At 34.3% G+C, this 57,671-nt stretch carries 48 protein-coding genes (1 of these 48 running past the window's edge); 23 read left to right on the top strand and 25 right to left on the bottom strand.

The features are described 5' to 3' along the window. Positions 1-249: 249 nt before the first annotated feature. The 4 genes from FCN74_RS11625 to FCN74_RS11640 all read left to right on the top strand — a co-directional run bounded on the left by FCN74_RS11625 (position 250) and on the right by FCN74_RS11640 (position 4,656). The gene (locus tag FCN74_RS11625; RefSeq protein WP_138932781.1) at positions 250-936 is read left to right on the top strand and encodes a phosphoadenylyl-sulfate reductase; all 687 of its coding nucleotides are present in this window, start codon (positions 250-252) and stop codon (positions 934-936) included. Positions 937-954: 18 nt separating this feature from the next. Next, a complete protein-coding gene (gene asnS / locus FCN74_RS11630) occupies positions 955-2,397 on the top strand; it encodes an asparagine--tRNA ligase (RefSeq protein WP_138932782.1) in 1,443 nt (480 codons plus the stop codon). A gap of 205 nt (positions 2,398-2,602) precedes the next feature. Further along, positions 2,603-4,048, top strand: coding sequence for an RNA polymerase factor sigma-54 (rpoN, locus tag FCN74_RS11635; RefSeq protein ID WP_138932783.1), 1,446 nt, complete (start codon positions 2,603-2,605; stop codon positions 4,046-4,048). Positions 4,049-4,140: 92 nt separating this feature from the next. Then, positions 4,141-4,656, top strand: coding sequence for a hypothetical protein (locus FCN74_RS11640; RefSeq protein WP_138932784.1), 516 nt, complete (start codon positions 4,141-4,143; stop codon positions 4,654-4,656). A 29-nt stretch (positions 4,657-4,685) separates the two neighbouring features. On the opposite strand, the gene FCN74_RS11645 is transcribed toward FCN74_RS11640, so the two are convergent. The 9 genes from FCN74_RS11645 to FCN74_RS11685 all read right to left on the bottom strand — a co-directional run bounded on the left by FCN74_RS11645 (position 4,686) and on the right by FCN74_RS11685 (position 13,543). Further along, complete coding sequence (locus FCN74_RS11645) at positions 4,686-5,387, bottom strand: porin family protein (RefSeq protein ID WP_138932785.1); 702 nt, start codon at positions 5,385-5,387, stop codon at positions 4,686-4,688. Between the two features lie 76 nt (positions 5,388-5,463). Further along, positions 5,464-5,946, bottom strand: a complete 483-nt coding sequence (locus FCN74_RS11650; RefSeq protein ID WP_138932786.1) for an ExbD/TolR family protein — start codon at positions 5,944-5,946, stop codon at positions 5,464-5,466. 20 nt (positions 5,947-5,966) lie between these two features. Continuing rightward, positions 5,967-6,581, bottom strand: coding sequence for an ExbD/TolR family protein (locus FCN74_RS11655; protein WP_138932787.1), 615 nt, complete (start codon positions 6,579-6,581; stop codon positions 5,967-5,969). A 2-nt stretch (positions 6,582-6,583) separates the two neighbouring features. Further along, positions 6,584-7,027 (bottom strand): hypothetical protein, encoded by a 444-nt coding sequence (locus FCN74_RS11660; RefSeq protein WP_246062627.1) that lies wholly within the window; start codon positions 7,025-7,027, stop codon positions 6,584-6,586. Positions 7,028-7,030: 3 nt separating this feature from the next. Beyond that, positions 7,031-7,921 (bottom strand): MotA/TolQ/ExbB proton channel family protein, encoded by an 891-nt coding sequence (locus FCN74_RS11665; protein ID WP_394348029.1) that lies wholly within the window; start codon positions 7,919-7,921, stop codon positions 7,031-7,033. A gap of 202 nt (positions 7,922-8,123) precedes the next feature. Further along, complete coding sequence (locus tag FCN74_RS11670) at positions 8,124-10,898, bottom strand: glycoside hydrolase family 65 protein (protein ID WP_138932788.1); 2,775 nt, start codon at positions 10,896-10,898, stop codon at positions 8,124-8,126. After that, a complete protein-coding gene (locus FCN74_RS11675; RefSeq protein ID WP_138932789.1) occupies positions 10,895-12,100 on the bottom strand; it encodes a Cof-type HAD-IIB family hydrolase in 1,206 nt (401 codons plus the stop codon). The genes FCN74_RS11670 and FCN74_RS11675 overlap by 4 nt, the downstream gene beginning before the upstream one ends. A 101-nt stretch (positions 12,101-12,201) precedes the next feature. Continuing rightward, the gene (locus FCN74_RS11680; protein WP_138932790.1) at positions 12,202-13,320 is read right to left on the bottom strand and encodes an NAD(P)/FAD-dependent oxidoreductase; all 1,119 of its coding nucleotides are present in this window, start codon (positions 13,318-13,320) and stop codon (positions 12,202-12,204) included. Positions 13,321-13,336: 16 nt separating this feature from the next. Then, entirely contained in the window at positions 13,337-13,543 is a 207-nt protein-coding gene (locus tag FCN74_RS11685) for a putative signal transducing protein (RefSeq protein ID WP_138932791.1), read from the bottom strand. Positions 13,544-13,657: 114 nt separating this feature from the next. Here FCN74_RS11685 and FCN74_RS11690 point away from each other — a divergent pair, with 114 nt between their 5' ends. The 3 genes from FCN74_RS11690 (at position 13,658) to folP (ending at position 17,743) form a co-directional block, all read left to right on the top strand. Continuing rightward, the gene (locus tag FCN74_RS11690) at positions 13,658-16,171 is read left to right on the top strand and encodes a M14 family metallopeptidase (protein WP_138932792.1); all 2,514 of its coding nucleotides are present in this window, start codon (positions 13,658-13,660) and stop codon (positions 16,169-16,171) included. A gap of 79 nt (positions 16,172-16,250) precedes the next feature. Next, on the top strand, positions 16,251-16,853 hold the full coding sequence (locus FCN74_RS11695; RefSeq protein WP_138932793.1) for an MCP four helix bundle domain-containing protein: 603 nt from the start codon (positions 16,251-16,253) through the stop codon (positions 16,851-16,853). Between the two features lie 68 nt (positions 16,854-16,921). Then, the gene (folP, locus tag FCN74_RS11700; protein WP_138932794.1) at positions 16,922-17,743 is read left to right on the top strand and encodes a dihydropteroate synthase; all 822 of its coding nucleotides are present in this window, start codon (positions 16,922-16,924) and stop codon (positions 17,741-17,743) included. A 55-nt stretch (positions 17,744-17,798) separates the two neighbouring features. Here the strand turns inward: folP and FCN74_RS11705 are convergent, their stop codons facing one another. The 5 genes from FCN74_RS11705 to FCN74_RS11725 all read right to left on the bottom strand — a co-directional run bounded on the left by FCN74_RS11705 (position 17,799) and on the right by FCN74_RS11725 (position 25,497). After that, positions 17,799-20,288: a zinc-dependent metalloprotease gene (locus tag FCN74_RS11705; RefSeq protein WP_138932795.1), complete on the bottom strand. Its 2,490-nt coding sequence runs from the start codon at positions 20,286-20,288 to the stop codon at positions 17,799-17,801. Between the two features lie 143 nt (positions 20,289-20,431). Further along, positions 20,432-21,010: a DUF3332 domain-containing protein gene (locus tag FCN74_RS11710; protein ID WP_138932796.1), complete on the bottom strand. Its 579-nt coding sequence runs from the start codon at positions 21,008-21,010 to the stop codon at positions 20,432-20,434. 34 nt (positions 21,011-21,044) lie between these two features. After that, a complete protein-coding gene (locus tag FCN74_RS11715) occupies positions 21,045-22,859 on the bottom strand; it encodes a M1 family metallopeptidase (RefSeq protein ID WP_138932797.1) in 1,815 nt (604 codons plus the stop codon). An 84-nt stretch (positions 22,860-22,943) separates the two neighbouring features. After that, a complete protein-coding gene (locus FCN74_RS11720) occupies positions 22,944-24,629 on the bottom strand; it encodes a S8 family peptidase (protein WP_138932798.1) in 1,686 nt (561 codons plus the stop codon). A 10-nt stretch (positions 24,630-24,639) separates the two neighbouring features. Beyond that, positions 24,640-25,497 (bottom strand): MBL fold metallo-hydrolase, encoded by an 858-nt coding sequence (locus FCN74_RS11725; RefSeq protein ID WP_138932799.1) that lies wholly within the window; start codon positions 25,495-25,497, stop codon positions 24,640-24,642. 94 nt (positions 25,498-25,591) lie between these two features. Here FCN74_RS11725 and FCN74_RS11730 point away from each other — a divergent pair, with 94 nt between their 5' ends. The 6 genes from FCN74_RS11730 (at position 25,592) to FCN74_RS11755 (ending at position 32,820) form a co-directional block, all read left to right on the top strand. Further along, on the top strand, positions 25,592-27,487 hold the full coding sequence (locus FCN74_RS11730) for a cation:proton antiporter (RefSeq protein WP_138932839.1): 1,896 nt from the start codon (positions 25,592-25,594) through the stop codon (positions 27,485-27,487). Positions 27,488-27,504: 17 nt separating this feature from the next. Then, positions 27,505-28,608, top strand: coding sequence for a DNA-processing protein DprA (gene dprA, locus FCN74_RS11735; protein ID WP_138932840.1), 1,104 nt, complete (start codon positions 27,505-27,507; stop codon positions 28,606-28,608). Between the two features lie 78 nt (positions 28,609-28,686). Further along, positions 28,687-29,478: a carboxypeptidase-like regulatory domain-containing protein gene (locus FCN74_RS11740; protein ID WP_138932800.1), complete on the top strand. Its 792-nt coding sequence runs from the start codon at positions 28,687-28,689 to the stop codon at positions 29,476-29,478. A gap of 39 nt (positions 29,479-29,517) precedes the next feature. After that, complete coding sequence (locus FCN74_RS11745) at positions 29,518-30,018, top strand: DUF6702 family protein (RefSeq protein WP_138932801.1); 501 nt, start codon at positions 29,518-29,520, stop codon at positions 30,016-30,018. 57 nt (positions 30,019-30,075) lie between these two features. After that, positions 30,076-32,385, top strand: a complete 2,310-nt coding sequence (locus FCN74_RS11750) for a M1 family metallopeptidase (RefSeq protein ID WP_138932802.1) — start codon at positions 30,076-30,078, stop codon at positions 32,383-32,385. A 129-nt stretch (positions 32,386-32,514) separates the two neighbouring features. Continuing rightward, on the top strand, positions 32,515-32,820 hold the full coding sequence (locus FCN74_RS11755) for a twin-arginine translocase TatA/TatE family subunit (RefSeq protein ID WP_138932803.1): 306 nt from the start codon (positions 32,515-32,517) through the stop codon (positions 32,818-32,820). Here the strand turns inward: FCN74_RS11755 and FCN74_RS11760 are convergent. Continuing rightward, complete coding sequence (locus FCN74_RS11760) at positions 32,817-33,725, bottom strand: histone deacetylase family protein (protein WP_138932804.1); 909 nt, start codon at positions 33,723-33,725, stop codon at positions 32,817-32,819. The genes FCN74_RS11755 and FCN74_RS11760 overlap by 4 nt on opposite strands. Further along, positions 33,726-34,997 (bottom strand): serine--tRNA ligase, encoded by a 1,272-nt coding sequence (serS, locus tag FCN74_RS11765; protein WP_138932805.1) that lies wholly within the window; start codon positions 34,995-34,997, stop codon positions 33,726-33,728. It abuts the gene before it with no gap. A gap of 107 nt (positions 34,998-35,104) precedes the next feature. Here serS and FCN74_RS11770 point away from each other — a divergent pair, with 107 nt between their 5' ends. The 3 genes from FCN74_RS11770 (at position 35,105) to FCN74_RS11780 (ending at position 39,844) form a co-directional block, all read left to right on the top strand. After that, positions 35,105-35,998, top strand: coding sequence for a S66 peptidase family protein (locus tag FCN74_RS11770; RefSeq protein ID WP_138932806.1), 894 nt, complete (start codon positions 35,105-35,107; stop codon positions 35,996-35,998). A gap of 3 nt (positions 35,999-36,001) precedes the next feature. Next, complete coding sequence (locus tag FCN74_RS11775; RefSeq protein ID WP_138932807.1) at positions 36,002-36,361, top strand: YraN family protein; 360 nt, start codon at positions 36,002-36,004, stop codon at positions 36,359-36,361. A 258-nt stretch (positions 36,362-36,619) separates the two neighbouring features. Then, positions 36,620-39,844, top strand: a complete 3,225-nt coding sequence (locus tag FCN74_RS11780) for a TonB-dependent receptor (protein WP_138932808.1) — start codon at positions 36,620-36,622, stop codon at positions 39,842-39,844. Between the two features lie 39 nt (positions 39,845-39,883). On the opposite strand, the gene FCN74_RS11785 is transcribed toward FCN74_RS11780, so the two are convergent. Beyond that, the gene (locus FCN74_RS11785; protein ID WP_138932809.1) at positions 39,884-40,633 is read right to left on the bottom strand and encodes a lysophospholipid acyltransferase family protein; all 750 of its coding nucleotides are present in this window, start codon (positions 40,631-40,633) and stop codon (positions 39,884-39,886) included. A gap of 71 nt (positions 40,634-40,704) precedes the next feature. Between FCN74_RS11785 and trpS the strand changes: the two genes are divergently transcribed. The 4 genes from trpS to FCN74_RS11805 all read left to right on the top strand — a co-directional run bounded on the left by trpS (position 40,705) and on the right by FCN74_RS11805 (position 44,915). Beyond that, complete coding sequence (gene trpS / locus FCN74_RS11790; protein ID WP_138932810.1) at positions 40,705-41,679, top strand: tryptophan--tRNA ligase; 975 nt, start codon at positions 40,705-40,707, stop codon at positions 41,677-41,679. Beyond that, positions 41,676-42,443 (top strand): SDR family NAD(P)-dependent oxidoreductase, encoded by a 768-nt coding sequence (locus FCN74_RS11795; protein ID WP_138932811.1) that lies wholly within the window; start codon positions 41,676-41,678, stop codon positions 42,441-42,443. Before trpS ends, FCN74_RS11795 begins: the two co-directional genes overlap by 4 nt. A 229-nt stretch (positions 42,444-42,672) precedes the next feature. Then, positions 42,673-43,047 (top strand): DUF2237 family protein, encoded by a 375-nt coding sequence (locus FCN74_RS11800; protein WP_138932812.1) that lies wholly within the window; start codon positions 42,673-42,675, stop codon positions 43,045-43,047. A 326-nt stretch (positions 43,048-43,373) separates the two neighbouring features. After that, positions 43,374-44,915, top strand: a complete 1,542-nt coding sequence (locus FCN74_RS11805; protein WP_138932813.1) for a GH3 family domain-containing protein — start codon at positions 43,374-43,376, stop codon at positions 44,913-44,915. Between the two features lie 90 nt (positions 44,916-45,005). On the opposite strand, the gene FCN74_RS11810 is transcribed toward FCN74_RS11805, so the two are convergent. After that, on the bottom strand, positions 45,006-45,548 hold the full coding sequence (locus FCN74_RS11810) for a hypothetical protein (protein ID WP_246062628.1): 543 nt from the start codon (positions 45,546-45,548) through the stop codon (positions 45,006-45,008). Positions 45,549-45,783: 235 nt separating this feature from the next. Here FCN74_RS11810 and FCN74_RS11815 point away from each other — a divergent pair, with 235 nt between their 5' ends. Further along, a complete protein-coding gene (locus tag FCN74_RS11815) occupies positions 45,784-46,014 on the top strand; it encodes a FeoA family protein (RefSeq protein WP_138932815.1) in 231 nt (76 codons plus the stop codon). A gap of 1 nt (position 46,015) precedes the next feature. Then, positions 46,016-48,124: a ferrous iron transport protein B gene (gene feoB, locus FCN74_RS11820; protein WP_138932816.1), complete on the top strand. Its 2,109-nt coding sequence runs from the start codon at positions 46,016-46,018 to the stop codon at positions 48,122-48,124. A gap of 129 nt (positions 48,125-48,253) precedes the next feature. Here the strand turns inward: feoB and FCN74_RS11830 are convergent, their stop codons facing one another. The 4 genes from FCN74_RS11830 to aspS all read right to left on the bottom strand — a co-directional run bounded on the left by FCN74_RS11830 (position 48,254) and on the right by aspS (position 53,194). Next, positions 48,254-49,033, bottom strand: a complete 780-nt coding sequence (locus FCN74_RS11830) for a 2-keto-4-pentenoate hydratase (RefSeq protein ID WP_138932817.1) — start codon at positions 49,031-49,033, stop codon at positions 48,254-48,256. Positions 49,034-49,221: 188 nt separating this feature from the next. Further along, positions 49,222-49,461 (bottom strand): hypothetical protein, encoded by a 240-nt coding sequence (locus FCN74_RS11835; protein WP_138932818.1) that lies wholly within the window; start codon positions 49,459-49,461, stop codon positions 49,222-49,224. Between the two features lie 10 nt (positions 49,462-49,471). After that, complete coding sequence (locus FCN74_RS11840) at positions 49,472-51,265, bottom strand: chloride channel protein (RefSeq protein WP_138932819.1); 1,794 nt, start codon at positions 51,263-51,265, stop codon at positions 49,472-49,474. A 171-nt stretch (positions 51,266-51,436) separates the two neighbouring features. Next, positions 51,437-53,194 carry an aspartate--tRNA ligase gene (gene aspS / locus FCN74_RS11845; protein WP_138932820.1) on the bottom strand — a complete coding sequence of 586 codons (1,758 nt, stop codon included), beginning with the start codon at positions 53,192-53,194 and terminating at the stop codon, positions 51,437-51,439. Positions 53,195-53,468: 274 nt separating this feature from the next. Between aspS and ald the strand changes: the two genes are divergently transcribed. Then, positions 53,469-54,548, top strand: a complete 1,080-nt coding sequence (gene ald, locus FCN74_RS11850; RefSeq protein ID WP_138932821.1) for an alanine dehydrogenase — start codon at positions 53,469-53,471, stop codon at positions 54,546-54,548. On the opposite strand, the gene clpX is transcribed toward ald, so the two are convergent. The 3 genes in view from clpX to tig are tightly spaced (at most 18 nt apart) and all read right to left on the bottom strand, a layout consistent with a single transcriptional unit that may run on beyond the window. Next, positions 54,545-55,780, bottom strand: a complete 1,236-nt coding sequence (clpX, locus tag FCN74_RS11855) for an ATP-dependent Clp protease ATP-binding subunit ClpX (RefSeq protein WP_138932822.1) — start codon at positions 55,778-55,780, stop codon at positions 54,545-54,547. The genes ald and clpX overlap by 4 nt on opposite strands. A gap of 4 nt (positions 55,781-55,784) precedes the next feature. Beyond that, positions 55,785-56,459, bottom strand: a complete 675-nt coding sequence (locus FCN74_RS11860; RefSeq protein ID WP_138932823.1) for a ClpP family protease — start codon at positions 56,457-56,459, stop codon at positions 55,785-55,787. Positions 56,460-56,477: 18 nt separating this feature from the next. Further along, positions 56,478-57,671 carry the 3' portion of a trigger factor gene (gene tig / locus FCN74_RS11865; protein ID WP_138932824.1) on the bottom strand. The gene runs 129 nt beyond the window's last position, so the window shows 1,194 of its 1,323 coding nt (coding positions 130-1,323); the start codon falls outside the window, past its right edge — the gene reads right to left on this strand; it ends in the stop codon at positions 56,478-56,480.

Below are 57,671 nucleotides of genomic sequence, written 5' to 3' on the forward strand. Positions count from 1 at the left end.
GACATGTCAATTCAATATGTCAATGTACGTTTTAATTAATTTTAATTTTCGCCCGAAAGCGGGTGCAAATGTAAAACCTTTTTTCCTTTCTACAAACACTTTTTTTTAAAAAAATATTGTTTTTTTTATGTTTTTAATTTAAGAATTATAATAGTTTGGTTTTAAGCCTTTTGAAAAAAATAAAACACAAAAAAAATTTACTTGATTAAATATATTTGTAGTCTGTAATAAAAATTTAATTTTGTCAATATGATTGCTACAAATATTCATACTTATAAAAAACAAATTGACAGCTTAAACGAAAAATATATCCAATTAAGTTTAAGTCAGAGAATACAAGAAATTTACAAAGATTTTTCTGTCGATGAAATGTTGATCACTTCTTCATTTGCAGCTAATTCACCATTCCTTTTACACCTTTTTAGCCAGAACGCACCAGTTAAGCCAAAAGTTTATTTTATAGATACGTTTTATCATTTTGAAGAAACGCTTAATTATAAGAAAGAGCTATCTAAAAAATACAATTTAGAGGTATACAATATCATACCAGATTATGAAGAACATCTCAAAACAAGGGATGAAAAAATGTGGCAAAAAAACCCAGATTATTGTTGCCACGTAAATAAGGTCAAACCTATAGAGCAAATAAAAAAGCATTTTAATGTTTGGGCTTCAGGATTGATGAGGTCTCAAAATAGTCATCGTAAAAATCTTAAAGTATTTGAATACAAAGGTGATATCATCAGGTTTTATCCTATTATAGATGTTGATATTGAAGAAAGAAATGAGTACATAAAAAAACATAAGCTCGATACAAACCCTCTAGTATTTAAAGGTTACAACTCTATTGGATGTAAACATTGTACAAAAAAAGGTGCAGATAGGGAAGGAAGATGGGTTGGTCTTGCTAAAACTGAATGTGGTTTACACATATAATATAAAGGATATAAAATAATGGAGAAAACAAGTATCAAACATATTTTAAGTCAAGGGAAAATTTCTGAAGACTATGAAATTAACGCCTGGGTAAAATCATTCAGAAACAATATGTTTTTAGCTATGAATGATGGATCCTGCTTAAATAATCTTCAGTGTGTTTTACCTACAGAAAAATATAATGAAGAGTTTATAAAAACTATCAATATAGGTTGTGCCTTAAATATTCAAGGAACCTTGAAGGAAAGTCAAGGCAAGGGTCAAAGAGTAGAAGTTGACATCAAAACCATTAAAATATTAGGAAAAGCAGATAGCGAAGAGGTAAGAAAAACAATTTTATCACCTAAAAAACACAGCTTAGAAAAATTAAGAGAACAAGCTCATTTAAGAGTAAGGACTAATACCTTTGGTGCTGTTATGCGTTTAAGGTCCAAATTGTCTTTTGCAGTACATCAATATTTTCAAACTGAAAGCTTTCAGTATGTAACGACACCAATTATTACAAACTCAGATGCAGAGGGTGCTGGAGAAACTTTTAGAGTGACAAATTTTGATTTGAAGGCGATTCCAAAAACCGATAAAAACGAGGTCAATTTTAAGCAAGATTTCTTTGGTAAACCCGCTAATCTTACTGTAAGTGGTCAGCTAGAAGCTGAAACCTATGCATTAGGCTTAGGAAAAGTTTATACATTTGGACCTACTTTTAGAGCAGAAAATTCCAATACCACACGACACCTTTCTGAATTCTGGATGATAGAACCTGAGGTCGCATTTTGTAACCTTGAAGGTAACATGGACCTTGCAGAGGATTTTATCAAGTATGTTATTGATTATGTACTTGAGCATTGTAAAGAAGATTTAGAATTTCTGGAACAACGCTTAATTAAAGAAGAGTCTACTCTACCTAAACAACAACGTAGTGAGATGTCACTAATTGAAAAACTTGAGTTTGTAACAAGCAATAACTTTAAACGTGTGAGTTATACTGAAGCTATTGAAATTTTAAAGCGATGTAAACCCAACAAGAAGAAGAAATTTAATTTTATTATAGAGGAGTGGGGTGCTGATTTACAAAGTGAACACGAGCGATTTTTAGTAGAGAAACACTTTAAATGTCCTGTGATTTTATACGATTATCCAGCTAATATAAAAGCTTTTTATATGCGATTAAATGAAGATAACAAAACGGTAAGAGCTATGGATGTTTTGTTTCCGGGAATTGGAGAAATTGTTGGCGGTTCTCAAAGAGAAGAAAGACTTGAGGTTTTAGTCGATAAAATGAAAACACTTAAAAGAGATGAAAAAGAATTATGGTGGTATATCGATACGAGACGTTTTGGTACTTGTGAACACAGTGGGTTTGGCTTAGGCTTCGAGCGTTTAGTGCAATTTGTTACAGGCATGTCAAACATCAGAGATGTCATACCTTACCCTCGAACACCGAAAAATTTAGATTTTTAAATTTCATAAAAACTTTATTACTACTCACTTTTTGGTATAATCACCCAATAAATAAAGTATATATAATTCCAGTAATTTAGAGTAATAATAATAATAATATCGATTCAGTCTCAACAAACTAATCCTAACCTTATTATTTTTGAAAAGCTTTATAAATTGAGTAATTAATAAGCTTTTTTGTATTTTTATAGTAAACAATCTTCAAATGTTAAAGCAGCAACTCAGTCAAAAGTTATCTCAAAAGTTGTCTCCTCAACAGATACAACTGATGAAATTAATTCAGTTACCTACAGTCGCATTTGAACAAAAGATCAAACAAGAACTTGAAGAGAATCCTGCACTTGAAAGTGGCAAAGAGCAAGATGATGAATATGAAGATGTAGATAATACTCAAGATGATGAGCATGATATCATAGATACAGATTTTGATGTTGATGAATATTTGAGTGATGATGAAGTTCCAAATTACAAAACTTACTCAAACAACTACAGCCCTGATGACGATGACAATAAAGTACCTTATGCTGCTGGAAAAACTTTTTTTGATCATTTAAAGTCTCAAATTCACACATTTAGGCTTGATGACGAGGAAGAGCAAATTGCAGATTTTTTGATTGGCAGTATAGATCATGCAGGATATATTAGAAGAAGTATTGAAGATATTATTGATGATTTGGCCTTTACACAGAGTCTTTATGTCACAAAAGAAAAGGTACAGAAAGTTTTAAATATTGTTCAAAGGTTAGACCCGGTTGGTGTTGGGGCTAGTGATTTAAAAGAATGCCTTATAATTCAGCTTAAAAGAAAACCAGAGAGTAAAGATGTTAGCATTGCACATAATATTTTAAAAAATGCCTTTGACATGTTTTCTAAAAAACATTACACAAAGCTTAAACAGAAATTTAAACTATCTGATGAAGAATTAAAGTCTGCTATAGAACAAATCGAACATCTTAATCCTAAACCTGGAGCTTCATATTCATCCAGGTCTAAACCCGTTGACCAGGTTACACCAGATTTTACAATTAAAATTAAAAATGATGAACTTGAGTTGACACTAAATTCTAGAAATGTTCCTCATATGCATATTTCAAAAGATTACAACAATATGCTTAAGAGCTATAAGGAGAATGCCCTTAAAACTAAAGACCAAAAAAAAGCGCTGCTATTTATCAAACAGAAATTGGATTCAGCAAAATGGTTTATCGATGCCATCAAACAACGCCAAAACACTTTACTGTCAACCATGAATTGTATTATGGATATTCAGAGGGAATATTTTTTGACTGGTGATGAAAAAAATCTTAAGCCTATGATTCTCAAAGATGTGGCTGAAAAAATTGATATGGACATTAGCACAGTTTCAAGAGTTGCTAATAGTAAATATGTTGACACACCTTATGGCATAATGCTAATTAAAGACTTTTTCTCAGAATCAATGAAAAATGATGAAGGTGATGATGTCTCTACCCGAGAGATAAAAAATATTTTACAAAACATTATTGATAATGAAGATAAAAAGAAGCCTTATACAGACTCTAAGCTGGTAGAGGCATTAAAAAAGAAAGGTTATCCTATTGCTCGGCGAACAGTAGCTAAGTACAGAGAAGTATTGGATATCCCTGTGGCAAGACTTAGAAAAGAATTATAATGAAAACCTTTCTTAATTTAGGGTCTTACCTATTTCACCCCTTGTGGTTGTCAACTTATGCCGTGTGCTTTTATTTTTATCATGTCAATTTTATGTTTACTTATGAAAGCATATTAGCTAAAATATTGGCTGTTGTGTTACTTACAGTTTTTATCCCTATTTTCTTTTTAATTCTATTAAAACCATTAAAAATTATTAATAGTTTTCATTTAAAAACAGTAAAGCAGAGACGGTTACCGCTTTTGTTTTTTACTACCATCAGTGCTGTTATTATAAACTATATTTTTAATCCTATACATTATAAAATTCCTTTTTATTTTTTCTCAGCAGTATTTTTTTGTGGTTTGGTTTGTGTGATTTTATCTTTTCTCAACTACAAAATCAGCCTCCATGCCACGGCTATATCAAGTTTTGCCTGTTTTGTTATTTGCTTTAGTCTTTATTATCAAATAAGTAACTTATGGCTAGTGAGTTTAGTCGTGTTTGCCATAGGTTGGGTAATAAGTTCAAGATTGTTAATGCAAGCGCATAAATTACACGAGCTGATGACAGGGTTATCATTAGGTGTTGTATCTCAGTTAATTTTTTTACAATTCTGGTATATTTAATTAATATGTTGGACTCTAAGTTTTTTAATTTAAAGAATATAAAACACCACTCCTGCTTTGATAATATTGAGGTTTAAATTTTCCCGTGAGTCTAATAATTTAGCCTCAAAAAGAGAATTTAAGCTATATCTAAAGAAAAAATTGATTTTACTTTTACCAAACGAAAAGTAATAATCAAAAGTAGTTCTATCAAGTTCATCTAAATCTGTTTGATTGACCTTGTTCCCCTGTTGTTCAAAAACAGATTTGAAATAATACATGTAACCCAGATTTATACCAGTATATATTCTCCAAAAAGCTTTATCATCACCTATTGAAGATGTACGCCATCTAAATTGAATTGGGATTTCTACAACATGGGTAGAAAATCTATTGGTATCAAAATCTATGCCTCCATCTATCACCTCAAAAATACTTTGACCGGAATTGCTTTCTCCGATAAATAAATTCTGAGAATAAGTATCTATAGACAATCCTATTCCTATACCTAATGCTAAATTTCTTCTTTGATTTAAAGGCATATCTCTAATATATCCAAAGTGAACACCTCCAGAAAAACCAGATTGAGACATATCATTGGGCTTATTGACTAGAAAATTTATCCCTAGACCAATATAAAATTGATCTTCACGATATAAGCTATCTGCTTCGGAAAAATGCTTATCAATTAAGTTTTGACTTATTGAAATAAAGCATACAAAAAGAGTTAAGCATGTGAAAAGTGATTTCATCAAAACAAATATACGTGTAATCAAAAAAAGCACCTAAATTTAGGTGCTTTTCTGAAAATTTATAAAATTTAATCGACTACTCTAGATTTTTTAGAGCTGCACCTTTCTTAGTAATGTAAGTTATCTTAAGTGCTTCGGCTTCTCTTAGCTCTGTTTTAATATCTGAGACTAGTCCCATATTAGTTTCTTTATCAACTTTAAGACCAGCTATTAACGCCTGTTTGAGCTCCTCACGCGTGTCTTGTCTTTCTTCAAAAACAAATTGTTTTATATCTTTTAAACTTGCATACTTGTCATTGAGTTGAACACGTGCTTCTGTTCCAGCTACAGATTGATAACGATCAGAAGGTTCTCCAGCATAAATATACATGATCAAGTCCTTTTTTTCGAGTTTTTCAACTTGGTCTGCATAAGGCAATCTGTTTTTGACTTTTATTGAAGTATCTCTCATTACAGTAACTACCATAAAGAAAAACAAAAGCATAAAGACAATATCAGGCAATGATGCTGTGGATATCGCTGGTATATCACCACTTTTCTTCTTTTTAAATTTAGACATATTCTATATCTTTAATAAAGTTATCTTGATGTACGTTTAGGCTCTGCTTCTGAAAGCTTTTGTGGATACATATCTTTAATCTGTTGAATTCTTTCTTTCAACTTATCTTTGTCTCCTGTATAGCTTTCACTTTTGAATGCCTCTTCCATTTCTTGAAAGGTCACGCCAAATAGACGTTTTGCTTCTCTATCTCTTAATTCATTGTAAGCTGCAACCAATTCGTTTTGAACTGCGATATAATCTGAATATTTAGTCAACCTGTTATTCTGAAGTGATATAACCGCCTTGACTGGATTATCTGAAGATGATGGATCTTTAGCACCTTTACAATAATTACAAGCCTCGTCACCTTTTCCTCCACCATTATCTAAAAATTGTATGGCGGCTTGTTTAAGGTTTTTGAGGTCCATAGGCTCGTCTTCTACTAACAAATTACCATTTGAGTTAATCAAAACAATGAAAATGTTACGCTCTTTAAGCGGTGGTGGATCTTGCTCATCTTGGATAGGTGGCAGCTTTCTATTAATTCCACTATCTGTTTCAATAGTTGTAGTTACTAAGAAAAAGATAAGTAGTAAGAATGCTATGTCTGCCATAGATCCTGCATTGACTTCGGGTGCGCTTCTTCTCGCCATAATTATGAGGTTATTGCTTTTTTAACTGTTGAAACAAACATTGAAACTATCGCAGCTAAAGCTAGTATATAAAAGGTATAAAGCCCTGTACCTATCCATAACGCGCCACTTTCTGAAAGTGTTTCTGTATCACTTGTTGAAAATCCAGTACCAAAATCTCCAGCAAATCCAAAATAGGAAATTAGGACAACTAGCGCAAACAATCCAACAGAAATCAGTGTCTTTTTAATATTACCTCTGAAAATGCCTACAAACGTAAATATTAAGACTAATAAAACAGTAATTCCTAAAATAATGTAAGCAAGGTAAAGATCTGGACTTATCAAACTAGTTTGTAAACTGGCTTGTTCTTTAATCGCATCATCGGATTCTATCATGATTCTTACGAAAAAAATAGCTGCAAGAATTCCGATAACTATTTTGAAAATATTTAAAATTCTTGTCATTATTTATTTTTTATTATTGTGAGCAACTAAAATATCAACTAAAGTTATTGAAGCATCTTCCATATCATTGACAATGCTATCTATTTTAGCTACAATATAGTTGTAAAATACTTGAAGTATAATTGCAACAATTAAACCAAATACCGTTGTTAAAAGTGCTACTTTAATACCACCTGCAACAAGTGAAGGTTGCATATCACCGGCAGCTTCAATTTTATCAAATGCCTTAATCATCCCTATTACAGTACCCATGAAACCAAGCATTGGGGCTAGTGCAATAAATAATGAGACCCAAGAGACGTTTTTCTCTAACTGACCCATTTGAACACCTCCATAGGCAACAATAGATTTTTCTGCAACATCAATACCTTCGTTAACTCGATCTAAACCTTGGTAATATATAGAAGCTACTGGACCTGTTGTATTTCTGCAAACTTCCTTAGCCGCATCTACTCCACCACTTTCTAAAGCATCTTCAACTTTTTGTGCTAATTTTTTTGAGTTGGTTGTTGAGGCATTGAGGAAAATAATTCTCTCAATTGCGATGGCAAGACCAAGAATTAAACATAACAATACAATTCCCATAAAAGTTGGTCCACCTTCGATAAAACGTTTTTTAAGTTCTTGGTGAAAACCAAGGTCTTCTTCTGCTGCGGCTTCAGGTTCAGCTTCCTCTTCCTCCATTTCTTGAGCCATAGACTCTTCCTCAACTGCAGGCTCTTCTTCAACTACAGCAGTAGTGTCTTGCTCTGTAGCTGCATCTTCAGCTTGAGCGTCTTCTTGAAAAAATGCAGGCAAATTGTCATAACTTAAGTTTGAAGCATTTGTTTGAGTTGCGTAAATACCAAAAACCATAAAAAAGAGTATGGTTAAAGTTGAAAATAATCTTTTCATTGTTGTTTGTCTTAGAGTTAATATTTGATTTTATAAATTTTGGATAAATATAGAAAAAATATATATCCCACAAAAAAAAATTAAAAAGCCTCACCTGTTATCAAAAAACTTACTTGTTAAATAACCTCTATTTTTTATGTCTTTATACTAGACCATAAAATCGAATGCAAGCATTATGTTTATTAACTTTATTTTTGTTTTATTATACTAATACTAATGAAAATATGATTTGATTTGAATCTAAAAAATCTGACACTTTATCTTTATAACGGACCTTCATATTATGTCTTGAATCTGCCTTTATCTTTATCTTGTTATCTGTAATTTCAAACCTGTAGTTGATATTCTGAAATTTTATTTTTAATGACAAATTCTTCCAATGTTTAGGCTTATTTGGGTTTAATTTAATTGTATTTCCCATTTTGATGCCGGCAAAGCAATTGTATATGAGATTAATGTTGCCCGCCATCACACCGCAGTGTATACCTTCTTCTGTAGTTCCACCTTGTATATCGTCAAAATCACTATTCAGGGCGTAGTGAAACCATTTACATAGATCATCATCACGGTTAGGAATTTCATCTAGTAAATAAGCATGTACAACATAGCTCAAAGTACTACCATGACTTGTCCTTTTAATGTAGTAATCAAAATTATTGATCAAAAATTGTTCTGGATTTTCCACATCATAGCCCAACTGATTTAATAGTGAAACGAGTTCTTCAGATTCTAAGAGATAAAATAACATCAACGTGTCTGCTTGTTTGGCAACTTTGTAATGGTCTGGTGAATCGTTTTCAGATTTTAAAATGCGATCCATACGTCCTACATCGTCATATTTTTCTTTATAAAGCTGCCAATCTATCTCTTTAAGATCAAAATAGCCGTCAAATTGTTCAATGATATTATCTTTTATGCTTACAAATAGCTTGTTTTTGATATCATTCCAGTTGTGAGTATCTTCTTTAGAGCTAAAGTTTATTTTTTCTTTTACATCGGTACTTATTTTTGGTAGAAACTGAACGGCTTTGCTAAATAGCCAGGACACCATAATATTTGTATAAGCATTATCATCTATACCGCCATCGGTTACAGGGTTTTCTGGATATTTTTCATGAAATTCATCTGGTCCCATAACACGGTAGATATGATATCTATTATCTGATTGGTTGTATCTGACTTTAGACGCCCAATATCTTAATATTTCTAGAAGCATTTCTCCACCTTCATGAGATAAGAAGTCATCGTCTTGAGTGTGTTTATAATAGTTTATGATATTAAAGGCTACAGAAATACTGACATGTCTTTGCTTTCTACTCAAATCTGGATCCCATTCTTTTGACATAGGATTGTAATGGATTTCTTGTGTCTCTTCTTCACCGGTGTCGGCAATTTGCCATGGAATTAAAGCACCTTCCTTGTTGTTTTTTTTGGCATGTCTTCTTGCAGCATCTAAGCGTCTATACCGATACATCATTATAGATTTGGCAACCTCAGGATAGTTTTTAAAATAAAATGGCAGTATGAACAATTCGTCCCAAAAAATATGCCCTCTATAGGCTTCGCCGTGAAGGCCTCGGGCTGTTATACCGGCATCGATTTTTGTGTTGTTTGGTGATGCTGAACATATCAGATGGTAAAGTTGCATTCGAACGAGTTCTTGTGCATAACGATCGCCCGATATTTTAATATCAATATTATTCCAGATTTTAGACCATGCAGCTTTAGATTTTTTGAGACTTGTGTCGTAACTAACAAATTTCTTTTGACCATGAAATTGATTCCTGGACGTTTCTATATAAATTGTTCGTTCCAGTTCAAACCCCTGTTTTTTTTCCAGAGTTTTTTTAAATAAGAGCTTTGCAGTATTGTCTGCCAATACCGGTTCTGAATGTTTAGCTAGTTGATTGTTGTGATAAACACATAAATTTATTTCAACATTTGAAGCTGTCGTCTCTGCTTTCAGGTTTATGTAGTTTTTATCAGCAAGGGTTTGTTTTACATCAAAATGATGGCCGTTTAGTTTTCGATAACGCGGTACCCCATAATTTATAATATCTCCATCTATAGAAGAAGACAATTTGAGCTCTCCTTCAAAATTTAAGGGTACAATTTTAATGTTATGACCTAAAATGTGCATGTTGTGCATACCCGCAAATTGCTGACATGTATAGTGAACTTGTCGGCCATCTTGGTGTTCGAGAGTCATCTTACGTGTGGCCTCTCCAGTTTTCATATTTAACCGATGTTCGCAGTTTATCAATTTTAGGTTTTTTGAATGCCAATTCTCTGAATCGTCATCAAATTTAAATTCAATCAAGAAAGCATTAGGGATGTTGACAAAGTCATTATTGAATATTTCACGATCTGCAATTTTTGTAGGAACTTTATTAAATAAACCCGCTACATAGGTGCCCGGATAATGCGTGTCGTTATCGGCTTTTATAAAACTGATGGCATTGCGATGCCCGACAAAACCATTTCCTACTGTGGTGAGTGTTTCTCTTAACTTTTCCTCTTCTTTGTCAAAGTGTTTATAAACTAAGCACCATTTTTCATATTCTAAGTGATTCTCAATCCAATTGTAAATGTCTTTTAATTTAACTTTGCTGATATGGTCTAAAACATCATCTGCATAATTATGATAAAAATCTTTTGGGTTATCGCCTATACCAAGGCAATGGGCAACACCTAACTTCCTGAAGTATTTTATGTTTTTGGGATCGTCGCTTATAAAGGCGGCTTCTTCAGGTGAAATATTATTTTGCTCAAATAATGTATGGGATGTGTCGCTTTGATTATTATACCTTAAAGCTTTTATTTTATCATTTGTTTTATATTCTTCAAAAAATATCAAGTCCATTTCACTTAAAAAGAAATAAACCTTAAAGTTTTCTTTTGAAATTGATTTGATCAATTTTTCAAAATTCGATTTATCAATTGTATTTAAAATAAATACGAAGTGTTTTATATTCATGTGTTTTTATTTTTTGAATATTGGTATAAAATTGACACTAATGCATCCGGGCTTGATACTATCAAGGCATCTTCACATTTTTCGTACACTTTTTGCTTTAAGTCATCGTCATTTGTCACAAAAATGCATGTCAATATAGCTTCCATTTCTTTTGCTGCATCAAGCATTGGCAAATCTGATGTGGTGTCACCACATATAAGCACAGGTTGGTTTTTAAAATTATATTGTAAAGTATTTGCAATAAAACTTACGCCATGGCCCTTATTAAAATCTACTTTTTGACTGTCTTTTTCTTGAACAGTAAGCATGATCTCAAGGTCCTTGCCTGTATCTTCAAGTTTAAAATTTTCTTCTTCCGGATCTAAAGATTTTAGGATTTCATTGATTTTATCCTTTAGGTCTAAAGACTCATGTTGTGGAATAGAACCATTTTTATCTTGCCTTGCAAGTGTAGTTTGGCCAAATTTATACTGTAATCCAGATCCAATATATTTAAATGAGGAATATTTGGGCTTTTTAAGAAGATCTTCTATAGCTGAGTTGAGTTCATCTAATTGCTGTTGCTGTTGTTTTTCAATTGGATAATTAAAAGTTTTATTTTTAGTATCGACCAGCTCTCGTCCTTTAGATCCAGCCAAAGCATATTCGCCTTGAGGTTGAACAGAAATATCCAATAAGCCCAGATGATGAAGTGGCGCTGAAGTTAAAATCACACTTTCATCTTTAACACACTTGGAAAAACTTGACAAATACATCGCATTGTAGATAGATTGTACAGAGCTTTGATACCGCCCACAATAATTGGAAACTGTGCCATCTCGGTCTGAGATAAAGTAGCTAAACGTTTTTTCCTTAAGAAATTTGAGTCCAGCTTTGAGGTCATTATCAAAATTCAGATTGAACTCGCTTAAATGTTTGACTAACGCCTGTTGACCTTGCTTTAAGTAGATACGGTCTTTTTTTAAATCTCCCAACTCATAATATAATTCTAGAGAAATAAGTTTTTCATCATGGGTTTTCAATTGATATAAATCCTTTTTTTGGGGTATATTTTTAAGTTGGTTTTCAATTTTATCTAGCTGGACTAGATATTCACTATCAATACCTTTTGATGGTGATTTTAATGTATTTACAATAGAAGCTCTAGTTTCTCGAAGTAGTCGCATTTGAGCGTAAAAATCAGCTAAATACTCTAATTTCATTTTATAGCATTTTTTGATTTTTACTAATGTAGCAAAAAACAATGACTTTATTAGGCCTCCAAGTTTATTCTAGTATTATCATTTATTTGACCGAAATCTGATCAACTTTTTAAAATATTTGCAAGATTTTTACCCATTTGGCTACCAATAGCAACACCCATACCACCAAGCCTAACTGCACAAAACACAAGAGGAGAAACTTTTTTTAATATTGGCTTTTTCTGATTGCCAACACCCAGAATACCACTCCATTGGTGTTCAATTTCAAAACTTTGATCTGGTAAAATTACAGTAGATAAGAGTTCTTGTAGTTTTTTTTGAATGGTTTGGGTTAGTCTAAAATTGTCTATGGTTTCTTTTATTTTGTCCAAATGGCGTCCACCACCTAGTAAAATTCTTTGATCAATGTTTCTAAAGTAATAATAACCCTCATCCAGATGAAATGTCCCTTTAATATTTAGCGCCTTAACAGGTTTAGTAATTAAAACCTGATTTCTGGCAGGTTTAACTTTAAGCTTGAGTAATGAATTGGCAAAACCATTGGTCGCTATAAAAAGCTGTTTTGCTGTAAATTCAAAATTTGAAATTCTTATTTGCACTAAATTACCGTTATCACTAAAGGAGTCTACGTTGAGCCCATTCATGATTGTAATGTCTTGTTTTAATGCTTTACTGATAAGGTTTTTCATCATAGAGCCCGTATCAATTTGACCTTCAAAAGGATTGACTATAATTTCAGAAAGGCAATTCTTAAAACCAAAAGTTTGTTTTTGAATTTTAAAAACCTTGTCTTTAAAAATAGGTTTAAGCCACTTATTGATTTTTTCCATTTGAGATTTACAAGTCTCTAACAAATCTTGATTATGGTTTAAAAATACTTCAAAACCAGCATTTTGTTGATATTTGATTGCTCGATCGCCTAAAGTGTTCCTTAATAATTTTAAGCCTTCGTATCTTTGTTGTACCAGGTCAAAAAGGTCTTCTTCAGAATGCGTTTTTAGGTCAGACAACAATTCACTTAAACTACCAAAGCAAGCAAAACCAGCATTTTTTGTGCTAGCACCTTGAGGCAAAACACCCCTTTCTAATATGAGTATTTTGGCTTTGGGGTGTTGTCTTCTAAGCTCAAGTGCACAATTTACACCTACAATCCCACTGCCTACAATGCAAAAATCAACATTATCAAACCAAATCTTTTTTTCCCAATATGATAAGTTCATTTAAAAACGGTTAATATCAACTTTCAAAATACCCTTCCAGTAATTTTTGCGCTTTATCTTCATCGCTTTCGTTAACGTAAAACTCAATATCACCAAATACAGAGGCATAAGAAGAGTCTGTTTTATCAATGACCTCATGATGTAAATTGTTATTTTTAAAATAATTTTGAAGCCCCATCGATTCTACAGAAGATTTTGTGCTAAAAATTCTAACTTTTGCCATAGTTTTATTTTTAAACTAATATAGTGTTTTTAAATGTTGAACTCAACTTTTAGCATTTTTTTATGTCTCATAATAAACACAATTTTTAATTTTTAGCATTTAAAAACATTTGATATGCCTTATAAAGTTTTTACCCCATTCATATTCTTACTTCTAGCCTTTACATCAACAGCTCAAAATCACAGTCTTGACTATTTTTTACCAAAGGATGTATCTTATAATTCTGAGATACCTAAACCTAGTAAAGTCTTAGGGTTTGTACCAGGCGATTGGCATATCTCTCACGACAAGCTCGTCCAGTACATGTATACACTAGCTGAAGCCTCAGATCGAATACAAATTGAAAATCGCGGCTTTACTTATGAAAAAAGGCCTTTGATATTGCTTACCGTTTCATCTCAAAAAAACCTCGCAAGACTGGATGAGATTAAGCGTAATCGTCAGGTTTTAACTGACAGCCAGCTGAACAAGGCCGATTTTGATAATTTACCTGTAGTCGTTAATCAGGGATTTTCTGTTCACGGCAACGAACCTAGCGGCGCCAATGCTGCTGTTGTTTTAGCCTACTATTTGGCTGCAGCCGAAGGTAAAAGTATTGAAAACCTCTTAAATCAAACCGTAATTTTATTGGATCCAAGTTTTAATCCTGATGGGATTCAACGTTTTGCACATTGGACAAATTCAAACCGTAGTACAAATGTAAACCCAGACCCTAGAGACAGAGAGTTTGATGAAACTTGGCCCGGTGGTCGGACCAATCATTATTGGTTTGACCTTAATCGCGACTGGCTACCCATACAGCTTCCTGAAAGTCAAGCCAGAATTAAGACCTTTTACGAATGGCGACCAAATATTCTCACAGACCATCATGAAATGGGTTCAAATTCAACCTTCTTTTTTCAGCCAGGTATTCCACAACGCACAAATCCTTTAACACCACAGCTCAATCAAGATTTAACTGAAAAGATTGGCAACTTTCATGCTAGCGCTTTAGATAGTATTGGGAGTTTATACTATTCTAAAGAAAGTTTTGATGATTTTTACTATGGTAAAGGTTCAACCTTTCCTGATGTTAATGGAAGCATAGGTATTTTGTTTGAACAAGCGAGTTCCCGTGGTAGTGCGCAAGAAACTGTAAATGGTATTTTGGCGTTTAAGTTTACCATCAAAAATCAGTTTACTACAGCATTATCTACTCTAGAAGCAGCGCAAAATCTAAAAAATGACATTTTAAAACTTCAAGACAAATTTTACCATGACGCCTTAAAAGAAACCTCAAAAGACTACTATGTTTTTGCTAAGGAAACTAATCCTTTTTTAGCCAAAACACTTCACAAAGTTTTATATCAACACCAAATTGAAACCTACCATTTAGCTAATGAAATAGAAATAGAGGGTCAAGAATTCAAGCCTCTACAAAGCGTTGTAGTCCCTTCAAGGCAAGCTCAAGCTAAACTGATTAAAGCCATGTTCAAATCTAGAACATCTTTTAAAGACAGTATATTTTACGATGTTTCTGCTTGGGACTTTAACCATGCTTTTGGTGTTGATTTTGCCAAGACAAAATCTTTAGAATTGGGAGAAAAATATAATACAGTTAAGCCTTTTAAGCCCAAAGGCCTTTCAAAAAGTTCATATGCTTATGCTATACGATGGAGCGACTTTAATGCCCCTCAGTTAGCTTACAAACTGCAAGACAAAGGCTTAAGACTTAAAGTTGCTCAAAAACCTTTTGAGCTCAAAGGCATAAAATTTAGCTACGGTACATTAATCTTACACGTGGCCAATCAAAAGCTTGATGCTGACCAAATTTATAACCTCATCAGCGGTTGGAGTCAAAATCTAGGCGTTGAAGTGAGAGGTCTTTCAACTGGCTTAACTTCTGGTATAAATCTAGGAAGCCCTAACATGAAAGCACTCACACAGCCCAAAATCGCACTGATGGTGGGCGATGGCATTAGGTCGTACGATGCGGGAGAGGTATGGCATTTACTCGACGCTAGGCTTGAAATTCCAGTGACAAAACTCGATACTAAAAATTTTAGATCCCGTAATTTAAGTAAATATTCCCATTTAATTATTCCAAGTTCTTATGGGCGTCTTTTATCTGAATCAGAAATTAAAGAGCTTAAGTCATGGGTAAAACAAGGTGGAACCATAATTGGCTACAGAAATACTTTAAAATGGTTAAACAATTCTGGGTTTATCAATTTAGAATTTAAATCTGATAGCCTAAGCGCCAAAAATATCAATTTTGAAGACCGCTCAAAATTATATGGTTCTAGACAAATTGGTGGTGCTATTTTTGAAGCTAAAATTGATCGGACGCATCCTATTAATTTTGGGTATGATAGAGATAAAATCGCCTTGTTTAGAAATACCGAATTGTTTGTGAAACCGCATCGCTTAAGCTATAAAAACCCTATAAAATACACCGAAAATCCATTGTTAAGTGGTTACATCAATGATAGTAATTTAAAATTGCTTCAAGACAGTGTCCCTTTTCAAACCTCTGGGTTAGGACGCGGTCAAGTCATTGTTTTTACTGACAATACTAATTTTAGAGGGTTTTGGCTCGGAAGTATGAGATTACTTATGAATAGTATTTATTTTTCTAATCTAATGTAGCTCTAATAACTCATAAAGTTACTCACTTAATATCAAGATTTTATTATATTTATTAATTGTATCTTCTAAAATTAAGCATATGAAATTTTATAATAAGATTAAATGGGTACTTGGTATTACAATGATATTTGTATTGGTTATCACAACAAACCTAATCGACCGAAATAACTTTGTAAGGGTAAAAGATTCTGTTGTCAATATTTACGAAGATCGATTAGTCGCAAAAAATTTGATTTACAAAATTTCAAAAGCAATTCATAAAAAAGAATTAGCCATTTTAAAAAATGACACAACTTTTTATCAGGTTGATAATAGAGGGATAAATCAAAACATAAAATCAAATATTGAAAGCTTTGAGCAAACAAAACTCACGCTTGAAGAAGCAGACATTTTTAAAGATTTAAAAAGTGATTTAGAACAACTAAAAGGTGTAGAAAAAAAGTACATCAACCAAAAGTTTAAAAATAATTCAAAAATACTCAACCTCTTAAGCAACATCAATAGCAAACTTGACGATTTAGCAAATATTCAACTCAATGAAGGAAGCCGACAGATGAGTATTTCTAAAAAAGCGATTGAAAACGTTGAGTTATTTACGCAATTAGAAATTTACTTTTTGATTGGCCTTGCTATACTAATCCAGATAATTATTATTTACAGACCCGGTAACTCAAAAAAATAAATTTGACTTTTGAATTCAAGAGTCCAAGAACATGAATCTGCAATTTAAAATTAAATTCTATTAAAACTATGACTATTAATTGTAAAGGGCAGCTCATCGATTTACAAACACCCAAAGTCATGGGTATTCTTAACATTACTCCGGATTCTTTTTACGACGGAGGTTCATACCAAGCTGATAAAGCCATTTTAAATCAAGTAGATAAAATGCTCAGCGAAGGCGCTACGTTTATCGATGTTGGTGCCTATAGTTCAAGGCCTGGAGCAGATGATATCTCTACTGATGAAGAACTCAAACGCTTAATTCCTGTCCTTAAACTATTAAATACAAATTTTAAAGAAAACATTTTAATTTCTGTCGACACGTTTAGAAGCAAAGTTGCAGAAGAAGCCTTGGCACATGGTGTAGCGATGATCAACGATATTTCTGCCGGACAACTAGACGACAACATAATAGATGTTGTTGCTAAAAATCAAGTACCCTACGTCATGATGCATATGAAAGGAAATCCACAAACTATGAAGTCATTGGCAAATTATAAAGATGTTGTCCTTGAAGTAAAATCATATTTCTCAAAAAAAATAAAGCTCCTTCGTGAAAAAGGGATTAATGATATTATCTTAGATCCCGGATTTGGCTTTGCAAAAACTATTGAACACAATTTTGAAATGCTCAATAAATTTGAATTGTTCAAAGCGTTTGATCTACCTCTACTATGTGGTATTTCTAGAAAGTCCATGATTTATAAGACCTTAAACACTAGTGCAGACAAAGCATTAAATGGAACTACGGCTTTAAATAGTCTGGCGCTTTACAAAGGGGCTAACATCTTGAGAGTTCATGATGTCAAAGAAGCCGTAGAATGCGTTAATCTGATAAGTAAAATTTAAAAACAGCCTTGAAAAAATTCAAGGCTGCTCTTTAGGATTAAATTTATAAAAAACTTTATTGATTTGGATTTAAAATATTATCTATGCGTTCTATAGCATCTTCAATGTGGTAACGTGTCATCGTATCGCGAGTTCTTCGCAACCCTCTTTGTAAATCGCCTTTTAAAATTTTAAGTTCACCTCTTACTAAAGGTCTAATATCAGAGTTTTCAACTTCAATACTACTCCTGTTGATATAGCTTCTGTAACGAGATGGTATAGGTGATTGTTCTTCTGTCATTAACTCATGCATACGTGTAATGTAAGAACGCTGTAGATTTCTTCTTGGTCTAGAAATTTCAGAACCATTTTTAAGTTCTTTAAATAAACCTTCTCTTAAATCTTGCATCATTTCTAGAGCAGTATAGGCATCATCATTAAGCTCTTCGTTTTCCATCATTCTGGCAAAACGACCAAAATCAAGCAAATCATCAAGTGTTCTTTCTTGAAGATTACGCAATTGCTCTAAATAGCCGTCAAATTGAATTTTATTAAAAATAACTTCATCCAACATCCATTGAGGCGTTTCAAACAATTGCTCGTGCAAAAACGCCATCGCGCGGACTTGCTTATCTCTTGGGACGTGCTGATAAACCGCTCCAGCTTGGTCATAAGTTTTGTAGTATTCGTATACGCCACCAATATTGGCTGTAACGTGACCCATATAGCGTCTATATTGACCAACCACTTGACCGTATAGATCTTCTAAATCTTCGTAGTTTTTACCTTTTTCTGATGTCCAAATTATAAGATTAGGAACAATACGCTTAAGATTTTCTATACCATATTCGCTGGCTTTCATACTGTCATCGCCAAGGTCTTCAGTTTGTGAACTTGGGTCGATTACGCCGCCAATTTGTTGACTTCCAAATCGGTATTTAGGATCATCTGCTTTTTCTAAGATCCATTGGTCTAAAACAGGTTTTTCATCTTTGCCAGATTTACCAATGATAGGTTTATAACCCCATTTGATGGCATGCTTATCGTATGGACCGACATCAGGCATTAAAGAAACGTCACCATCACCTGGCTGGGCGATATAATTAAATCTCGCATAATCCATAATAGATGGTGCAGTACCATATTTTTTGGTAAATTCTGGATCGCGTAAATCTTCAACTTTATAGGCTACACTACTTCCCATGTTATGAGGCAAACCTAAAGTATGACCAACCTCATGAGCGGACACAAAGCGAATCAACCTGCCCATTATTTCATCTTTAAATTCTACACCACGTGCTTCGGGATTGATGGCTGCAGTTTGCACGAAAAACCAATTGCGCAATAGCGTCATCACATTGTGATACCAATTGATATCCGATTCTAAAATTTCACCAGAACGCGGGTCACTAACATGCGGTCCATTAGCGTTTGGTATTGGAGAAGCTAAATAACGTACCACAGAATACCGTACATCTTCCGGACTCCAATCTGGGTCTTCTTCTTTGGTTGGCGGTTCTTTAGCTATGATAGCATTTTTAAAACCAGCTTCTTCAAAAGCGACTTGCCAGTCTTCAATCCCTTGTTTGATATATTTACGCCATTTTTTGGGTGTAGCTCTGTCTATGTAGTAAACTATAGGCTCTTTAGGTTCTACTAATTCACCGCGCTTAAATTTTTCAACATCTTCATCTTTAACTTCTAGGCGCCAGCGATCTAGATATCTAACTGTTTTTGACTCCTGCACATCCAAACCATAATCCGTTTGGCTAGAAGTAAACCAACCCACACGCTGATCAAAATAACGGCGTTGCATAGGTTCCTCTGGAAGCAGTACCATAGAATTACTAAACATCAATGACATGCTACTTGTACTACTATTTGAAGGCGGATTAGAAGCGTTATAGGTTTTGACGTGTCTTATTTCTATATTTTCTGGATAACTTCTTATGGTATCAATATAAGAACGAGACTTATCTAGTCTTGACACTTTATAATTTCGTCTTCTACTCTGCTGAAGACCTATAGCCTTGACATCTTCTTCAAATAATTTTGTAGCATTAATAACAGTATTATTATGAATAGAGTCTTTTTTATAAGCTTCGACATCAAATCCATATAAGATAGGTTCAAAATTTGAATTTTTTACGGCTTCGTGAACAGGAAGAGAATCGTTAGCATAAACTTCATAAGACACAACTTTCAGGTAAACTTTATCTCCTTTTTTGCTCCATCTCAGCACTTGTTCATTTTGCTTTCCACCGCCAAACCCTAGTCCAGAAGCTGTTTTGGCAATTCTTGTCACCATCAACATTTCTCGATCAAATAAGGTGTCCGGAATTTCAAAATAATAGTCATCTTTAAGTTTATGCACAGCAAATAAACCTTCGTCAGTTTTGGCGTCCTTGGTAATTACTTTATCGTAAGGTTTTATGTCGTCTTTACTTGATTTTTGGTTTTGACTACTTGCAGTTTTGGCATTTTTTAAATTTTTAAATATTCCACAACTCACACTTGACAATGTCATTACACCAATCAAGAGTAATATGATAATTCTACTTTGCATATGATAAATTTTATGAAGTTTACTTATTTATTATAAAGTTTGACTATGAAATTGGTGATAAGTTTAACGATTTGGTAAAACTAATAAAAAAACGGCTTGACTATTCAATCAAACCGTTTAAGCCTTAATATTTCAAAAAATGATTATTGTTGAGCCCAAAGGCTTTTTTGATAAGAATCTATTTTTTGATTTAAAATGGCATTATTATGCGACGGCGTAGCATTGGCGTCTAGCTTGATTTGTTCACCGCTTGGTGTATAAACCACATAGAATCCATCTTTAAAGCTAGCTAATTTGATGAGTTTATCTCCCTTTTTAGCGTTCCAGGTTTGGTTGTCTGGCGTGTAAACCATTTCAACAATTTTACCCTGATCTTCACCTTCTAAAACTTCAAACTTAAATTGGTTTTTTTGAGCGGTCATTTTTACTCTTTGCCCATCTACATTAGCAATTTGAGTTTCTGTTTCGCCCTCAGCCATAGCAATTGGGTTATTGCCAGTCCAAAATTCTAAAGTGTTAAAAATAACAGCATCACCTAAAAAGAAAAGCCCATAGACAGGAATAATATTAAGCCCCCAAAATATAGCATTATTGACAAATTTTGAGTTAGAGACTTGCATATTCCAATCCTTTAAGTTATTAAAAGCAGAGAAAGACCCTAAACAACTTGAAGATAGTAAGGATAATGACAAAGCACTCGCGATAATAAAATTACGTTTCATAATTAAATTTTTTTAGATTATACTTCAAATATAATTATTTTTTTAGAATATTGTTTCCTCTATTAACATCAGCCATTTTTTGGCTTGGATCAATTTCAATGGATTTAATGGAAAATTGTGTAGTTGGAATTTCCAAGTCGTAGGTTGGATAAGCCCAAGCCCAATCATCTAGTGTATTTTCAAAACCTGATTTTTCCAAACGCATGAGACGTAAAGGAATATAAAACATTTCAGTTTCACCTGTATTATAAGTCACTTTGACTTCAATTGGCATTGGTGTCAAACCGATGCGTTCTAAAGTAACAACAGAAGCGTTATCTGCTACTTTTATATCTTTTACTGCATAATCTACTGTGTTTGTGGTCATGGTCCAATCGTTCAAATACCAACTGAGTTCAGCACCAGATACTTTTTCGGCAACTCTAATAAAGTCATTAGGCGTCGGATGTTTAAATTTCCACTCCTCATAATATCGTTTGAGGGTTTGTTTTAGGTTGTTTTCACCAATAATATAAGCGAGTTGATTTAAAAATACTGCACCTTTAGAATATGCTGATATTCCGTAAGCTGCATTGCGTTCATATCGATCGGCATGTGTGGTTTGCGGTTGCTCTATACCAGATTTTGCCAATTGAAAATAACCTTGATAAGCTCCTGCGAGAGGAAAGTCTTTATCTTGATTCATAATTTCATTTTCAGCTAGTGTAGAAATGTAAGTTGTAAAGCCTTCATCCATCCATTCGTGTTGAGCTTCATTGGTCGCTAATACATGTTGAAACCAAGCGTGTGCCATTTCGTGTGCTGTGACACCAAATAAACTTCCAAAAGAGCGTTCACCAGTAATTAAAGTACACATTGCATATTCCATACCACCGTCACCGCCTTGAATGATAGAATATTGATCGTAAGGATAAGGGCCGATGTTTTTATTAAAATAAGTTAGAAGTTCTTCAGTTTTAGGTTGAAGTTTTGCCCAATTCTCTTTAATTTTTTTATCGTTTTGATATAAAAAGTGAAGCGTAGTCCCGTCTGCAGCCACTCGTTTATCATGAATATAGTCTGTGTCTGCAGCCCAAGTAAAATCGTGAACTTGTGGTGCTACAAAATGCCAGGTCAGTGTTTTACCTTTAGGGTTTACTTTTACACCTTCATCTTCGTATCCATAACCAATTTCATTTGGATTTTGAAGATATCCAGATCCACCTAAAATATAATCTTTATCAATAGTGATTTTGACATCAAAATCGCCCCAAACACCGTGAAATTCCCTTGCTATATATGGGTCAGCGTGCCAGCCTTCAAAATCGTACTCGGCCATTTTGGGATACCATTGTGTCATAGAATAAGCGATACCTTCTCTGTTATCTCGACCTGAGCGTCTAATCTGTAAAGGCACTTGCGCATCAAATTTCATATTGAATGTTGTCCTTTGCCCAGGCAAAATTGGTTGATCTAGTTGCACTTCTAAAACTGTACCTTCAACCTTATAATCTAATGCAGTGTCATTTTGTTTTAAGCTCTTAACATTAATGTAGCCTATTTCATCTTCTTTCAATTTTGAAATTCTGTCACCTACGCGACTATCAGGATCTTTTATGGTTCTTGAGCGCACGTCCATTTCACTCCCAGGTTGAAAAGCATTAAAGTACAAGTGGTAGAATACCTTTTGTAGTGTATCTGGTGAATTATTGGTATAAACTAACTCTTGCTGACCTTGGTATTGGTGTGTCTTAACATCCATGTCAATGTCCATGGTATAATCGACATGTTGTTGCCAATACGAATTGGTATTTTGAGCAAAAGTCATGTTTAAAATAAGTAAAAACGTTATTGAAACTAATTTTTTCATATATATAATTTTTTTAAATTTTAAAAAACCCCAATACTTTCATATCAGGGTTTAGAAAATTTTATAAACTGAGGTTAAAAATTATCATTTAGACATTTGACTTGCTAGGATAATGGCATTATATAGATTAACCATATTACCCGTCTCAGAAATTTCTGCAAAGGGTTTAACTTTATCGGAGTCACCACTTAAAATGACTTCAGCATTCGGAGATAAACCGCTATTTAAAATCACATTTTTTACTTGTGCAGCTGAAAGCTTAGGGAACAATGAACGAATCACAGCCGCTACACCAGCGACATTTGGAGATGCCATTGATGTACCTGATAAAAACTCGTATTCGTCATTAGGCACAGTGGCGTAAATCCCTGCACCCGGAGCAAAAACATCTACGCTGCCTTGACCATAATTAGAAAAACTTGCAATCATATTTGAACCATATTCTGAGGTTAAAGCACCGACATTGATAAAATTATCAGCAATTTCATCAATTTGTCCTGGCCATTCATCGTTAGGATAGACTCGATTTTCATCTAGATCTAGACCTTCATTTCCAGCTGCGTTAACTATCAATACATCATTATCTGCAGCATATTTGATAGCGTCGTTTACCCAATCTGGATGTGTAGAGTAGTATTTACCAAAACTCGTATTAATAATTTTTGCGCCATTATCAACGGCATAACGAATGCCAAGAGCTATATCTTTGTCATATTCATCTCCGTCGGGAACTGCTCTAATTGGCATGATAGTCACATTTTCTGCAACACCTTTCATGCCTAATCCATTATTTCTAACAGCTCCAATAATGCCTGCAACGTGCGTGCCGTGTCTAGCATCTTCTTTCTTAGGATCTGGCCCACTCACATCGCCATTACCATAATATTTAGTTGACATATCATCGGGGTCATCTCCCAAGTTTTCTGCCCTAAAGTTTTTATCTAAATTAAAATGTGTATCCATTCTCCCTTTAAAATAATCTATACCACTAGAAATTTGTGTTTTGGCTTCCTCTATATCATCGCCAACATTATTCATTACAAAAAGCATAAATTGTTTACTTTGTTGTAAACTATCAGACTCTGCTTTTAAAGCAGAAACCTCTTCTTTTGTAAAAGTCTCTTTTCCTAAGGCCTTACTTACAGCTGCATAAGACGAATTGAGTTGTTGTAAAATCCCTTGGTAACGAGCAACATTAGCTTGAGCTTGCTGCACTTCTTTATCGTATTCGGCTTTTGCTTTTTGATAAAGCTCAAAATCCTCTTTTTGATCTGCAGGAATTTGGTCGGCAGTTTTACCTTCAAATTTATCTTGGTGGGCTTTTATGATTCTTGTCATTTCGAGATTTTCTCCTACAATATCACCTAAAAAGTTCCAACCATGTACATCATCTACATAACCATTTTTATCATCATCAACACCATTGTCTGCAACTTCGTCTTTATTGATCCAAATCACCGGGCTTAAATCTTCATGCTGGATATCTATCCCGCTATCGAGAACAGCTACAATGACATTTTTGCCTTCATAATCTTTTATTATTTCGTTATAAGCTTTTTCCACACTCATCCCTGGAATAGTATCATTTACGAGGTCTAAATGAGCCCAAGTTTGTTTTTGATCATCTGTAAGTTCAGTGGTCTTTCTAGGTTGTGTGTCTATGTTTGCAATTGGAGTTGAAACAATTTTGGGTCCTGTAGACCCGCAGCTTAACAAAAGCATAGCGCTAATTGTTAAAACTGATACTGAGGTAATGTGTCTAAGCGTCATGGTTTAATGTTTAATTGAATAATTGGTTAAAAGTAAAAGTTTGATTATGTCGCACACCTTTCTCGGTGTGTTTTAGGTTTATAATTTCATTGTGTGCATCATGTTCTAAAAACAAATAATAATCTTCATCGGCAGCTTGTTGAAGAAAAGCTTTTTTTTCTTTTAAAGTTAACAATGGTCTGGTATCATATCCCATCACAAATGGGAGTGGCACATGACCTGCAGTTGGCAATAAGTCTGCAGCAAAAACTAGTGTTTTACCTTTGTATGAGATGATTGGAATCATTTGTTTGTCGGTATGTCCATCAACAAATAAAACTTCAAAATTAAGTTGTTTATAAAATTCTCTTCGCTTTTCTCGTTCTAAAAAACACAGCTGACCTGATTCCTGCATGGGAAGTAAATTTTCCTTGAGAAAAGAGGCTTTTTCTCTGTCGTTTGGGTTAATGGCCCAATCCCAATGTTCTTTATTGGTCCAAAATTTAGCGTTTTTAAAGGCAGGTTCATACCCTGTACGGTCTTTGTTCCATTGCACGCTTCCGCCACAATGGTCAAAATGTAGATGGGTCATAAAAACATCTGTAATATCATCCCGATGAAAACCATACTGCTTTAACGATTTATCTAAGCTGTGATTACCCCATCTGTAATAATAACTGAAAAATTTATCGCTTTGTTTATTACCAAGCCCAGTATCGATGAGAATCAATTTATCGCCATCTTCTATAAGTAAGCTTGTTGCCGCAATGTCTATCATATTATTACTATCGGCTGGATTTGTTCTAGACCAAAGGGATTTTGGCACTACACCAAACATAGCGCCGCCGTCTAATTTGAAATTTCCAGTTTCAATTGGATATAACTTCATACTTATTTTTAAGGGATTCGCAAGATAATAAAACTCTCTCAACTTGCTTTGATTGTAAATGAATTATGCTATTTTTATCGTTTTATTTGTATTTATGTTTGAATTAGCAGCTATCATTATATTAGGTATTATAGCACAGTGGGTTGCCTGGCGCTTTAAAATCCCTGCTATTTTGCCCCTTATCCTTATAGGTCTTATTGTAGGACCACTAGCAACACTTTACACTGATGATGGATCAAAAATTATTGAACCTGTATGGAATGGGGAAAATGGTCTTTTTCCCGGTGAAAGCCTATACTATTTTGTATCCTTGGCCATTGGTGTCATATTATTTGAAGGTGGTTTAACTTTAAAACGAGGTGAGATTTTTAATGTAAGTAACGTTATTGTTAAGCTTATTAGTATAGCTGTAATCATAACGTTTGTGGGTGCCGGTATTGCAGTACATTTTATTTTTGGTTTGTCTTGGAAAATTTCACTGCTCTTTTCAGCACTTGTTATTGTCACAGGTCCCACAGTAATTACGCCTATTCTGAGAAATATCCCGCTTAAAAGGGATGTCTCTGCCATTTTAAAATGGGAAGGTATTCTCATAGATCCTATCGGCGCTTTGTTTGCTGTATTGGTATTTGAGTTTATCAATGCAAAAGCAGGTGCTGAATATTCTTCTAAAGCTTTAATAGACTTTGGTAAAGTAATCCTCTTTGGTTTTAGTTTTGGATTTACATTTGCACGTGGTTTGATTTACGTTATCAAAAAGAAAATCATACCACACTATCTTTTAAATGTGGTGACGCTGGCCGTAGTGTTGGGTGTTTTTGTTCTCGCCGACACTTTTGCCCATGAAAGCGGATTACTAGCTGTGGTTGTTATGGGTGTGATTATGGGTAATACCGACTTACCTAACTTTAAAGATCTTTTGTATTTCAAAGAGTCTCTAAGTGTTTTATTAATTAGTATTCTTTTTATACTTCTAGCCGCCAATATTAATTATGAAGATTTACTGCTCGTTTACAATATTAAGTCGCTCTATTTATTCTTAGTCATTGTATTCTTAATACGACCTTTGGGTGTATTTTTAAGTAGTATAAACTCAAATTTAGCGCTCAACGAAAAAATGTTCATCAGTTGGGTTGGCCCACGAGGTATTGTTGCCGCTGGTATTGCTTCACTTTTTGGAATAAAATTGGCCAACAAAGGTGTTCAAGATGCAGAATATATAACGCCTCTTGTTTTCTTAATTGTTTTAGGTACTGTTTTGCTCAATGCGACAACAGCAAGGCCTTTTGCTAAATTGGTTGGTGTATTTCTAAGGAACTCAAGTGGCGTTCTAATAGTCGGATCTTCTTCATTTTCACGTATTATCGCCAAATATTTGAAGGAAAATAATCGTCATGTCGTCGTTATAGACAACAACCAAAGTAATATTGAAGAAGCCAAAAAAATGGGACTCGATGCGTTTACCGCTGATATATTTTCAGATGACTTACAAGACAATTTAGAGTTGAGTGACATTGGATATCTCATGGCTTTAACCGGCAATACTTCTATCAATAAAAGAGCCATAGAAAATTTTCAAAAAGAATTTGGCGAGAATGGAACATTTAGAGTCATATCTCCTGAAGAAATGAACGACCCTGAAAACAATCCTGATGATGGACTATTTTCTCATACAGATGATTACATAAAGCTAGTCAACCTTTCAAGACGATATCCGGAAATTCATGAGACCGAGATTAATTCTCAGCAACATTATGAAGGGTTAATCGAAATTACAAAAGCAGATCCTGATGTGATTCCAATTTTTATTAAAACTAAAGATGGTAATTTAGAGATAATTCCATCTGATAGTGATGAAATTGACGTAGAAGAGGATTGCAAGCTGGTATACATGGGTAAAGAAATTGAATCAGCAAAATCTAAAAAAATCACACAAGAAGATTCTCTTAAAGAAGAAGACCAAATTAAAGAAAGTGATACTTCAGACTAGCTAGAGGTAAGATCATGATGTCAGACAAAGAAAAAATATCTCTCTTAGCATTACATCGCTTGTCTCATATTGGTGATGCCACTGCTAAAAAACTGATCGAGATCATAGGTTCTGCAGAGGCTATATTTAAAGAAAAGAGCAGTAACCTAAGAAAGATAAACGGTCTTGGTACCAAACGTATTCAGAGTATAAAAAAAGAGGTAGATTTTGATAGTGCAGAAAAAGAGTTGGATTTTATAGAAAATAACGGTATTGAGTTCCTGTTTTTTAAAGACAAGACTTATCCTGATAAATTAAAACATTGCATCGATGGTCCATTAGTCCTATTCCAGAAAGGCAATATCGATTTACAACACAAGCGTATTATTAGTATTGTAGGAACAAGAAAAATCACCTCACATGGTATTCAATTTACCAAAGAATTAATTTCAGATTTAAGTGTATTTGATCCTGTAATAGTCTCTGGTTTTGCATATGGCACAGATATTACCGCTCAAAGAGCAGCTTTAGATCATCACCTACAGACTATTGGTTGTTTTGCACACGGCATGAACCAGATTTATCCAAAAGTTCACCAAAAATATGTTGATGGTATTTTAAAACACGGGGGATTTTTTTCAGACTTTTGTAGTGATGACAAATTTGAACGCAACAATTTTTTGAAACGCAACAGAATTATCGCCGGGTTAAGTGAAGCTACAATTGTCATTGAAAGTGCAGAAAAAGGTGGCTCGCTAGTTACAGCAGAAATGGCAAATGGCTACAATCGTGAAGTATTTGCTGTCCCTGGAAGATCCAGTGACAATATGAGTAAAGGCTGTAACAATCTCATCAAAAAACAACAAGCCATGTTACTTACAAATGCTGCAGATATCGCTTATATTCTTAATTGGGATATTGAACAAAAACCAAAACAAACACATCAAGCAGAATTATTTGTTGACCTTAATAAAGAGGAGAAAATTGTTATTGAAAGTTTAAAATCACTTCAAAAAACTGAAATCGACCCCTTATCTTTATCTTGTCAAATCCCAACCTCAAAATTATCTACTATTCTACTTAATCTAGAATTGAAAGGCCTTGTGAGACCTCTGCCTGGAAAACAATACGAATTGATATAAGCTTAATTCTGTAATATTTAAGCACTAATCTTTTAGGCTTAATGTTTTATTGTTTATTTTTAGTTTAAAATTGACTTTATGAAATATTTACTGCTAATTCTTTTGACATGCCAAATCAATTTTTTATTTAGCCAAGTTCCTGAAAGACAAATTCTTAAAGGAAAGATTAATGTGCCATCAGACGCGGAAGCTAAAAACATCAGCGTTTATAATATCAATACCAAAAAAGGAACGACAACTAATGCCTATGGCGAATTTCTGTTAAAAGTTAAAAATAAAGATCATGTTTTAATCTCTTCAGTTCAATTTCAAAATTTTGAAATTGAAATTACAGAGAACATCATGAAAGAAAGAGATATTGTAATACAAATTAAAGAAAATGTCAATCAGCTTAATGAAGTTACCGTGACCTCAAATCTGCTGAGTGGTAACTTAAATGTAGATATTAAAAAAATAGAAACTGATGAAACCAATCTAAACATAGACCAGAAAGAACTGATAAGTGGATATGATGCAGATATAACTATAGACAGCCAAATAAGAAGCAACAACGTGGCTATTGATGATGAATACTTAGATTATGGAATGGATTTTGTTAAAATATTTAAACGCTACATCAAGAAAAAACCTGTTTCTAAAAAAGATAAAGTAATTGAAAATATAGATGTCGAGATTAGAAAAATGTACGATAACGCATTTTTTAAAGAATATTTTGATATAGATGAAAATCAAATTAATGCATTTATTTTTTACGCAGATGAACATGGCTTGACATCTGAATTGCTTAAAAAAGGAAATGAAATGGATTTATTACAATTTCTTTTAGATAAATCTAAAGAATTCAACAATCCTTCTGTAAAAATGGATTGAGGTATACAGCCTATAAGCAGTAACAAAAATTAGAAATTAATGACTAAACTTTTATGTATTTGCACCATAGCGTTTGCTCAGTTTTTTAGCATTTTAAATCACGAATATTATGTAGGTTTAACCGAAGTCAAGTTTAATCCCGATAAAGAAAGACTTGAAATCATATCTCGCTTATTTTATGATGACTTTGAAAATGTCCTCAAAGCACGTTATGGCAAAGATTTAAAGCTAAGGCCGGTAAAACAATCCAAAGATATTGAGGCGTATATTAAATTGTATTTTGATAAAAAACTAAGATTCAAAACAGGTGATCAAACGCATAAATTATCTTATCTAGGCTATGAATTTGAGGATGATCGTATCCATATTTATTTTAAAATAAATCATATTAAAAATTTTAATACTCTAAATATTCAAAATCTATTACTTACTGACGTCATTGAAGATCAAAAAAATATCGTACACTGTTTTAAACTTAATCAGAAAGAAAGTGTCTTACTGACACGTGATAAATCGGAAGCAGTGTTAAAATTTAATTAGATAATTAACTCGGTTTAAATATATCTTTATTTTTAGCCAACAAAAATTTTAATAAATATGACATTAAAGCAAAGTTTAATACTACCATTAGGGCTGTTAGTTAGTTTCAACTTTTATGCCCAAGAAAAGCCTAAAAAAGAAGAAGGCCATACCAACCAAAACAAGTTTAGACAACTTTACCAAGAATTTGCAACTCCCAATCAATATCGTACAGCATCTGGTGCGCCTGGGCCAGCTTATTATCAAAACACAGCAGACTATGAAATGGATATCATACTCAATGAAGTTGATAAAGAAATTTACGGCGAAGAAACCATTACCTATACTAATAATTCTCCAAACGCATTAGAATATCTTTGGGTACAGCTCGACCAAAATGTCAGAAAAAAAGACAGTCCTTCAAAAGAAAGAAATGGAAGCGGATTTAGTCCGGTTATAAGACCAAGTTCAATCGTATCTGAATATATGGACGAGCCTTTTGATGGTGGTTTTAATATTGAAGAAGTCTCAAAAGGTGGCAATCCATTGCCTTATAGCATCAACCAAACTATGATGCGCGTTGAAATGAGTGAAAATTTAAAACCGGGAGATAGCTATACTTTTTATATTAAATGGAATTATAAAATTAACAACCGTCTAGAAGATGGTGGTCGCTCTGGTTACGAAAATTTTGAAGACGAAGATAATGCCATGTTTATCGCTGCTCAGTTTTTCCCTAGGATGGCAGTCTATAATGACGTAGAAGGCTGGCAAAATTACCAATTTTGGGGTGCAGGAGAGTTTGCATTGCCCTTTGGTGACTACGAAGTTAACATAACAGTGCCTGCTGACCATATTGTTGAAGCAACAGGAGAGCTCCAAAATCGTAAAAAAGTATACTCCAAAAAAATGATGCAGCGTTACGAAAAAGCATTAAATACTTTTGATAAACCTGTGATCATAGTTTCTGAAGAAGAAGCTATCGAAAATGAAAAAACTAAATCTAAACAAACCAAAACTTGGACTTATGAAGCCGAGATGGTTAGAGATTTTGCTTTTACATCTTCACGAAAATACATCTTGGATATGATGAATGTAAAAGTGGGCAATAAAAATGTTATGGCCGTTTCTGCATATCCAAAAGAAGGTAATCCACTCTGGGAAGAATGGTCAACTTTATCGGTAGCTCAGACCTTAGAGACTTACAGCAAACACACTTTTGACTATCCTTATCATAAAGCCGTATCTGTACACGGTAAAAGTATTGGTATGGAATATCCTATGATATGTTTTAATTTTGGGAGACCAAACAAAGACGGCAGTTACAGCGACCGTACAAAATACGGGATGATTAGTGTGATTATTCATGAGGTAGGCCACAATTATTTTCCAATGATTGTCAACAGTGACGAGCGCCAATGGGGATGGATGGATGAAGGCTTAAATTCGTTTGTTCAATTTTTAACTGAACAAGAAATGGGTGAAAAATATCCTGAACTACTCAACGAAAATAATGTATATCCATCAAGGCGAGGTTTCCCATTTAAAATAGTAGATTACATGAAAGGTTCCCAAGACTTTATAGCTCCAATTATGACCAATCCTGAGCAAGTCTATCAATTAGGAAACAATGCTTATGGTAAGCCAGCAACAGCGCTAAATATCTTAAGAGAAACCATAATGGGACCTGAAAAATTTGATTATGCATTCAAAACTTTTTCACAGCGTTGGATGTTTAAACACCCTACTCCTGAGGACTTTTTTAGAACCATGGAAGACGCATCAGCAGTAGATTTAGATTGGTTTTGGAGAGGATGGTTTTACACCACAGATTATGTAGATATCAGTGTTGAAGAAGTCAAAACCTATAAACTTACCGATAAAATCACGAAAGAAGCTAAGGAATATTTAGCTCGTTTTGGTATAACAAATCCAGAAAACAATCCACGACTTCAAGGTCTAGTTTATGTGGTTCCGGCAGACTCTGAAGAGGCTAAGGAGCTGGCGCCTTCTGAAGATAATTTAGAAAATTCACAAAACCTTAAAAGCTTTTTGATGGACAACTTCACAGCCGAAGAACGCCGTAATCTTAAGGAGTTGCCAAAGTATTTCTATGAAATCACATTTAATAAACCAGGCGGATTAGTTATGCCGGTTATTGTTGAATATACTTACGAAGATGGAAGCAAAGAAATGAAAAAATACCCGGTACAAGTTTGGAGAAAAAATGATGACAAAATTTCTAAAACTATTGGCAGTCAAAAGAAAATTACCAACATTCAATTGGATCCTAATTTAGAAACCGCAGACATTGATGTTTCTAACAATTCTTGGCCTAGAGAAGAAAATAAAAGTGAATTTGAAGAATTTGAAAAACAAAAAAACTAAATCAAATATTTAATTGAATTTATAAACATCCAAAACCCCAAAGTTTTGGATGTTTTTTATTTAGCATAAAACCGTCAAGCTGAATATTTTTAACAGCTAAAGCATTTTAATTTTATATATCTTTGTAATATGTTTTGGACTCTTTATTTTATCAGTGGTGGAGAAATTGCAATAGTTATTGTAGTTGTGCTTTTGGTGTTTGGAGCAGACAAAGTGCCCGAAATAGCTAGGACTGTAGGTAAAACAGTAAAATCTATTCGAGAAGCTACAGACGATATCAAATACGAAATCACAAAAGAAACGCACAATATTGAAAAAACTGGTGTTGACCTTAAAAAAGAAGTCAAAGAACAAACCAAATCTATTGAAAAAGAAAGTCAATCTTTTAAAGAAGAAGTCGAAGAACAGATTGGACCAATTAAAAGAAAATTTTAGAAGAAAATATCCTGAGCGAGTCTAAAGGTATTGGCGTGAGCTTCAATAATAATTTTAATATCTTTAGAATATCCGCCACCCATACTGACCTCAAGAGGTATTCCTTTTTCAAAACAAGTCTCTAAAACATAGCGGTCTCTTTCTTTGCAACCTCTTACAGAACAACCCAATTTCCCCAGCTTATCCGTTTTAACAATATCAACACCACTTAGAAAAAAGACAAAGTCCGGCTTAACTTTATCGATTAATTGAGGTAAATGTAGCTGCAACGTCTCTAAATATTGCCTGTCTGATGTATGATCGTCTAAAGCGATGTCTAGGTCTGAAGCCTCTTTTTGAAAAGGATAATTGTTCTTGCCGTGCATTGAAAATGTAAAAACCCGATTATCACCATCAAAAATTTCTGCCGTTCCGTTGCCTTGATGAACATCCAAATCGACAATCAGAATTGAATTTGCCAATTTATTTTTAAGCAAATAATGGGCACCGATGGCTTGATCGTTTAACATACAAAAGGCTTCTCCTCTATTTCTATAGGCATGATGAGTTCCTCCGGCAATATTCATAGCAATTCCGTTTTGCAAAGCAAAATCACAGGCCAAAATTGTGCCATTGGTAATTATGCGCTCGCGTTTGACTAATTCAGGTGATAAAGGGAAACCTATTTTTCTCGCTTTACGCCTTTCGATTTGGCAAGCGTACAATTGCTCAACATAAAGTTTGTCATGGGCTAATAAAATATAATCCTCGTTTTCAGGATTGATAATAGGCTTAAAAAAATTTTCGCCTTCACATGTTCCTTCATATAAAAGTTGCTTTGGTAACAAATCGTATTTTTCCATGGGAAAACGATGGCCTTCAGGAAGCGGGTGTTTATAGATATTGTCAAACGCTATTTTAAGCATTTAATCAATAATTTCAAATCCAGTATACGGTACTAATACCTCTGGTATTTTTATGCCTTGAGATGTTTGGTTATTTTCCAAAATACTTGCAATAACTCTAGGTAGAGCAAGTGCGCTCCCATTCAAGGTGTGAATTAATTGCTTTTTATTGTTTTTATCTTTATATCGTATTTTTAATCGATTAGCTTGAAACGCTTCAAAATTTGACACTGATGAAATCTCCAGCCAACGTTGCTGTGCTGTTGAATAAGCTTCGAAATCGAAAGTTAAAGCTGATGTAAAACCTAAATCACCTCCACACAATCTTAAAATGCGATAGGGTAATTTTAGTTCTTGAAGAATGTGCTTAACATGCTCTACCATTTCATCCAATGCCTGATAAGAATTTTCAGGTTTTACAAAATTTACAATTTCTACTTTGTCAAATTGATGCAAGCGATTAAGCCCTCTTACATGAGAACCATAGCTACCAGCTTCTCTTCTAAAGCATGGCGTGTATCCGGTAAGTTGTATCGGTAAATCCTGTTCACTTAACATATCATTGCGAAAAATATTAGTGATTGGAACTTCAGCTGTAGGAATCAAATACAAGTCGTCTTCACCTATGTGATACATTTGACCTTCTTTATCTGGTAATTGCCCTGTGCCAATTCCTGAAGCTTCATTCACTACTAGAGGCACTTGTACTTCTTGATATCCTGCTGCTGTATTTTTGTCTAAAAAGTACTGAATTAAAGCCCGTTGTAGTTTAGCACCTTTACCTTTATAAACAGGAAATCCGGCACCCGTAATTTTATTACCCAATTCAAAGTCGATAATGTCATATTTTTTAGCAAGTTCCCAATGAGGCAATGCTTTTTCATCAAGTTCTGTGATATCGCCTTCTGCATATATTTCTTCATTATCCTCTTCAGTTTGTCCAGTTGGAACAGATTCATGAGGAATATTGGGGATTTGATACAATAGCCCTTTCAATTCTTGCTGAAGACTGTCATGTTTTTCAGAAAGTAATTTACTTTTTTGTTTCAATTCACCAGTTTCAGCTTTCAATGTATTGGCTTCTTCAGTTTGACCACTTTTAAAAAGCATACCTATTTGCTTTGAAATACTATTAGATTTGGCTAAAACCTCATCGAGTTCGGTTTGTGTCAACCGTCGTTTTTCATCAAGATCCAAAATTTGATCAAAATATGATTTAGCTTCAAAATTTCTTTTTTTCAAAGCTTTTTCAAATGCTGCAGAGTGCATTTTAATATCCTTTACTTTTAACATGCCAAAATTTTAAGGTGAAATTAAAAAGGCAAATTTAGTAAAAGCATTGATTAATGTTTAAATTTACTTTATAGTTTTTACAACCCATTTCTTTAGCAAAACTCAGTATGATTGAGCCAAACTTTTTAAAACCTCAAGACAAAGTTGCTATAATTTGTACGGCAAGAGCTGTTGATAAAAAAGAGTTAAAATCTGCTCTAAATATGCTTAAGTCTTGGCAGCTTGAACCTGTGATAGGAAAAACAATTGGTTTAAAATATCACCAATTTGGAGGCACAGATCATGAAAGAGCAGCCGACTTACAACATCAAATTAACAACCCAGAAATCAAAGCCATTTGGTGTGCTAAAGGCGGTTATGGCACTGCCAGAATGATTGACCAAATAGATTTCTCACCATTGCTTAAAAACCCCAAATGGATTATCGGGTATTCTGATGTTACAGCCTTACATTTAAAACTTCAAGGCTTAGGTATATGTAGTCTTCACGCACAAATGCCGGTAGACATTCAAAACAAATCTGAAACAACTCGAGAAAGCTTAATACAAAGTTTAATGAGTAAACCCTTTAACATTGAGTATATCTCTCCGTTCAATTCACAGGCTGGCCATGCTAGTGGTCAACTCATTGGTGGAAACTTGTCGGTATTATATTCGGTTTTGGGTTCTGAGCCTTTACCGAGCTTTCGTGATAAAATTTTATTTCTTGAAGATTTAGATGAATACTTATATCACATCGATCGTATGATATTGAGTTTAAAACGCCAAGAAATTTTAAAACACATCAAAGGACTTATTGTTGGGGGAATGAATGCTATGAACGACAATACGATTCCATTTGGTCAAAATGCTTATGAAATCATAAATCATTATACAAAAAACCTTAATATCCCAATAGCCTATGATTGTCCTGTAGGCCACGGATGTGAAAATTATGCATTAACTTTAGGTGCAACTGTTGATTTAAAAGTCGAAAACAATCAAGTATCCATTAAATATTAAATTATGGCAGAGCACAATGAACTTGGCAAAAGTGGTGAAAGCTTAGCTTTAAAATTATTAAAAGACAAAGGCTATGAGATTTTAGCCAAAAACTATCGTTTTCAAAAAGCCGAAGTTGATATTATTGCTCTAAAAAACCAAACATTAGTAGCTGTAGAGGTTAAAACCAGAAGCACACCAGAATTTGGTAATCCCCATGAATTTGTTAAACCTGCTCAAATGAAACGTCTCGTTGAAGCTGTAGACCATTTTATTGATGAAAGAAAATTTGATTACGAGGTCAGATTTGATATTATCGGTATTATTAAAAATAAACTTGGTACCAAAATAGAACACCTCGAGGATGCATTTTTTCATTTCTAATTAGCAAAACTTACTCATAAATCACTTTTTTAACATACTAAATTAACTTAACGTAAAAGTTATGGACCAAGTTAACAGTAACTTAAAATGTTATCTGCTTTTAATGAGACACTTAATAAATTTGAATTGAAGTGATAACATTTGTTTAATTTATTCTCTCCATTTTAGTAGGGTTTTTCTAACCTTTTAATAATTATGAGGTAATTTTTTTCACCCTTTTTTAGTCTTTTTTTGTGATGAATATTAAAATATTAAATCATGAAAAAATTATTACTCGGATTTATTTTACTCTGCGGAGTAAATGCATTTGCGCAAGGGGTAACTACCTCTTCTATTAATGGTCAAATCACAGACCAAAACGAAGAAGCACTGCCTGGTGCCAATATTATTGCAATACATCAACCTACAGGAACAAAATACGGGGTGATTTCTGACTTTGATGGATTCTACCGAATCCCAAACATGCGTGTTGGTGGACCTTATAAAATAGAAATTACCTATGTAGGCTTCAAACCAAAAACTTTTCAAAACGTATTCTTAAGATTAGGAGACTCCGAACAGTTCAGTGTTCAACTTCAAGAAGAAGCGAGTCAATTGGAAGAAGTTACAATTACCGCTCGTAAAAACGACATCTTTGATTCTGGACAAACCGGCTCAAACACCAATATCTCCAATCGTGAAGTTTTGACTTTACCTTCAGCAACGCGATCACTTGGTGATTTTATTAGGCAAACACCTGAAGCCCAAGTAGGTGAAAATGGTAGTATTGCTCTCGGTGGTCAAAATAACCGTTACAATGCAATTTACATTGATGGTGCAGTTCAAAACGATGTCTTTGGTTTAGCCGCTTCAGGAACAAATGGTGGTCAAACTGGTGTTAACCCCATTTCTATAGACGCCATTGAGTCCTTTCAAGTTAACCTCGCACCATTTGATGTTAAACAATCTGGTTTTGCCGGCGGCTCAATAAACGCTATTACACGTTCAGGAACCAACAATTTTGAAGGCTCTGCTTATTACTATCTTAGAAATGAAGACTTGGCTGGTAAAACCCCAACAGCAATTAAAGAAGACGATAGAGAAAGACTAAATGAATTTTCTGCAGAACTTGTTGGTCTTCGTGTTGGTGGACCGATTATAGAAAACAAATTGTTCTTTTTTGTTAATTACGAGAGACAAGATGATGAAACCCCGCAGCCTTTCAACTTCGAACGGTATCAAGGTGATGCAAACAGACAAGACGTCGTTAATTTAAGACAGGGTATTATTGATGCTTTTGGATATGACCCTGGTGTGTTTGAAGGTGCACCACTTACCCTAACAAGCGATAAATTTATTGCGCGTGTTGACTGGAATATCGATGATAAGAATACTATAGTTTTCAAAAACTCTTATGTAGAGGCTGAAGAAACCGAGACCCGTTTAAGTGGTGATCGTTCTATAGATTTTGTTAATGGGAGTGAATTTTTCCCAACACGTACAAATTCAACCACTCTTGAGTGGAGCACAACCAATGGCAGTAATATGTCAAATAACTTAGTTTTAGCCTATACTGATGTGCTCGATGATAGAGGTTTTGTAGGCGACGCCTTTCCATTTGTTGAAATACAAGATGGTATTGGAGAAATTAGTTTGGGATCTGAACAATTTTCTACAGCTAATTTACTAGAGCAAAAGTTATTTTCTATTACAAACAATTTTGAATACTACAAAGGACGACACAAAATTACTCTCGGTGGCACATTTGACTATTTTGATGTTAAAAACGTTTTCTTTGCACAAAACTTTGGGTCTTACACCTTTTCATCTTTAGATGATTTTAATACCTATTTAGACGACAATGCAAGCAACAATGCCCCAGTAGACCGTTTTTCTAGAAGTTATTCTTTATTTGGTGGGGTTGGCGATGATTCTGCAGGTGCTGCCGTATTTGAGTACCAACAACTTGGGCTATATATCCAAGATGATGTAGATATGGCTGACAATTTTAAACTTTCTTTGGGGCTACGTTTTGATATCCCGTTTTTCTCAGATGGCACTGTCAATGAGGACTTTAATACAAGATCTGTTGCTCTACTGGAAGCCAACGGAAAAGATCTAGAAGGTGCTCGAGTAGGTCAAGCTATCGAAAGTAAATTACATTTTTCCCCAAGATTAGGTTTCAACTGGGATGTATTTGATGACAAAACCACACAAGTCAGAGGTGGTATAGGGATTTTCACCTCTCGTATCCCACTTGTTTGGCCAGGTGGTGCTTATAATAATAATGGTGTTTCACAAGGATTTGTTGCTGATTTTACGCTACCTCAAGATGATGTCTTTTTTAATGCAGATCCATTTAATCAACCTGTTCAACCAGGAGCTGAACCTGGTTCTGGAGCAAATGGTGGAAATATAGATTTATTTGCACCTGACTTTAAACTCCCTCAAGTTGCTAAATTTAACATTGCAGTTGACCAGAAATTACCAATTTGGGATTTAGTGGCTTCTGGAGAATTTTTGTATACCAATACCATTAATAATGTCTTCTATCAAAACCTAAATATTAAAGGTCCTGTAGGCAGATTGAACGGTGCAGACAATCGCCCTTTTTACGACAGAAATGATGTCATTGATGACACCTATGGACGTATTATCTTAGCGACAAATACAGATAAAGGTTATACTTATAATGCAACCTTTAAGTTGACTAAACAGTTTGATAACGGTTTCTATGGACAAGTTGCTTATACTTATGGTGAGGCAAAAAATATTTTTGAAGGAACCTCATCTCAGAACTCATCTCAATGGAGAAACTTAAGGACGGTAAATGGAAAAAATGCCAATCCTGGTGTTGCACGATCTCAATTTTCTCTTGGATCAAGGCTTACTGCAAATGCAGCTTATGAGTTTTCTTATGGTAAAAATGATATGTTTAAAACTACTATATCATTGTTTTACAATGGTTTAGAAGGGCAGCCTTTTAGTTATATTTACAATGAAGGACGGGACTTGCTAAATGACGATTCTCGTGATAATGCCCTAATCTACATTCCAAGAGATGCTTCTGAAATCGAGTTTGTTGGTTCGCCTCAAGAACAACAACAACAATGGAATCAACTCAATACATTCATCAACAACAATTCATATTTAAATGATAGAAGAGGCCAATATGCAGAACGTAATGGCGATCGTGGGCCTTGGAGTCATATTATTGACCTCAAATTACTACAAGATTTCAACTTACAAGTTGGTAAAAAAATTCATACACTTCAATTTTCTTTTGACATTTTTAATTTTACTAATCTGCTCAATAAAGATTGGGGAAGACGTAAATTTGTGAGAAGCGAAGTTGGTTTATTGACCACAGAAGAAGGTGGACCAAATCCTAAGTTTTCTTTCGATAATCGCTTTAATGAAAGTGGTATTGTAGAATTTGATGATTCTGGTATCCTTTCGTCTAGATGGCAAATGCAAGTTGGATTAAGATATATTTTTAAATAGATGAATTAGCCAATCTATCATAAAATGCTTTAAACCCTGTCAATTTTGACGGGGTTTTTTGTTTTGCAGTTCTCTCAAAATAGTCTGCCTAACATTTTTATTAAGCGATCTTTTGTCTTGGAGAGAAAGCCCTTTGGTTTCAATAAAATTTAAAACTTTAGCTCTCAAAATACCGGGTTTTCCACTAAAAAAATCATAGGAAAATCTTTTTTTATTATCGTAAAAAATCATGGGCACAATGGGAATTTGGTGGTTAATTGCCAAGCGAAACGCGCCGTCTTTAAACGTATCTAAAACTATTGATATATCATCAGGCACACCACCTTCTGGAAAAATACAAACACTCAAGCCTTTGTTTAAACGCTCTTGAGCTTGATAAAACACCGCATGACGGCTTTTGCTGTTTTGTCTATCGACTAGAATACAAGTGCGTTTGTAAAAGAACCCAAACAAAGGGTATTTGGCCAACTCTTTTTTACCGACAAATACAAAGGGATTTTTGGAGATATAATACATCAACATAATGTCTATCATACTAGTGTGATTGGACACCAGAAGGTAGCTCTTCCCTTTTTTCATTTTTTCTAAAAATTGAACTTTGGGGATAAATCCCATGCCATACAAATTGATAGTTGCCCATACTTTAGCCACTTTAAAAAAGAAGCCGTACCAACTTTCGCGCAAGGTTGAAATTAACAGAAAGGGAAAGAGAAGTATGATGCTAAAAAACATTAACACATAAAACCAAATACGCCAGAACAGTCTGAATATGTTGAGTATAATTTTCATCAAGTCCAAAATTACATAAAAGCTTAGATACAGATAAACAAAAGATTTATCTTTGAAAAAAATTGATTTTTATGTCACGTATTTTAACTGGAATACAAAGCACAGGCACACCACATCTCGGAAACCTTCTCGGGGCAATCTTACCAGCCATAGAGATGGCCAACAACCCTAATAACGATTCTTTTCTGTTTATAGCCGATTTACATTCGCTTACACAAATCAAAGATGCTGAGGTTTTAAAAAACAATACTTTACAAACTGCAGCAGCCTGGTTAGCTTTTGGGCTAGATCCAGAAAAAACAGTGTTTTACAGGCAAAGTCAAGTGCCGCAAGTTACAGAATTGGCTTGGTATCTCAACTGTTTTTTTCCATACCAACGCTTAACTCTAGCCCATTCGTTTAAAGACAAATCAGACCGACTTGAAGATGTCAATTCGGGATTATTCACCTATCCCATGTTGATGGCTGCTGATATTTTATTGTATGATGCCGAAATTGTACCTGTAGGTAAAGACCAACTACAGCATCTTGAAATGACCAGAGACGTTGCACAGCGTTTTCATGCTAAAATGGGAGAAACATTTGTATTGCCTCAACCCAAAATTCAAGATGAAACGCAACTCATTATTGGAATTGATGGCGAAAAAATGAGTAAGTCCAAGCAAAATATCATCAATATTTTTGATAGTGACAAAAAGCTGCGTAAAACTATTATGAGTATTAAAACGGACAGCACGCCATTAGAAGAACCAAAAGATCCTGATACTTGTATTGTGTTTAATTTATATCAATGCATCGCTAATCAAGATAAAATCAATGAAATGAGGCAAAATTACCTCAATGGTGGGTTTGGTTATGGTCATGCTAAGACAGCATTATTTGAAGAAATTAAACTCAAGTTTAAAAATGAGAGAGAAACTTTTCAAGATTTGATTCAAAATCCAGAGAAAATTGAAAAAACTTTACAGGAAGGTGAAGCTAAGGCTAAAGTTGTAGCAAATGATGTTTTAGATCGCGTAAGAGAAAAATTAGGCTATCAATCATGAGAAAAACAGCACTCATCACAGGCGCTTCATCGGGAATAGGTAAAGAATTTACCAAACAATTAGCCCATCAAGACTATAACATGGTCATTGTAGCACGACGTGAAAATCTCCTTAAAGCTTTGGCTCGTGAAATAACTGAAGTCAAAGTCAATATCTTTGCCATTGACCTGACTACAGACAACGCTATAGAAGATTTATTAAAATACTTATCTGAAGAACAAATCCAAATCGATGTGTTAATCAATAATGCAGGTTTTGGCGATTACAAGCGTTTTGATCAAGCGGATATCGGCAAACTGCAAAACATGATTGACTTAAATATCAAAGCCTTAACCGATTTAACCTATTACATCGGTAGACAAATGCTGAGGCGACAAACAGGTTATATTCTCAATGTGGCCTCTACGGCAGCTTTCCAACCAGGCCCTATGATGAGTGTATATTTTGCAACTAAGCATTATGTTTTGGCATTTTCTGAAGCGATTGCTCATGAGTGGAAAAATGAGGGTGTGATTGTCACTGCTTTATGTCCTGGAGCAACACAATCAGAATTTTTTGATCATGCTGATATGAAGGATTCTAATTTGGTTAAGCAAATCAAACTTCCAAGTTCTGCAGCTGTAGCCCGTTTTGGTTTAAAGCAACTTTTTAAGGGCAAAACTGTGGCCATTCACGGGTTTTTAAATAAGTTCTTAGTTTTTATTGGCCGTTTTACACCTCGAAATATTTTAACCAAAATAACGGCTAAGGCTTTGGAAAAATAGCTGCTGAGTTTCACGAATCGCTGAAGCTCTAGATATCTTTGATATAAGGATCTTAATCGGCTATTATTCTAAAAATTCTTAAGTAAGTATGTAGATAGGTTATAATCTATTAAGTGGCCTTAGCGTCTTAGCGTGAAATAATCATTATTTATTTAAGATTATAAAATTATGTGGTAATTCATTTATAAGTTTATAGGATTATTTGTTTATTAGTTTTAAATTAAATAAAATGATAAAAAATGTTCTTGGCACTGAACTTCAGTCCTGCTCACTCGACCCAATGACTGGGGCTAAACGTGATGGATTTTGTTCATATGATAAACGCGATCCAGGATTGCATATCGTTGCAGCACAAATGACCGATGAATTTCTCGCCTACAACAAAGCCCGAGGCAACGATTTAATTACGCCTAAACCGCAATGGCAGTTTCCTGGCCTTAAGTCTGGGGATTGGTGGTGTATTTGTATGGGCGTTTGGCTGAAAAGTAAAGCAGCAGGTTTCCCTGTTTATCTTAATCTAGAAGCTTGTCATGAAAAGGTATTAGATTATGTGAGTTTAGAAGAATTACAACAATGGGATTACAGAAAACTAAGTATTAAATAGTTTTACTAATAATGAAGCTAAAGTTAAAAAAACCATTATCACTATTGGCAGGCATGTTGGCAATATTAAGTGTTGTTACTTACATTATAGAAAACAAGTTTACATTCCTGGTATTAGCTTTAAATACGATAGCTATGATTTTATTTATTATTGATAATAGAAGAATTAATAAAAAGTGATACATAAAAGATTTCAAGCTATAAACCTCCTATGGCTTATCGAACTTTGCAATACCATAAATGTAAAAGTTAATTTTTTCAAAGCTTAACTGCATAACTAAATCTATTTACTTATACTAATTTATAAAGATTTTAAAGTAAAAAGATATGGCCATCATTGGAGAAGTGATTAAAGGTGCAATTAAAATTGCAGGCTCACTTATAGAGGAAAAAGACCACGTAAAAGCACAACAAAAAACATTAATAAAACTTTTAAAGACAGCACAATCTACAGATTTTGGAAAATATTACAAATTTTCAGAAATTTTAAATCAAAATAATATTCATAAATCCTTTATCAATAAAATACCGTACTTTGATTACGATAAAATCAATAAAGAATGGTGGTCAAAAATGCACGAAGGCAAAACCAATGTAACTTGGCCTGGTGAATCAAAGTATTTTGCCTTAAGTTCAGGCACAACGGGGAAAGAAAGTAAACGTATTCCAATCTCAAAAGCTATGCTTGATGCCATTACAAAAGCGGGGTTAAAGCAAGTTTTGTCGCTTAAAAATTTTGATCTTTCGGCTGATTTTTTTCAAAAAGATATTTTGATGCTTGGGAGTTCAACAAATTTAAATCAGCGAAATGATAACAAATTAGAAGGTGAGATTTCTGGAATCACCGCTGCTAACATTCCATTTTGGTTTCAATCTTATTACAAACCTGGTGAGGAAATATCCAAAATAGACGATTGGGACAAACGAGTTGAGCATATTGTAAAACATGCCAAAACCTGGGATGTTGGTGCACTGAGTGGTATTCCATCTTGGATTGAGCTCATGTTGGAAGAAATCATCGAGTATTATAATTTAAATCATATTCATGAGATTTGGCCAAATCTCCAAGTTTATACCTCAGGTGGTGTCGCCTTTGGTCCTTACGAAAAAAGCTTTGAAGCCTTGACCGGCAAAACTGTTCAAGTCATTGATACCTATTTGGCCTCAGAGGGTTACATTGCCACACAAGTAAGACCTGAAACGCATGCTATGCAACTTAATACAGATAATGGTATTTACTTTGAGTTTGTTCCGTTTCAAACTGAATATATCGATGAAAACGGCGCTTTAAAACCCAACGCACCATCGTTTAATCTTGATGAAGTCGAAAAAGGTAATGATTATGTCTTGGTTATGAGTACTGTTGCTGGCGCTTGGCGATACATGATTGGAGATACTATACAATTTACTGATATTGAAAGAGCAGAAATCAAAATTACAGGTAGAACCAAATTTTTCCTCAATACAGTAGGCTCACAATTATCGGTCAATAAAATGGATGACGCCATGCGTGAACTTGAGCAACAATTTAATACTGAAATCAGAGAATATACCATTGCCGCTGTCAAAGATGAACATGGTGATTTTTACCATCATTGGTATTTGGGCACTATGCTTAATCGTAAACCTATCGAGGTTGCTCAAGCATTAGATGACTCTCTAAAAAATGCCAATAAAAATTATAAAGTAGCCAGGACTAAAGCCTTAAAAGGCGTAAAAGTTGATATGATAAATCCTGAATTATTTTACGACTGGAATGCCCATCAAAAAAAGAAAGGCGGTCAAGTCAAAATGGAACGTGTTATGGGTGAGGAGAAATTCAGGGAATGGCGAGAATTTGTAAGTTCTAAACGACCTAAATATTCATAAGATCATTGAATTATTTTTTATCGAGTATCCGAATAACTGACTGCAAAAATTAGTTAACTAACGCTGTGTTATCTGTCGTGAAATTTAATTTTATTGAGTCACCATCTCCATAATTTCCTCAGGAGATAGATAATATTTTTTCATTCTGTTTTTATAGCTTTCAGAAATATCAGCGTGTTCCAAAATGAAATTTTTAGTTTTAATAATATAGTCTTGCATGCCTTGTTTTATCGCAAAAGTGTCAGCTTGTCGCTCAGCATTTACAATGGCAGTATTAGAAATCAAATAGCTCAAACCAAAGCGTATAAGTTTAAAGTTACTCATCTGTTCATAATCCATAATATGGCCTAATTCATGCCCAAACCAACCTACTAAAACATCTTTGGGGAGTTTTTCAATTGGTTTATCGATAGTACCTAAATTGAAATGAGTTTTTATAAAAATGATGTATTCTCTCTTATGGCGAGGACTTAATATTTTACTAAAACGCGGTTGAGCCTGCATCGTTGATCGCTTAATGTTTGTCTTAAATTTAAATTCAATGGGGACATTTCTTAAAGTTGGAAAATAAGTTAAGGCTTTTAGAATCTCATTTTTTAAAGAATTGGGAAAAACTTTATTAGTATGACTCACTATGTATGGTTTTAGTAATTATAATAACAAATGCCGGATAGATAATTCTGTATTTAGCATAATTTTAAATGCTTACATAAAAAACACATTTGATTTAATGCCCGTCAGGTTAATGAAAAATTAGGACTGATTAAACTCAGTTTTGGCGTTAACAATAAATTAAAGTCAATAAGTATAAAGTCCACCTCAAATAGATTTTTTAGATTTGCATTGTTTCAACTTAATCTAAATAAAGATGATGAGCATTGCCGATTTAAAAAGCGGTCAAAAAGCCACAATTACTGATATATCTTCAGAATCTATCCCTTTAAAACTACTTGAAATGGGCTGTTTGCCTGGTAATGCAGTTGAAGTGATTAAAATTGCTAAAATCAAAGATCCTTTATATCTCAACATCAATGATACATTTTTAGCCATTAGGTTAGAAACCGCAAAAGATATTTTGGTAAAACTCATAGACCAATAAGATGAGGCAAATCAATGTAGCATTAGTTGGCAACCCCAACACTGGTAAAACTTCTGTTTTTAATAGCTTGACTGGTTTAAACCAAAAAGTTGGGAATTACCCGGGAATTACTGTAGAAAAAAAAGAAGGTGTTACCAAGTTGAGTCGAGTCCTAAAAGCTCACATTATAGACTTGCCGGGCACATACAGTTTAAATGCTTCGTCTTTAGATGAAAATATCGTTATCGAACTTTTGCTCAACAAAAATGACAAAGACTATCCCAATGTTGTGGTCGTCGTTAGTGATATTGAAAATTTAAAGCGGAATTTATTATTATTTACTCAAATTAAGGATCTAGGTTTACCTACAATTTTGGCTATCAATATGGCTGATCGCATGGATCGAAAAGGAATTAGCCTAGATATCCCCAAGCTTGAAGAACAACTCAAAACCAAAATCGCCCTTATTAGCTCTAGAAAAAATACGGGTTTTGACAAGCTTAAAAACCTTATTGCAAACTATAAACAGCTTTCAACAGAGGCCTGTTGCAATGCCTCTAGAGTCGATCCTGAATATTTTGGTAATCTGAAGAAAACCTTTCCCGACCAGAACACTTACAAACTTTGGTTAGTCATTACGCAAGATGCCAACTTTGGTAATTTAGACCGAAATCAAATTAAAAGTAAAACCAAAAGTTTTGAACCCAAAAGCCAGTCTGAACTTAAGCGTTTGCAGCAAAAGGAAATCATTGCCCGATATACCTTTATCAATGATACTTTGAAACAAACTTTAACCAAAGATATCAATGCTGCTAAGGGTTTAAGGGCAAGCTTAGACCGTTTATTGATGCATCGGATCTGGGGTTATTTGATATTTGCTGTAATTTTACTTTTAATTTTTCAAGTCATTTACGATTGGGCAGCTTATCCTATGGATCTTATCGACGAAAGTTTTGCCAGTTTTAGTGAATGGACAAAAAACACCTTACCTGCAGGACAATTTACAAACCTCATTGCAGAAGGGATTATTCCAGGGATTGGCGGTATTGTGATTTTTATTCCTCAAATCGCCTTTTTGTTTCTTTTCATTAGCATACTTGAGGAAAGTGGCTACATGAGTCGAGTGGTATTCCTTACCGATAAGATTATGAAAAAATTTGGGCTTAGCGGTAAAAGTATTGTGCCTTTAGTTTCAGGAACGGCCTGTGCTATCCCGGCTGTGATGGCCTCGAGAAATATCGAAAATTGGAAAGAACGGCTCATTACCATTTTAGTCATTCCTTTCACGACCTGCTCTGCAAGGTTACCAGTCTACTTAATAATCATTGCCTTAGTAATTCCGGACAAGAGTTTTTTAGGTGTTTTCAACTATCAAGGCTTAGTGTTATTGCTATTGTATTTTATTGGGTTCGGTATGGCAGTATTTTCGGCTTGGTTATTACATAAAGTCATGAAAACCTCCCAAAAAACTTATTTTGTAGTAGAGATGCCCAACTATAAAGTGCCTTTACCCAAAAATGTTTTGATTACAGTAGTCGATAAAACCAAGTCATTTGTTTTTGGTGCTGGTAAAATTATTTTAGCCATTTCTATCATTTTATGGGTTTTAGCCAGTTATGGCCCTAACGACAAATTTAAAAATGCTGAAGACATTGTCAATACTGAAGTTAAGACTGAAAATTTAGATTTAACACAAGAAGAGTTAGATACCAAAATTTCATCTTACAAACTAAGACATTCTTATATTGGTTATATGGGAAAAGGCATTGAACCTGTAGTTCAACCTTTGGGGTATGACTGGAAAATTGGCATTGCCGTTATAAGCTCTTTTGCAGCAAGAGAAGTTTTTGTTGGTACACTGGCCACCATTTACAGCGTAGGCAGCGAAAATGAAGAAACGATAAAAAAACGTATGTCCAAAGAAGTGAATCCGGTGTTTGGTGGTAAGTTATTTAACTTGGCCAGTGGTATCAGTCTATTGTTGTTTTATGCATTTGCCATGCAGTGTATGAGCACACTTGCTGTAGTCAAACGTGAAACCAATACTTGGAAATGGCCAATCTTTCAACTTGTTTTTATGACAGGATTTGCTTATATTGTATCCTTAATTGCTTATCAACTTTTAAAATAAATGATGTCAATACAAGAAATACTCGTTTGGCTCACTTTTATAGCAGCGATTGGGTTTTTAGTTAAAAAATTCTTCTTTAAGAAAAAAACTAAAAAAGCCTGTGGACAAGATGATTGTGGCTGTTAAACCTTAGACGACTTTAAATTTAACCTTATCAAAATTATCAATCTGAGCAGAGAGGTTATCACCCTTCTTTATCTCAATCATTGGTCCTAATGCCCCAGATAAAATAATTTCTCCAACTTTTAATGGTTGATTGTTTTTCTGCATAGTTTTTGCTAACCATTGCACAGCATTAAGAGGATTACCCATACAAGCCTGTCCGTTTCCTTCAGAAACAAGGCTATCATTTTTAAACATCTGCATTTTACAATTTACTAGATCAATTTTAGATAAATCAATTTTTTTTGAACCTAAAACAAAATGACTTGCCGATGCATTGTCGGCTATGGTATCTGTGATTTTGATATCCCAATTTTTAATGCGGCTACCTACAACTTCTATCGCAACTACGGCATAATCTATGGCATTTTTTACATCATTTAAAGTGATCATATCAGCATCTAGATTCTCTTTTAAAACAAAGGCCCATTCAGCTTCTGCTTTGGGTTGCATGAGTTGACTGAAACTAATTTTACTGTGATTTTTTATTTGCATATCATCGGTCAATATACCAAAGTCTGGTTCATCAACACCGAGTTGTTTTTGAACAGCAAAAGAGGTTAAGCCTATTTTTTTACCTACCAATTGAGCGCCTTTGGCTATTTTTTTTTGCGTTACAAGTTGCTGTATTTCATAGGCGGCTTCTATATTTCTTCCACCTTTAAAGAAAGTCCTTATAGGAGCAATAGGTTGCTTTTCTGTTTCAGCTTTATAAATTTCTTCTGCTATTTGTTCTATGCTGTTCATTTTGAGTTAGGTTGTTATGAAAAGTACGTGATGTTTAAATATGCTAGTATTTCAATTGAACCATTGAGGTATTAAAATAGTTTAGGGCTGAACACATAATTCTTAATGGCCTTAATCTCTTAAAGTTTAAAACAGTAATCTTCATTTATAAAATTCAATGCATAAAAACATCTAAGTCAATTGAAGAATTACAAATCTTTCTCCCGCATTTCGTCTAACTTTTTTTTATCAAGGACATAATCTTTGATGTTTTTCCCTTTCCAGCGGTGATACAAAAACAAAGGCATAAAAATAAAAGTGCTAAATAAGACCGATAGGCCAATAATCTTATCGCCTAATTCAGGATTGGTTTGTATGATTTTAATATAAAATCCCGTGCCAAAACCACCAAGCATTATGATGAAACAAACCCACAAAACAATTCTCATAATCAAATTTTTACTGAATACTCAAATCTACTAATTTATCACGATACGCCGTGAGCATTTTAGATTTTGATATAAATCCTACGTACTTTCCTTCTCTTACAACAGGCAAATTCCACGCATCGGTTTCTTTAAACTTTCGCATCACATCTTTAGCATTACAGTCGGTAAGTTCAATCACATCGGGTGCAGTTTGCATCAAATCACTCACGAAAACGTCTTGGTATAAATCTTGTTTAAACATCAGTGTTCTGATATCATCCAATAATAAAATACCTTTAAATTTTCCCTGTTGGTCAGTCACGGGAAAAATATTTCTAGAAGATTTTACAACGCCTTCATTTACAATATTTTCTAAAGACATATCAATTCTTAAAATCACAAAATTACGTTCAATCAATTGGTTAATTTCCAATAAACTCAAAACGGTCTCATCCTTATCATGGGTGACAAGTTGCCCGCGTTGAGCCAATTCAAGATTATAAATAGAATGTTTCTGAAATCGATGACTTATACCATAAGAAATGGCTACACAAATCATCAACGGAATGAATAAATTATAACCCGAGGTAATTTCTGCAATCAAGAATATGGCCGTCAGTGGAGCATGCATGACTCCAGACATCAACCCAGCCATACCTACTAGGGCAAAATTATTATCAGAGATGCTATTTGATAACAAATCAAATTGTTTTATGATAAGTGCATAACATGTCCCAATTATACTACCTATAAACAAAACTGGCGCAAAAATTCCACCAACTCCACCAGAAGCAATGGTTACTGAAGTAGCTAAAATTTTAAAAACCATCACTAGAAATAAAAATCCTATAAAAAACCATAAATTATTCCAACCAAAATTGAGTTTTGAATTGACCCAAAATGACATATCACCAGACAACAGTTGATTAACGAAAGGATAGCCTTCACCATAAAGTTGTGGAAAAACAAAAATTAATAACCCAAGAAACATACCTCCAATGACAGCTCTCTTAAATTTAGAAGAAAATTTTTCAAAAACACTGAAAGTCATCGTATAGATTTTTATAAAAAGCAACGAAAACCCAGCACAAATTATAGCTAAAATGACATAATATAAAAAATCTTGAATTTGAAAAGCTGAAGTGGTTTGAGGCTGCAAAATAATATTTGAACCAAAGAAAAAATAAGAGGTCAAAATTGCTGAAACAGAAGCCACTAATAACGGAATCATTGACACCAATGTCAAGTCGAGTGCAAATATTTCTATCGCAAAAATAATCGCTGCAATAGGCGCTTTAAATAATGATGACATCGCGCCAGCGGCTGCACAACCAATCAATAAGGTTCTTGTCGCTTGATTTACCTTAAAATACCGTGATAAAATAGAGCCCAAGCCTGCACTGGTCGCAACTGTTGGAGACTCTAAACCTACCGAACCCCCTAAACCAACGGTTAAAGGTGCTGTGATGAGCGAAGCATAGCTTTGTATGGTTTTTACAAATCCTTTTCTTTGAGAAATGGCAAAAAGTGTGGAGGAAATCCCTTGACCAATCCGGGCTTTTAAAATGTGATTTAAAATCAGGTAGGTCAATAAAAGGCCAATAAAAGGAAAAATAAAGTAATATACCTGTTCAAAAGTGAAAAGCAATCCTTTTTCAACCCAGTCTTGAAGTAAATAGGCTAAATTTTTAAGCGTCACAGCTACTAAACCTGCTGTAAAACCAATCAAGGCGCTGAGAATAATGACAAATTGATGATGGGAAAGGTATTCCTCTTTCCATCTTATGATTTTGAATAGAATTTTATGCTGACTAAAGTTGTTCATGATATAATATAGAATTGTTCAGCATAAACAAAATTAAATCTTTTGAGTGATTGATTATCAAATGATTTAATAAATGTAATGATTTCTAATTTAAGAGACTTGAGATAGGCATTAACTTATATTAGCTCATCTTTTATAAGCTTAAAAAATCATCTCAGCTTAGGTTTTGAATTATTTTTTACCCATCTTCAATTCCAAGCCTAATTCTTTCAATTGATCATCATCTAAAGTTGCCGGTGCATCAATCATCACATCGCGACCCATATTATTTTTAGGAAAAGCGATGAAATCTCTGATACTTTCCTGTCCGCCAAGAATGGCAACAAGTCTGTCTAAACCAAAAGCAATACCACCGTGTGGCGGCGCACCGTATTCAAAAGCATCCATCAAGAAGCCGAATTGTTTACGGGCTTCATCTTCGCTAAAGCCAAGTAGTTCCAACATTCTGCTCTGCATGTTTTTATCGTGAATTCTAATGGAGCCACCACCTATTTCATTACCATTTAAGACCAAATCATAAGCGTTGGCTCTGACGTCACCTGGTGAGCTTTCCAAAAGGTCAATATCTTCTGCTTTTGGCGAAGTAAACGGGTGATGCATAGCATGATAGCGTTGAGTGTCTTCATCCCATTCCAGTAAAGGAAAATCTACCACCCAAAGTGGTGCAAATTCATCTGGTTTTCGTAGACCTAATCTGTTGCCCATTTCCATACGTAAAGCACTGAGTTGTGCGCGAGTTTCATTAGCTTTTCCGGAAAGCACAGCAATGAGGTCGCCGGGTTGAGCGTTGGTTTTTTCAGCCCAGGCTTTGAAATCTTTTTCGTCATAAAATTTATCAACAGAAGACTTAAAACTCCCATCGTCGTTCACTTTGACGTAAACCATGCCTTTAGCGCCAATCTGTGGACGTTTAACCCATTCAATCAGTTTATCTATTTCTTTTCTAGAATAGCTAGCACCACCGGGAATCGCAATACCAACCACCAATTCAGCCTGATTAAATATTTTGAATTCCTTGTGTTGTGCAATCTCGTTCAATTCGCCAAATTTCATCCCAAATCGGATATCCGGTTTGTCATTGCCGTAAGTTTTCATCGCTTCTTCAAAGGTCATTCTAGGGAAATTCTCAACACTTATTCCATGTGTTTTTTTGATGAGATGCTTGGTAAGTCCCTCAAAAGTATTTAAAATATCTTCCTGAGTGACAAAAGACATTTCACAGTCTATTTGTGTAAACTCCGGTTGCCGGTCTGCTCTTAAATCTTCGTCACGAAAACATTTTACAATTTGAAAATATTTTTCTAAGCCACCAACCATCAATAATTGTTTAAAAGTCTGAGGCGATTGTGGTAAGGCGTAAAACTGGCCTTGATTCATTCGGCTGGGCACCACAAAATCTCGGGCACCTTCAGGTGTTGACTTGATGAGGTAAGGTGTTTCTACTTCTACAAAATTCTGATCTGATAAATAATTTCTTACAGCCATAGTTACCTGACTTCTAAAGATCAGTTTATCTTTAACCGGATTGCGGCGAATATCAAGATAGCGGTATTTCATTCGAAGGTCGTCTCCGCCATCTGTTTTATCCTCGATTGTAAACGGAGGTGTTTTAGAAGTATTCAACATCACTAAATCTTCAACTAAAACTTCAATATCACCTGTAGGCAAGTTTGGATTTTTAGATTCACGCTCAATGACTTGACCTTTTACTTGAATCACAAATTCTCTACCCAGTTTTTCAGCAGCATCAAAGACGGTTTTAGGCGTACGTTCAGAATCAAAAACAAGTTGCGTAATCCCAAAACGGTCTCTCAAATCAATCCAAATGATAAAGCCTTTGTTTCTAATCTTTTGAACCCAACCTGAAAGCCTGACATTTTGATTGAGCTGAGCAGTTTTTAGCTCACCGTTATTGTGTGTTCTATACATTTAGACTGATTTTAAAACTTTTGCAAAAATAAGGAAGATGATATAATTAGATGCTATTATTACCAAATTATACCTTAATCAATTAAAAGTGTAATGTATTATCTGAAATTACAAAAAAAGGGGTCAAAAATTAGAATTTAAAAATTATCCTGTATTGTTATCAAAATATTATAGGGTTTATAATAAAATAAGTGAGATTTAAATATATTTACCCCACATTTAAAATTATATTTAACAACTACTCACTTAAACTACCAACTTAAAACTACCCATTATGATAATAGGTGTCCCTACAGAAATTAAGAACAACGAAAGCCGTGTCTCCATTACTCCAGCAGGTGCTTTTGAACTTGCAAAATCAGACCATAAAGTATACGTTCAGTCAAATGCTGGCTTAGCCAGTGGTTTTACTAACAACGATTATAAAAATGCAGGTGCACAAATTTTGGAGTCTATCGAAGCTATTTATGACATTGCAGAAATGATTGTCAAGGTCAAAGAACCTATCGAAAAAGAATATGAATTAGTAAAACCCAATCAGATTGTATTTACTTATTTTCATTTTGCCTCCAGCCAAGCACTTACAGAAGCGATGCTAAAGTCTAAAGCTGTCTGTATCGCCTACGAAACTGTTCAAGAGGATGATGGCAGCTTGCCTTTACTTACACCAATGTCTGAAATTGCTGGACGAATGGCGACTCAACAGGGTGCAAAATTTCTGGAAAAACCAATCAAAGGCAAAGGTATTTTATTAGGTGGCGTGCCAGGAGTACAACCTGGGAAAGTTTTGGTTATTGGCGCTGGTGTTGTTGGTGTTCAAGCGGCAAAAATGGCTGCAGGTCTCGGTGCAAGTGTTGTAGTTTTAGATATAAATATGAAGAGATTGCGATATGTTAATGATGTGATGCCTCCACACGTCATCACTGAATTTTCTAATGAATATAAAATTAGAAAGCATATTATAAATGCAGACTTGATTATAGGTGCAGTACTTGTTGCTGGTGCCAAAGCTCCTAAGCTTATCAAAAGAGATATGCTAAAAGAGATGCAACACGGTACTGTGATGGTTGATGTGGCTGTGGACCAAGGTGGTTGTTTTGAAACGACAAAGCCAACTACACATGAAAATCCCACTTATATTGTAGATGATGTGTTACACTATTGTGTCACTAATATGCCGGGAGCAGTACCTTATACCTCGACTCTAGCCTTAACCAATGTGACTTTCCCATTTGTTAAAACTATCGCAGATTTAGGTTGGAAAAAAGCTGTTGATAATAATCCTATGCTTAGAAAAGGACTTAATATTTTAGATGGTAAAATTGTACTGGACGAACTTAAGGGAATTTTTTAAGAGGCTGCTTTGAGTTTTTTCAATGTAGATTTTTGGAGTGCATTTTCAACATAACTTTTAGTTACCTTTAAAGCTTTTTCGTCGCCTTCAGGCATATCAAACATGGCATCGGTTAGCACAGCCTCACACAATGACCTTAAGCCTCTGGCACCGAGTTTATACTCAATAGCTTTTTCTACAATTAAATCTAATGCGCCATCTGTAAAAGACAGGTTGATATCATCCATTGAAAACAGTGTTTCGTACTGCTTTACAATAGCATTTTTAGGCTCAATGAGAATTCTTCGTAAAGTTTCTTTATCTAATGGATTCATGTAACTCAGTACGGGCAAGCGACCAATGATTTCAGGTATTAATCCATAATCTTTTAAATCTTTAGGAATAATATACTGCAGAATATTTTCTTTATCTATACCGGCACCTAATTTTGATGCCCCATATCCAACAGCCTGCATATTGAGGCGTTTTGAAATATGACGATCTATCCCATCAAAGGCTCCACCGGCGATAAACAAAATATTTTCTGTATTAATTTCAATGAAATTTTGGTCAGGATGCTTTCGACCACCTTTCGGCGGAACGTTAACTGTTGTACCTTCCAAAAGTTTTAATAAAGCTTGCTGAACACCTTCTCCACTTACGTCTCTAGTAATTGACGGGTTGTCAGATTTTCTGGCAATTTTATCTATCTCATCAATAAATACTATTCCACTTTGTGCCTTTTCTACATTGTAGTCTGCAGCAGCAAGAAGTTTAGTTAAAATAGTTTCAACATCTTCTCCGACATAACCTGCTTCGGTAAGAACAGTCGCGTCAACAATGGCAAGCGGGACGTTGAGCATTTTTGCAATAGTTTTAGCTATCAAAGTCTTACCTGTACCGGTTTGCCCAACCATGACAATATTACTCTTTTGAATCTCAATCTCGTCTTTATTTTTTTTAGGCTGTAACAATCGTTTGTAGTGGTTGTATACTGCAACAGACATCACTTTTTTTGTATAGTCTTGCCCAATCACATATTCATCTAAAAACGCTTTGATGGCTTTGGGTTTTTGTAGGGAAAAATCTTGATCTAAATTGCTTTTTTGATTTGTATTAATTTCTTCTAAAACAATACCATGAGCCTGCTCAATACACTTGTCACAAATATGCGCATCCAAGCCTGCTATAAGCAAGTTGGTCTCAGACTTTTTACGTCCGCAAAATGAACATTCAAGATTTTCTTTGGCCATTTATTTAGTCTCTTTTTAAAATTTCGTCAATCATTTTATATTCTAAAGCTTCATCTGCATTCATCCAAAAATCTCTATCGCCATCTTCATATACCTTATCATAATCTTTACCTGTATGTTTTGAGATGATTTGATAGAGTTCTTCTTTAAGCTTAACAATTTGTTGCGCTGTGATTTGAATATCATCAGCTTGACCCTGTGCACCGCCCATAGGTTGGTGTATCATGACTCGAGAATGTGGTAAGCCAGAACGTTTATTTTCTGAACCAGCACAGAGCAATACAGCTCCCATAGAGGCAGCAATTCCTGTGTTAATTGTTGCTACATCTGGTTTTATAAATTGCATGGTATCGTAAATACCTAAACCGGCATAAACGCTTCCACCCGGAGAATTGATGTAGATTTGAATATCTTTGGTCGCATCTGTAGATTCTAAAAATAAAAGCTGAGCTTGAATAATATTTGCAACTTGGTCATTTATAGGTGTACCGAGAAAAATAATGCGATCCATCATGAGTCTTGAAAACACGTCCATTGCTACAGCATTCATCTGACGTTCTTCAATGATGTTTGGCGTCATTCCGGTAGGCATCATACTAGTGATGACCTTTGAATAGTAATTGGAATTTATACCTTGATCTTTGGTAGCAAATTTTTCAAATTCTTTATTTATATCCATATTGTGCTTAATAACTGTCTATTTGTAAACTTCGTCAATAAATTTTTGATAAGTCACTTTTTTAACTTTTAGGTTAACATTTTCCTTATAAAAACTAAGCAACTTCTGATTCATGATTTGGTCTGATATCTTTTTGGCTTCCTCTTCTTTTTGAAGTATACTTTGTGTAATACTTTCGAGTTGTTCTTCAGGCATATTAGCCTGCCCAAACTGAGCCATTTGCATTTTAATACGGTCTTTGGTTGTATTTTTTATCTCATCCATCGTCACTTGAAGGTTATTGTCTTTGATGATTTTACCTTCAATCAATTGAAATCTTAAGCCCTTTTCACTTTTTTCAAACTCTTCTTTTGCTTCGTCTTCAGTTAATTCTTTTTCACCGGAAAGCCTTAGCCATTTTTGTAAAAATTCAGATGGCAAATCAAAATCTGTATGATCTATCAAATATTCAGAAACATCATTAAGCAATTGCTGGTCGCTTTGTTGCTCAAGTTGTTTTTCTGCATCAGATTTTATTTTTTTTCTAAGATCTTCTTCAGTTTTAATGTCTTCGCCGGGATATATTTTTTCAAAAAACTCTTCATTGAGTTCAGCGAGGATTTCTTCATTAATTTCACCGATATTAAAATTTACCTCGACGTTTAAGTCTTTAGCTTTTTCTTCTTCAACACCCAAGTGTTTGGCTAGATCTGAAGTTTCTTTAAACAAACCTTTAGTTTTAAAACTCACGCTATCATTAGCCTTAGCACCGATCAATAACTTTTGATCTTTTTTGCGCTTTAGGTCTTCTGCCTTCAAAGTGGTTTCGTGGTCTATGCCTTCATCTTCATTAACAAAAGTTCCTTGCACTAAAAATCCAGGTTGGATTTCATTTTGAGAAACGAGCTTACCGTATTGTTTACGAATAGACTTGATTTGGTTGTCTACCATCTCTTTATCTGCTTCAATTTTGTAGTGCGTAATTCCTTTTTTTGGTGAAAGATTTATTTCAAAATCAGGAGCCAAACCTAATTCAAATTCAAACTGGTAATCTTCTTTATTCCAGTCAAAATCATCTTGTTGCTTTGGAATAGGATTGCCAAGAATATCCAGTTTTTCCTCAGAAATATAGTTGTTAAGGGCTTCTTGCAAAAGCTTGTTGACTTCATCAACTAAAACTGCTTGCCCATATTGTTTCTTTATCAAGCCTAAAGGGACATGACCTTTTCTAAA

The sequence above is a fragment of the Mesohalobacter halotolerans genome, assembly GCF_006120725.1.
Taxonomy (GTDB): domain Bacteria; phylum Bacteroidota; class Bacteroidia; order Flavobacteriales; family Flavobacteriaceae; genus Psychroflexus; species Psychroflexus halotolerans.

What these genes read in the sequence shown, in the direction of transcription:
- FCN74_RS11625 (WP_138932781.1), top strand. Translation starts at nt 250, where the DNA reads ATGATTGCTACAAATATTCATACTTATAAAAAACAAATTGACAGCTTA.
- asnS (WP_138932782.1), top strand. Translation starts at nt 955, where the DNA reads ATGGAGAAAACAAGTATCAAACATATTTTAAGTCAAGGGAAAATTTCT.
- rpoN (WP_138932783.1), top strand. Translation starts at nt 2,603, where the DNA reads ATGTTAAAGCAGCAACTCAGTCAAAAGTTATCTCAAAAGTTGTCTCCT.
- FCN74_RS11640 (WP_138932784.1), top strand. Translation starts at nt 4,141, where the DNA reads ATGTTTACTTATGAAAGCATATTAGCTAAAATATTGGCTGTTGTGTTA.
- FCN74_RS11645 (WP_138932785.1), bottom strand. Translation starts at nt 5,387, where the DNA reads ATGAAATCACTTTTCACATGCTTAACTCTTTTTGTATGCTTTATTTCA.
- FCN74_RS11650 (WP_138932786.1), bottom strand. Translation starts at nt 5,946, where the DNA reads ATGTCTAAATTTAAAAAGAAGAAAAGTGGTGATATACCAGCGATATCC.
- FCN74_RS11655 (WP_138932787.1), bottom strand. Translation starts at nt 6,581, where the DNA reads ATGGCGAGAAGAAGCGCACCCGAAGTCAATGCAGGATCTATGGCAGAC.
- FCN74_RS11660 (WP_246062627.1), bottom strand. Translation starts at nt 7,027, where the DNA reads ATGACAAGAATTTTAAATATTTTCAAAATAGTTATCGGAATTCTTGCA.
- FCN74_RS11665 (WP_394348029.1), bottom strand. Translation starts at nt 7,921, where the DNA reads ATGAAAAGATTATTTTCAACTTTAACCATACTCTTTTTTATGGTTTTT.
- FCN74_RS11670 (WP_138932788.1), bottom strand. Translation starts at nt 10,898, where the DNA reads ATGAATATAAAACACTTCGTATTTATTTTAAATACAATTGATAAATCG.
- FCN74_RS11675 (WP_138932789.1), bottom strand. Translation starts at nt 12,100, where the DNA reads ATGAAATTAGAGTATTTAGCTGATTTTTACGCTCAAATGCGACTACTT.
- FCN74_RS11680 (WP_138932790.1), bottom strand. Translation starts at nt 13,320, where the DNA reads ATGAACTTATCATATTGGGAAAAAAAGATTTGGTTTGATAATGTTGAT.
- FCN74_RS11685 (WP_138932791.1), bottom strand. Translation starts at nt 13,543, where the DNA reads ATGGCAAAAGTTAGAATTTTTAGCACAAAATCTTCTGTAGAATCGATG.
- FCN74_RS11690 (WP_138932792.1), top strand. Translation starts at nt 13,658, where the DNA reads ATGCCTTATAAAGTTTTTACCCCATTCATATTCTTACTTCTAGCCTTT.
- FCN74_RS11695 (WP_138932793.1), top strand. Translation starts at nt 16,251, where the DNA reads ATGAAATTTTATAATAAGATTAAATGGGTACTTGGTATTACAATGATA.
- folP (WP_138932794.1), top strand. Translation starts at nt 16,922, where the DNA reads ATGACTATTAATTGTAAAGGGCAGCTCATCGATTTACAAACACCCAAA.
- FCN74_RS11705 (WP_138932795.1), bottom strand. Translation starts at nt 20,288, where the DNA reads ATGCAAAGTAGAATTATCATATTACTCTTGATTGGTGTAATGACATTG.
- FCN74_RS11710 (WP_138932796.1), bottom strand. Translation starts at nt 21,010, where the DNA reads ATGAAACGTAATTTTATTATCGCGAGTGCTTTGTCATTATCCTTACTA.
- FCN74_RS11715 (WP_138932797.1), bottom strand. Translation starts at nt 22,859, where the DNA reads ATGAAAAAATTAGTTTCAATAACGTTTTTACTTATTTTAAACATGACT.
- FCN74_RS11720 (WP_138932798.1), bottom strand. Translation starts at nt 24,629, where the DNA reads ATGACGCTTAGACACATTACCTCAGTATCAGTTTTAACAATTAGCGCT.
- FCN74_RS11725 (WP_138932799.1), bottom strand. Translation starts at nt 25,497, where the DNA reads ATGAAGTTATATCCAATTGAAACTGGAAATTTCAAATTAGACGGCGGC.
- FCN74_RS11730 (WP_138932839.1), top strand. Translation starts at nt 25,592, where the DNA reads ATGTTTGAATTAGCAGCTATCATTATATTAGGTATTATAGCACAGTGG.
- dprA (WP_138932840.1), top strand. Translation starts at nt 27,505, where the DNA reads ATGTCAGACAAAGAAAAAATATCTCTCTTAGCATTACATCGCTTGTCT.
- FCN74_RS11740 (WP_138932800.1), top strand. Translation starts at nt 28,687, where the DNA reads ATGAAATATTTACTGCTAATTCTTTTGACATGCCAAATCAATTTTTTA.
- FCN74_RS11745 (WP_138932801.1), top strand. Translation starts at nt 29,518, where the DNA reads ATGACTAAACTTTTATGTATTTGCACCATAGCGTTTGCTCAGTTTTTT.
- FCN74_RS11750 (WP_138932802.1), top strand. Translation starts at nt 30,076, where the DNA reads ATGACATTAAAGCAAAGTTTAATACTACCATTAGGGCTGTTAGTTAGT.
- FCN74_RS11755 (WP_138932803.1), top strand. Translation starts at nt 32,515, where the DNA reads ATGTTTTGGACTCTTTATTTTATCAGTGGTGGAGAAATTGCAATAGTT.
- FCN74_RS11760 (WP_138932804.1), bottom strand. Translation starts at nt 33,725, where the DNA reads ATGCTTAAAATAGCGTTTGACAATATCTATAAACACCCGCTTCCTGAA.
- serS (WP_138932805.1), bottom strand. Translation starts at nt 34,997, where the DNA reads ATGTTAAAAGTAAAGGATATTAAAATGCACTCTGCAGCATTTGAAAAA.
- FCN74_RS11770 (WP_138932806.1), top strand. Translation starts at nt 35,105, where the DNA reads ATGATTGAGCCAAACTTTTTAAAACCTCAAGACAAAGTTGCTATAATT.
- FCN74_RS11775 (WP_138932807.1), top strand. Translation starts at nt 36,002, where the DNA reads ATGGCAGAGCACAATGAACTTGGCAAAAGTGGTGAAAGCTTAGCTTTA.
- FCN74_RS11780 (WP_138932808.1), top strand. Translation starts at nt 36,620, where the DNA reads ATGAAAAAATTATTACTCGGATTTATTTTACTCTGCGGAGTAAATGCA.
- FCN74_RS11785 (WP_138932809.1), bottom strand. Translation starts at nt 40,633, where the DNA reads ATGAAAATTATACTCAACATATTCAGACTGTTCTGGCGTATTTGGTTT.
- trpS (WP_138932810.1), top strand. Translation starts at nt 40,705, where the DNA reads ATGTCACGTATTTTAACTGGAATACAAAGCACAGGCACACCACATCTC.
- FCN74_RS11795 (WP_138932811.1), top strand. Translation starts at nt 41,676, where the DNA reads ATGAGAAAAACAGCACTCATCACAGGCGCTTCATCGGGAATAGGTAAA.
- FCN74_RS11800 (WP_138932812.1), top strand. Translation starts at nt 42,673, where the DNA reads ATGATAAAAAATGTTCTTGGCACTGAACTTCAGTCCTGCTCACTCGAC.
- FCN74_RS11805 (WP_138932813.1), top strand. Translation starts at nt 43,374, where the DNA reads ATGGCCATCATTGGAGAAGTGATTAAAGGTGCAATTAAAATTGCAGGC.
- FCN74_RS11815 (WP_138932815.1), top strand. Translation starts at nt 45,784, where the DNA reads ATGATGAGCATTGCCGATTTAAAAAGCGGTCAAAAAGCCACAATTACT.
- feoB (WP_138932816.1), top strand. Translation starts at nt 46,016, where the DNA reads ATGAGGCAAATCAATGTAGCATTAGTTGGCAACCCCAACACTGGTAAA.
- FCN74_RS11830 (WP_138932817.1), bottom strand. Translation starts at nt 49,033, where the DNA reads ATGAACAGCATAGAACAAATAGCAGAAGAAATTTATAAAGCTGAAACA.
- FCN74_RS11835 (WP_138932818.1), bottom strand. Translation starts at nt 49,461, where the DNA reads ATGAGAATTGTTTTGTGGGTTTGTTTCATCATAATGCTTGGTGGTTTT.
- FCN74_RS11840 (WP_138932819.1), bottom strand. Translation starts at nt 51,265, where the DNA reads ATGAACAACTTTAGTCAGCATAAAATTCTATTCAAAATCATAAGATGG.
- aspS (WP_138932820.1), bottom strand. Translation starts at nt 53,194, where the DNA reads ATGTATAGAACACACAATAACGGTGAGCTAAAAACTGCTCAGCTCAAT.
- ald (WP_138932821.1), top strand. Translation starts at nt 53,469, where the DNA reads ATGATAATAGGTGTCCCTACAGAAATTAAGAACAACGAAAGCCGTGTC.
- clpX (WP_138932822.1), bottom strand. Translation starts at nt 55,780, where the DNA reads ATGGCCAAAGAAAATCTTGAATGTTCATTTTGCGGACGTAAAAAGTCT.
- FCN74_RS11860 (WP_138932823.1), bottom strand. Translation starts at nt 56,459, where the DNA reads ATGGATATAAATAAAGAATTTGAAAAATTTGCTACCAAAGATCAAGGT.